55 protein-coding genes (2 of these 55 cut by a window edge) are annotated in these 55,670 nt (G+C 64.6%); 14 read left to right on the top strand and 41 right to left on the bottom strand.

The genetic code is table 11. The annotated features are described in order from the left end of the window. Positions 1-229, top strand: partial view of a VWA domain-containing protein gene (locus FJ956_RS13665; protein WP_140677164.1) — the final stretch only. Its footprint begins 908 nt before the window's first position; 229 of the gene's 1,137 nt are visible here — the last part of the coding sequence; its start codon lies beyond the left edge, outside the window; its stop codon occupies positions 227-229. Beyond that, a complete protein-coding gene (locus FJ956_RS13660) occupies positions 229-1,116 on the top strand; it encodes an amidohydrolase (RefSeq protein ID WP_181170195.1) in 888 nt (295 codons plus the stop codon). The genes FJ956_RS13665 and FJ956_RS13660 overlap by 1 nt, the downstream gene beginning before the upstream one ends. 46 nt (positions 1,117-1,162) lie before the next feature. Here FJ956_RS13660 and FJ956_RS13655 read toward each other — a convergent pair whose 3' ends face one another. The 6 genes from FJ956_RS13655 to FJ956_RS13630 form a co-directional block, all read right to left on the bottom strand. After that, entirely contained in the window at positions 1,163-1,570 is a 408-nt protein-coding gene (locus FJ956_RS13655) for a carboxymuconolactone decarboxylase family protein (RefSeq protein ID WP_140677160.1), read from the bottom strand. 369 nt (positions 1,571-1,939) lie between these two features. Then, positions 1,940-3,436, bottom strand: a complete 1,497-nt coding sequence (locus tag FJ956_RS13650) for a sugar ABC transporter ATP-binding protein (protein ID WP_140677158.1) — start codon at positions 3,434-3,436, stop codon at positions 1,940-1,942. Then, entirely contained in the window at positions 3,436-4,485 is a 1,050-nt protein-coding gene (locus FJ956_RS13645; RefSeq protein WP_140677156.1) for a hypothetical protein, read from the bottom strand. Before FJ956_RS13645 ends, FJ956_RS13650 begins: the two co-directional genes overlap by 1 nt. Then, positions 4,482-6,605 carry an SMP-30/gluconolactonase/LRE family protein gene (locus FJ956_RS13640; protein WP_140677154.1) on the bottom strand — a complete coding sequence of 708 codons (2,124 nt, stop codon included), beginning with the start codon at positions 6,603-6,605 and terminating at the stop codon, positions 4,482-4,484. The genes FJ956_RS13645 and FJ956_RS13640 overlap by 4 nt, the downstream gene beginning before the upstream one ends. Before the next feature lie 78 nt (positions 6,606-6,683). Then, positions 6,684-7,709: a sugar ABC transporter substrate-binding protein gene (locus FJ956_RS13635; protein WP_140677152.1), complete on the bottom strand. Its 1,026-nt coding sequence runs from the start codon at positions 7,707-7,709 to the stop codon at positions 6,684-6,686. Positions 7,710-7,798: 89 nt separating this feature from the next. Beyond that, a complete protein-coding gene (locus FJ956_RS13630; RefSeq protein WP_140640030.1) occupies positions 7,799-8,785 on the bottom strand; it encodes an ABC transporter permease in 987 nt (328 codons plus the stop codon). A 441-nt stretch (positions 8,786-9,226) separates the two neighbouring features. On the opposite strand from FJ956_RS13630, the gene FJ956_RS13625 reads away from it, so the two are divergent. After that, positions 9,227-10,228 (top strand): ornithine cyclodeaminase family protein, encoded by a 1,002-nt coding sequence (locus FJ956_RS13625; protein ID WP_140677150.1) that lies wholly within the window; start codon positions 9,227-9,229, stop codon positions 10,226-10,228. After that, complete coding sequence (gene hutH / locus FJ956_RS13620; protein WP_140677148.1) at positions 10,225-11,721, top strand: histidine ammonia-lyase; 1,497 nt, start codon at positions 10,225-10,227, stop codon at positions 11,719-11,721. Before FJ956_RS13625 ends, hutH begins: the two co-directional genes overlap by 4 nt. A 17-nt stretch (positions 11,722-11,738) precedes the next feature. Here hutH and FJ956_RS13615 read toward each other — a convergent pair whose 3' ends face one another. The 14 genes from FJ956_RS13615 to FJ956_RS13550 all read right to left on the bottom strand — a co-directional run bounded on the left by FJ956_RS13615 (position 11,739) and on the right by FJ956_RS13550 (position 25,883). Next, entirely contained in the window at positions 11,739-12,542 is an 804-nt protein-coding gene (locus FJ956_RS13615; protein WP_140677146.1) for a 3-methyl-2-oxobutanoate hydroxymethyltransferase, read from the bottom strand. 28 nt (positions 12,543-12,570) lie between these two features. Further along, positions 12,571-12,885 carry a MocE family 2Fe-2S type ferredoxin gene (locus tag FJ956_RS13610; RefSeq protein WP_140677144.1) on the bottom strand — a complete coding sequence of 105 codons (315 nt, stop codon included), beginning with the start codon at positions 12,883-12,885 and terminating at the stop codon, positions 12,571-12,573. Positions 12,886-12,914: 29 nt separating this feature from the next. Then, complete coding sequence (locus FJ956_RS13605) at positions 12,915-14,000, bottom strand: fatty acid desaturase family protein (RefSeq protein WP_140677232.1); 1,086 nt, start codon at positions 13,998-14,000, stop codon at positions 12,915-12,917. A 67-nt stretch (positions 14,001-14,067) separates the two neighbouring features. After that, positions 14,068-15,249, bottom strand: a complete 1,182-nt coding sequence (locus tag FJ956_RS13600; RefSeq protein ID WP_140677142.1) for an aldose 1-epimerase family protein — start codon at positions 15,247-15,249, stop codon at positions 14,068-14,070. A gap of 4 nt (positions 15,250-15,253) precedes the next feature. Beyond that, on the bottom strand, positions 15,254-16,030 hold the full coding sequence (locus FJ956_RS13595) for an ATP-binding cassette domain-containing protein (RefSeq protein ID WP_140677140.1): 777 nt from the start codon (positions 16,028-16,030) through the stop codon (positions 15,254-15,256). Between the two features lie 2 nt (positions 16,031-16,032). Beyond that, the gene (locus tag FJ956_RS13590) at positions 16,033-17,037 is read right to left on the bottom strand and encodes an ABC transporter permease (RefSeq protein ID WP_140677138.1); all 1,005 of its coding nucleotides are present in this window, start codon (positions 17,035-17,037) and stop codon (positions 16,033-16,035) included. Between the two features lie 60 nt (positions 17,038-17,097). Further along, entirely contained in the window at positions 17,098-18,042 is a 945-nt protein-coding gene (locus FJ956_RS13585) for a substrate-binding domain-containing protein (protein WP_140677136.1), read from the bottom strand. 61 nt (positions 18,043-18,103) lie between these two features. Then, complete coding sequence (locus tag FJ956_RS13580; protein ID WP_140677134.1) at positions 18,104-19,018, bottom strand: sugar phosphate isomerase/epimerase; 915 nt, start codon at positions 19,016-19,018, stop codon at positions 18,104-18,106. A gap of 76 nt (positions 19,019-19,094) precedes the next feature. Beyond that, the gene (locus tag FJ956_RS13575; RefSeq protein ID WP_140677132.1) at positions 19,095-20,183 is read right to left on the bottom strand and encodes a Gfo/Idh/MocA family oxidoreductase; all 1,089 of its coding nucleotides are present in this window, start codon (positions 20,181-20,183) and stop codon (positions 19,095-19,097) included. 35 nt (positions 20,184-20,218) lie between these two features. Continuing rightward, the gene (locus tag FJ956_RS13570) at positions 20,219-21,289 is read right to left on the bottom strand and encodes an ABC transporter ATP-binding protein (RefSeq protein WP_140677130.1); all 1,071 of its coding nucleotides are present in this window, start codon (positions 21,287-21,289) and stop codon (positions 20,219-20,221) included. A gap of 3 nt (positions 21,290-21,292) precedes the next feature. Further along, positions 21,293-22,378 (bottom strand): ABC transporter ATP-binding protein, encoded by a 1,086-nt coding sequence (locus FJ956_RS13565; RefSeq protein WP_140677128.1) that lies wholly within the window; start codon positions 22,376-22,378, stop codon positions 21,293-21,295. Further along, entirely contained in the window at positions 22,375-23,331 is a 957-nt protein-coding gene (locus tag FJ956_RS13560; protein WP_140677126.1) for a sugar ABC transporter permease, read from the bottom strand. Before FJ956_RS13560 ends, FJ956_RS13565 begins: the two co-directional genes overlap by 4 nt. Next, complete coding sequence (locus tag FJ956_RS13555) at positions 23,328-24,188, bottom strand: carbohydrate ABC transporter permease (protein WP_140677124.1); 861 nt, start codon at positions 24,186-24,188, stop codon at positions 23,328-23,330. The genes FJ956_RS13560 and FJ956_RS13555 overlap by 4 nt, the downstream gene beginning before the upstream one ends. Before the next feature lie 81 nt (positions 24,189-24,269). Beyond that, a complete protein-coding gene (locus tag FJ956_RS13550; RefSeq protein ID WP_140677122.1) occupies positions 24,270-25,883 on the bottom strand; it encodes an extracellular solute-binding protein in 1,614 nt (537 codons plus the stop codon). Between the two features lie 352 nt (positions 25,884-26,235). On the opposite strand from FJ956_RS13550, the gene FJ956_RS13545 reads away from it, so the two are divergent. Further along, positions 26,236-27,264 (top strand): LacI family DNA-binding transcriptional regulator, encoded by a 1,029-nt coding sequence (locus FJ956_RS13545; RefSeq protein WP_140677120.1) that lies wholly within the window; start codon positions 26,236-26,238, stop codon positions 27,262-27,264. Positions 27,265-27,293: 29 nt separating this feature from the next. Here the strand turns inward: FJ956_RS13545 and FJ956_RS13540 are convergent, their stop codons facing one another. Then, positions 27,294-28,187, bottom strand: coding sequence for a LysR family transcriptional regulator (locus tag FJ956_RS13540; protein ID WP_140677118.1), 894 nt, complete (start codon positions 28,185-28,187; stop codon positions 27,294-27,296). A 94-nt stretch (positions 28,188-28,281) separates the two neighbouring features. Between FJ956_RS13540 and FJ956_RS13535 the strand changes: the two genes are divergently transcribed. Further along, positions 28,282-29,244: a DMT family transporter gene (locus FJ956_RS13535; RefSeq protein ID WP_140677116.1), complete on the top strand. Its 963-nt coding sequence runs from the start codon at positions 28,282-28,284 to the stop codon at positions 29,242-29,244. Between the two features lie 2 nt (positions 29,245-29,246). Here the strand turns inward: FJ956_RS13535 and FJ956_RS13530 are convergent, their stop codons facing one another. From FJ956_RS13530 to FJ956_RS13495, 8 genes are all read right to left on the bottom strand, one after another. Then, entirely contained in the window at positions 29,247-30,308 is a 1,062-nt protein-coding gene (locus FJ956_RS13530) for an ABC transporter ATP-binding protein (RefSeq protein ID WP_140677114.1), read from the bottom strand. Then, complete coding sequence (locus FJ956_RS13525; RefSeq protein WP_140677112.1) at positions 30,308-31,096, bottom strand: ABC transporter permease; 789 nt, start codon at positions 31,094-31,096, stop codon at positions 30,308-30,310. Before FJ956_RS13525 ends, FJ956_RS13530 begins: the two co-directional genes overlap by 1 nt. Beyond that, positions 31,096-31,965, bottom strand: coding sequence for an ABC transporter permease (locus FJ956_RS13520; RefSeq protein ID WP_140677110.1), 870 nt, complete (start codon positions 31,963-31,965; stop codon positions 31,096-31,098). The genes FJ956_RS13525 and FJ956_RS13520 overlap by 1 nt, the downstream gene beginning before the upstream one ends. A gap of 28 nt (positions 31,966-31,993) precedes the next feature. Next, complete coding sequence (locus FJ956_RS13515; RefSeq protein WP_140677108.1) at positions 31,994-33,058, bottom strand: ABC transporter substrate-binding protein; 1,065 nt, start codon at positions 33,056-33,058, stop codon at positions 31,994-31,996. A 38-nt stretch (positions 33,059-33,096) separates the two neighbouring features. Continuing rightward, on the bottom strand, positions 33,097-34,071 hold the full coding sequence (locus tag FJ956_RS13510; protein ID WP_140677106.1) for a PfkB family carbohydrate kinase: 975 nt from the start codon (positions 34,069-34,071) through the stop codon (positions 33,097-33,099). After that, positions 34,068-35,102, bottom strand: a complete 1,035-nt coding sequence (locus FJ956_RS13505) for an ADP-ribosylglycohydrolase family protein (RefSeq protein WP_140677104.1) — start codon at positions 35,100-35,102, stop codon at positions 34,068-34,070. Before FJ956_RS13505 ends, FJ956_RS13510 begins: the two co-directional genes overlap by 4 nt. Positions 35,103-35,104: 2 nt before the next feature. Then, positions 35,105-35,830 carry a GntR family transcriptional regulator gene (locus tag FJ956_RS13500; protein ID WP_140677102.1) on the bottom strand — a complete coding sequence of 242 codons (726 nt, stop codon included), beginning with the start codon at positions 35,828-35,830 and terminating at the stop codon, positions 35,105-35,107. Between the two features lie 93 nt (positions 35,831-35,923). Then, positions 35,924-36,694, bottom strand: coding sequence for an IclR family transcriptional regulator C-terminal domain-containing protein (locus FJ956_RS13495; protein ID WP_140677100.1), 771 nt, complete (start codon positions 36,692-36,694; stop codon positions 35,924-35,926). Between the two features lie 106 nt (positions 36,695-36,800). Between FJ956_RS13495 and FJ956_RS13490 the strand changes: the two genes are divergently transcribed. Genes FJ956_RS13490 through pcaF form a run of 3 tightly spaced genes read left to right on the top strand, consistent with a single transcriptional unit; the run spans position 36,801 to position 39,667 of the window. Beyond that, on the top strand, positions 36,801-37,658 hold the full coding sequence (locus FJ956_RS13490; protein ID WP_140677098.1) for a CoA transferase subunit A: 858 nt from the start codon (positions 36,801-36,803) through the stop codon (positions 37,656-37,658). Further along, positions 37,655-38,461 (top strand): CoA-transferase subunit beta, encoded by an 807-nt coding sequence (locus FJ956_RS13485; RefSeq protein ID WP_140677096.1) that lies wholly within the window; start codon positions 37,655-37,657, stop codon positions 38,459-38,461. The genes FJ956_RS13490 and FJ956_RS13485 overlap by 4 nt, the downstream gene beginning before the upstream one ends. Further along, positions 38,462-39,667, top strand: coding sequence for a 3-oxoadipyl-CoA thiolase (gene pcaF / locus FJ956_RS13480; protein ID WP_140677094.1), 1,206 nt, complete (start codon positions 38,462-38,464; stop codon positions 39,665-39,667). A 13-nt stretch (positions 39,668-39,680) separates the two neighbouring features. Here the strand turns inward: pcaF and pobA are convergent, their stop codons facing one another. The 11 genes from pobA to FJ956_RS13425 form a co-directional block, all read right to left on the bottom strand. Continuing rightward, entirely contained in the window at positions 39,681-40,853 is a 1,173-nt protein-coding gene (gene pobA / locus FJ956_RS13475) for a 4-hydroxybenzoate 3-monooxygenase (protein WP_140677092.1), read from the bottom strand. After that, on the bottom strand, positions 40,853-41,905 hold the full coding sequence (locus FJ956_RS13470) for a 3-carboxy-cis,cis-muconate cycloisomerase (protein WP_140677090.1): 1,053 nt from the start codon (positions 41,903-41,905) through the stop codon (positions 40,853-40,855). Before FJ956_RS13470 ends, pobA begins: the two co-directional genes overlap by 1 nt. Positions 41,906-41,916: 11 nt before the next feature. Next, positions 41,917-42,531: a protocatechuate 3,4-dioxygenase subunit alpha gene (gene pcaG / locus FJ956_RS13465; protein ID WP_140677088.1), complete on the bottom strand. Its 615-nt coding sequence runs from the start codon at positions 42,529-42,531 to the stop codon at positions 41,917-41,919. After that, positions 42,531-43,283, bottom strand: a complete 753-nt coding sequence (gene pcaH / locus FJ956_RS13460; RefSeq protein ID WP_181170191.1) for a protocatechuate 3,4-dioxygenase subunit beta — start codon at positions 43,281-43,283, stop codon at positions 42,531-42,533. The genes pcaG and pcaH overlap by 1 nt, the downstream gene beginning before the upstream one ends. Beyond that, a complete protein-coding gene (pcaC, locus tag FJ956_RS13455; RefSeq protein WP_140677086.1) occupies positions 43,276-43,674 on the bottom strand; it encodes a 4-carboxymuconolactone decarboxylase in 399 nt (132 codons plus the stop codon). The genes pcaH and pcaC overlap by 8 nt, the downstream gene beginning before the upstream one ends. Further along, the gene (pcaD, locus tag FJ956_RS13450; RefSeq protein WP_140677084.1) at positions 43,667-44,479 is read right to left on the bottom strand and encodes a 3-oxoadipate enol-lactonase; all 813 of its coding nucleotides are present in this window, start codon (positions 44,477-44,479) and stop codon (positions 43,667-43,669) included. The genes pcaC and pcaD overlap by 8 nt, the downstream gene beginning before the upstream one ends. 101 nt (positions 44,480-44,580) lie before the next feature. Beyond that, the gene (locus FJ956_RS13445; protein ID WP_140677082.1) at positions 44,581-45,435 is read right to left on the bottom strand and encodes a sugar phosphate isomerase/epimerase family protein; all 855 of its coding nucleotides are present in this window, start codon (positions 45,433-45,435) and stop codon (positions 44,581-44,583) included. Position 45,436: 1 nt separating this feature from the next. Further along, entirely contained in the window at positions 45,437-46,213 is a 777-nt protein-coding gene (locus FJ956_RS13440; RefSeq protein WP_140677080.1) for an ATP-binding cassette domain-containing protein, read from the bottom strand. Then, the gene (locus FJ956_RS13435; RefSeq protein WP_140677078.1) at positions 46,210-47,196 is read right to left on the bottom strand and encodes an ABC transporter permease; all 987 of its coding nucleotides are present in this window, start codon (positions 47,194-47,196) and stop codon (positions 46,210-46,212) included. Before FJ956_RS13435 ends, FJ956_RS13440 begins: the two co-directional genes overlap by 4 nt. 128 nt (positions 47,197-47,324) lie before the next feature. Next, positions 47,325-48,314: a substrate-binding domain-containing protein gene (locus FJ956_RS13430; protein ID WP_246672062.1), complete on the bottom strand. Its 990-nt coding sequence runs from the start codon at positions 48,312-48,314 to the stop codon at positions 47,325-47,327. 60 nt (positions 48,315-48,374) lie between these two features. Beyond that, positions 48,375-49,451, bottom strand: coding sequence for a LacI family DNA-binding transcriptional regulator (locus FJ956_RS13425; protein ID WP_140677076.1), 1,077 nt, complete (start codon positions 49,449-49,451; stop codon positions 48,375-48,377). A 145-nt stretch (positions 49,452-49,596) separates the two neighbouring features. Here FJ956_RS13425 and FJ956_RS13420 point away from each other — a divergent pair, with 145 nt between their 5' ends. Then, positions 49,597-50,628: a hydroxyacid dehydrogenase gene (locus FJ956_RS13420; RefSeq protein WP_140677074.1), complete on the top strand. Its 1,032-nt coding sequence runs from the start codon at positions 49,597-49,599 to the stop codon at positions 50,626-50,628. A gap of 15 nt (positions 50,629-50,643) precedes the next feature. Here the strand turns inward: FJ956_RS13420 and FJ956_RS13415 are convergent, their stop codons facing one another. Beyond that, positions 50,644-51,321 carry a GntR family transcriptional regulator gene (locus tag FJ956_RS13415; RefSeq protein ID WP_140677072.1) on the bottom strand — a complete coding sequence of 226 codons (678 nt, stop codon included), beginning with the start codon at positions 51,319-51,321 and terminating at the stop codon, positions 50,644-50,646. A 139-nt stretch (positions 51,322-51,460) separates the two neighbouring features. Here FJ956_RS13415 and FJ956_RS13410 point away from each other — a divergent pair, with 139 nt between their 5' ends. The 4 genes in view from FJ956_RS13410 to FJ956_RS13395 are tightly spaced (at most 5 nt apart) and all read left to right on the top strand, a layout consistent with a single transcriptional unit that may run on beyond the window. Next, on the top strand, positions 51,461-52,048 hold the full coding sequence (locus tag FJ956_RS13410; protein WP_140677070.1) for an amino acid synthesis family protein: 588 nt from the start codon (positions 51,461-51,463) through the stop codon (positions 52,046-52,048). Then, positions 52,041-53,864: an alpha/beta fold hydrolase gene (locus FJ956_RS13405; protein ID WP_140677068.1), complete on the top strand. Its 1,824-nt coding sequence runs from the start codon at positions 52,041-52,043 to the stop codon at positions 53,862-53,864. The genes FJ956_RS13410 and FJ956_RS13405 overlap by 8 nt, the downstream gene beginning before the upstream one ends. 5 nt (positions 53,865-53,869) lie before the next feature. After that, positions 53,870-54,922 carry an LLM class flavin-dependent oxidoreductase gene (locus FJ956_RS13400; RefSeq protein WP_140677066.1) on the top strand — a complete coding sequence of 351 codons (1,053 nt, stop codon included), beginning with the start codon at positions 53,870-53,872 and terminating at the stop codon, positions 54,920-54,922. Then, positions 54,919-55,670: the 5' portion of an aldehyde dehydrogenase gene (locus FJ956_RS13395; RefSeq protein WP_140677064.1), read on the top strand. The gene runs 724 nt beyond the window's last position; only the first 752 of its 1,476 coding nucleotides appear in the window; its start codon is at positions 54,919-54,921; its stop codon lies off the right edge, out of view. Before FJ956_RS13400 ends, FJ956_RS13395 begins: the two co-directional genes overlap by 4 nt.

Here is a 55,670-nt window from a genome sequence, read left to right as displayed (position 1 = left end):
CCTCGAAACCGCGATGCGCCGCTTCAGCGCCCGCGCTTTCCGGCTGTCGCTGGCGACGCCACTCGCCGGCGATCCGCGCTTTCGCCCGGCGACGGCGGCGCTCCGCGCCATCCTGCCGGCGCTTGACGATCTGGTCGACGGCTCGTCGGTCGGAAGCCTCACCGATTTCATACTGTCGCTCGCCCGTCCTGCGCCTGCGGCTTCAGTCATCTGGAAAAGGGTATCGTGATGCAGAAAGCCATCGACGCGCATTTCCACATCTGGCGCCAGAAGGACCAGCCCTGGCTGGTCGGCCCCATGGTGCCGCGCATCTTCGGCCCCTACGAGCCGATCCGCCGCGACTATCCGATCACGGAGTTCCTCGAAGACCAGAAAGGCTCGGGCGTCGAGAAGGCCGTCTATGTCCAGACCAACTGGGCCAAGGAGGATTTCGAAAAAGAGGTCGCCTTCCTGCAGAAGACCGCCGACGAAACCGGCTGGCCGCACGCCATTGTCGGCTATGCCGACATGACGGTCGACGATGTCCGCCCGCAGATCGACCGGCTGATGAAATACAAGCTGCTGCGCGGCGTGCGCATGCAGCTCCACTGGCACGAAACGCCAGCCTTCCGCTTCGCCGCCTCCGCCGACCAGGTGATCGATCCGAACGTGCGGAGAAACGTGGCGCGGCTGAAGGATTACGGCCTCTCCTTCGACCTGCAGCTCTTCCCGGCGCAGATGAAGGACGGGCTGACGTTGGTCGGCGAAAACCCTCGGACGAATTTCATCCTCACCCATGCCGGCATGCTGACCGGCATGGGTGAGGAAACCACCGAAGCATGGAAGGCGGGGCTCCGCACGCTTTCGGCAGCACCCAATTTCTACGCCAAGCTGTCGGGGCTCGGCACCTTCGTCCACCGCAACGACCCGAACCTCATCGCCTACATCGTCGACAACGCGGTCGATATCCTCGGCAGCGACCGGCTGATGTTCGGCTCGAACTTCCCGATCGAAAAGCTGTGGACCAGCCATGCCGAGCTGATCCGAGCGCACCGCGCGGCGGTGATGCGGCATGGCCCCAAGGCCGAGGCAGACATCTTCTGGAACACGGCCGAGAAGGTGTACCGGCCAGTGTAGCGCGCTTCTTCCTTCTCCCCTTGTGGGAGAAGGAGAAGCCTGCGCTTCACTTCACCTCGAACTGCGGGTCGAGCGGTATCTGCATTGCCGTCACCAGATGGTTCGTCTGTCCGGCCAGGCCGATGATCGACACAAGCTCGCCATGCTGCGCGTCGGTCATGCCCTTGGCGCGGGCGGCGGCCGTATGCGAATGGACGCAGTAGGAGCAGCCGTTGGCGGTGGAGACGGCGATGTAGATCATTTCCTTGGTCAGCGGATCGACGGCGCTGTCGGCGACCATCACTGCCTTGAGCTGTTCCCACACCCGCTTCAGCGCCGCCGGATCGTTGGCCAGCCCGCGCCAGAAATTGTTGACGAAGTCGGATTTTCGCGTCGCGCGGATATCGTCGAACACCGCCTTCACCGCCGGGATCTTTTCGACCTCGGCGTCGGTGAGCAGTTTTGTGGTGGCCATCGTGTGGTCCTTTCGTTTGAATCGCCGGTCGAGGTCGTTGAATCAAGTGTTGCGCATAGACGGCTAACCTGTTTGTCCGATTCAGTTTTTAGCTCGAAACAACACACCGCCGCGGAAGTTGGCCGAAGCACCTCAGCATCGTCATTCTAGGGCGGAGCAAGGAGCGCAGCGACGCGCGCAGACCCTGGAATCCATGCCGCGACCTCGCGCGAGGGATGCAGCGAAGCAGAATTCTGGACCGTAGCAACGCCTAAAAGTCACGGAATGGATCCTCAGGTCTGCGCGCGTCGCTTCGCTCCTTGCTCCGCCCGTGGATGACGACGGGACGGACGATTCGGCCAATTGTCGAAGTGCCCGCCAGCCAACACCCTAGTGCACCGCCGCGTACATGATCTTCTCCTCCGTCGCCTCCGCCGGCGAGAACTCCTCGACGATGCGGCCCTGGCGGCAGACCAGGATGCGGTCGGACAGGTTCATGATCTCCGGCAGGTAGGACGAGATGACGACGACGGCGAGGCCCTCGTCGGCCAGCCGGTTGATGATCTGGTGGATCTCGGCGATGGCGCCGACATCGACGCCGCGGGTCGGCTCGTCGAGGATGACGATGCGCGGCTGCTGCACCAGCCCCTTGCCGATCACCACCTTCTGCTGGTTGCCGCCGGAAAGCTCGACCACGCGGGCATTGTCGTTGATCGCCTTGATGTTGAGCGTCTTGGTCCATTCGGCCGAGAGCTGCCGCATCTCCTGCTGGTTGATCACCCAGGCTTTCTCGCGACCGGCGGCGAGCAGCCCGCCGAACAGGTTCTCGGCGATGCCCATAGTCTCGAAGATGCCTTCGCTTTTGCGGTCTTCGGTGACGTAGACGATGCCGTCGGCCACCGCCTCGCTCGGCACGAGGTAGCGCACCGGCTTGTCGTCCAATTCAATCGCACCACCGCGCAAAAAGTCGCGCTTGTAGATGCCCGACACGATCTTGAAGGTCTCGGTGCGTCCCGAGCCGATCAGCCCGAACACGCCGGTGATCTGGCTCTCGAAGATCGAGAAGGAATTGTTGCGCACGATGTTGCTCATCGAGATGTCCTGCACGGACAGCACCTTCTTGCCTGCCTTGCGCAATTTCGCCTCATCGCGCTGGCGGTAGATCTGCCCCGACAGGGAGCGGCCGACCATGGCGGCGACGATCTTGTCGCGGTCGAAGGCCGATGTCTCGTCGGTGACCACCAGCTCGCCGTCGCGCAGGATGGTGATGCGGTCGGCGATCATCAGCGCTTCTTCCAGCGCATGGCTGATGAAGACGATCGACACGCCGCGCGCCTTCAGCCGGCGGATCAGCGCGAAGAAATGGCGCTTCTCCTCAGGCGTCAGCGTCGCCGTCGGTTCGTCGAAGATGATGATCTCGGCATTGTGGTGGACGGCGCGCGCGATCTCCACCATCTGCCGCTTGGCCGCGCCAAGCGTCGCCACCATCGCGTTCGGGTCCACGGGAAAATTCAGCGACTGCAGGAATTGCTGCGCCGAGATGTAGGTGCCGCGCAGCCGGTTGAGGAATTTCTCGGTGCCGAGATAGAGGTTCTGCGCCACCGTCATCGACGGCACCAGGCTGGTCTCCTGGAACACCATGGCAATGCCGGCTTCCAGCGCGGCATGCGGCGAGGCGTAAGCGATCTCTTGCCCCTTGTGGAACATCTTGCCCGAAGTGGCGTCGACGACGCCGGCGATGATCTTGGTCAGCGTCGACTTGCCGGCGCCGTTCTCGCCGAGCAGCGCGTGGATCTCGCCTTTCCTCAGATCGAAGCTGACGTTCTTCACCGCCGGGACGCCGCGATAGGTTTTCGTCACGTCCTCCAGGCGCACGATCGGTTCCATCAGAAACCTCCCGAAGCGAGGTCGACGGCAAGCACGCAATCGCCGCCTTTCGAGGCGATGAACAGGCGGCCGTCCTGTTCCGCAACGCTGCAGATGCCGTGGCGCGTGCCGTCGGCGCGGCTGTGCAGGCTGAATTGCGGCTGCAGGGTCCGGTCGAGCTTCACGACGAGCCCGTAGGAGCGGCTGGGCGACCACGGCTTGTGGATACCCATGGTGCGGATGCCGCCGCATTGCAGCGGCTCGAGAAAGCTGCGGTTGGAGGCCAGCGCCGGCGCGATCCAGCAGGCCGGCGGCACCTGGTCGATCATATCCTGGCGATAATGCGTTTCCTGCAGCACGAATTCGATCAGCCGGTTGCGCGGCGCGAACAAGCTCAGCCACGCCCCGCCGTCGCCAGATGGCGACAGGCGAGCGGGATAGCCGGGCAGATGCGTCAGCGCCATGGTGCGGTTGCCGGTCTTGCTGAAGCGCACCAGTTGATGGCGCCAGCTCTCGCTGATCACCACATCGCCGCCGGTGGGATATAGTCCGTAAGGGAAAGCAATATCGCCGGCCACCTTGCGAAACGCTCCCCCCACCGTTCGCGCCCACAACGACCCGGACGCGCCCTTCTTCATCAGGTCGGCCGCCCATTGCGACGGCAGACACTGTGCCGAACCATTGGCCAGCCAAAGCGTACCATCATCGGCATAGGCAAGCGCGGTGATGCAACGGATTTCGGCCGGCAGCGAAACCTCCTTGCCGGCGATGAGCAGCTTGCCGCTCTCCAGCCCGGCCGTCAGTTCGCCCGCTGGTGACAGCGCCAGCGCGGTAACGGGGGATTGAAAGGTCTCGACCACGACGGACTCAGAACCGGCCGCAACCGCCAGGACAGTGTTGCCGCTGGATGCGAGCAGCCGCTCGTCGGCGACCAGCAGATTGTCCGGTTCGGTCAGCTCGGCGAAGGCCGGCGCATCATCCAGCCGCGTATTCGGGCGAAAAGCTCCGTCGAGCGGCGGGATGGTCACCGCCTTGCCGCGAAACATGTCCAGGATCGGATCGAGGATCATGGCTTTGCTCCCCAATAGGAAGCCGGGCTGGTCCAGTTGGGGTCGGCGCCCGCAATCCTGTAGCGGCCGATGCGGTTGTTGAGGATACCGCCAACGAACAGAAAACCCTTGTGCTCACGCATCGAGGTGACCATTGGATGCGCACCGCCAGTGAGGTCGCCCATCGCATCGACGATGCCGCCCTTCTCGTTGAACTTCACCACCCCGCCGGTGTTGATGTTGGGGAACAGCCACTCGTCCTGCGGCAGGCGGCGCGTCATGCGCTTACGCATGTCGGGGTGGCGCAGCGACAGGTCGAAGCTCGGCGTGCGCATGCCGAGCCAGGCCATCCAGTAATTACCGTCGGAAGCGCGGTTGATGTTGTCGGGGTAGCCCGGCATGTCGCGGATAACGCATTCGGCCGTACCGGCCTTCGGTCCTTCCAGCCAATAGCGATGCACGCGGCAGGCCCAGCTTTCGGCGAAGAACAGCGACTTGCCGTCATGCGCCATGCAAACGCCGTTGGTGTAGCGGTAGCCGTCGAGCAGCGTCTTGGTGGAACCGTCCTTCGGGTCGTAGACCAGAAGGCGGCCCGTGGCGCGGTTCTCGATCGAGTCCAGCGCCCAATCATGGGCGTCATAGCGCTTCGTCGAATCCGTGAAATAGATGCGGCCGTCGGGCGCGATGTCGCAATCGTTGGGATCGCGCAGCCGCGCATCGTCGACGATCGAGGTCCAGGAGCGCGCCGTCTCGGCCGACAGGCGCTTCACGTCCCGCTCCGGCGAGACCGAATAGAGCCCCATGGCGCCGACGCAGCTGATCAGATTGCCCGATCTGTCGAAGGCCAGCCCCAGCGGGAAGCCGCCTATGTGGGCAAACACTTCCGACTTCACATAATCAGGCGCGAAGAAGCGGACGATCTCGCCATGGCGCGTACCGCAATAGAGATGGTCATCGCGGTCGAGGATCACGTCCTCGGGCCCTTCCAGCTCGCCGAGCCCAATATGATCCGCCACCGAAAGCCGATTGTCTAGCTCGTAGGACGTGCCGGAACCTGGCGCGGCCGATTGCGTCTCACCCATCCTGAGGTAGACCGGCGCAACATAGACCTCGTTCAGCACCTTGTGGCGGTTCTTCAGCCAGCGGATGTCGATGGTGACGGCGACCGCGAGCAGGATGCCGAGCACCATCTGGTTGGTGCCGGTGCCATAGCCCAGGCGGATCAGGCCGTTGGTCATGGTAAGCACGATGATGGCGCCCATCAGGCCCTTGACCACCGAGCCGCGTCCGCCGCCCAGGCTGACGCCGCCGACCACCGCCGCCGTCAGCGCCATGATCTCGAGATTGAGGCCGGTGCCCGGCCCCGCTCCGCTCAACCGGCAGGCGATGAGAAAGCCGCCGATCGAGGCGCAGAAGCCGGAGAAAACATAGGTCATGAAGACGGTGCGGCGCACCCGGATGCCGGCATTGTGCGCCGAGCGCCGGGAGCCACCCACGGCCAGCACATGCCAGCCGGGGCGCGATCGCGTCAACGCGATATGCGTGACGATGGCGAGGACGATTGCTAGCCAGACCGAGATCGACAGGCCCCAGAACGTGCCGTCGCCGATGAAGTCGAGCACATCGGAACTTGCCTGGGAAAGCTGCACGTCGGCGGCATAGGTGGTGACGAGGATGTCGAACAGCGCCCGCCCGAAAATGAAGGTGACCAGCGTGGTGAGGAAGGCGCGCAGCCTCAGATACCCGACCAGGTAGCCGTTGATGGCGCCGAAGACGAGCCCCGTGCAGAGTGCCGCGGCCAAGGCCAGCCAGATCGACTGTTCGAGGATGAAGAAGACGTAGACGGCGGAGAAACAGGACAGCGCGAAGATCGAGCCGACCGCAAGATCGATGCCGCCACCCAGCATCACCACGGTCATGCCGATGACCACAAGCGAGAACTCGCCCAGCTGGCGGGTCGATTCCTGCAGCGAGGTGAGCTTGAAGAAGCCCGGAATGATCGAGCCGAACACGCCAAGCGTCGCCACCAGCGCCAGGAAAGGAATGGCGTTGTCGGTCCAGCGCTTGGTCAGGATCTCGCCGACCAGATGGTCGGGCACGAGATTGTAGCGCCAGGCCTGGAGGCGTTCACGAAAATTCATCGGCTGCTGCTGTCATCAATGGGAAAGAGGTGGCCGGAACAATCCGGCCACCTTGTGGATGCGTTCTGGCGGCGCGGCTTATTTCGCCGCCGCTTCGGCCTGCAGCGCCTTCAGGTCCCAGCAGCTGTCGGGCTTGAGGTCGGCCTTGGTCGTCGCCTTCTCCAGCGTGTAGATGTAGGTGTGCGAGGTGCCGGCCGGCTGGCCGCTCTGCAGCAGGAACTTGATGATGGCGTTCATGTCGCCCGACTGTCGGGCAAGATCCGTCATCACCACGGCGCCGTAGGTGCCGTCTTCCAACTTGTCGCAATCGGCCGCCTTCTCGCCGCCGCCGGTGGTGACGAGGAACACCTTGCCGTCGAGCTTGGCGTCGCGGATCGCGGCCGAGGCGCCGGTGGCGTCGCCGTCCCAGAAGTCGATGATCGAGCAGATGTCCGGGTGCTGCTGCAGCATCGTCGTCGTCACGTTGCGCGAGGTGGTCGCGTCCCAGTTCGAGTCGGGCTTTGCCACCACCTGGAAGTCGGGATGCTTCTCCAGCACCTTCATGATGCCGGCATACTGGTAGAGGCTCGAGGAGTTTGCCTGGTCGCCCTGCACCAGCCCGATCTTCTTGGAGGAATTCTCGCCGCAGCCCTTGATCGCCGCTTCGGCTTCGAGCTGGCCGAGCTTGTCCCAGTCGCTGCCGACGAAGGCGTCGGCCGGGAAGTTCGCCGGATTGTCGACCAGCAGCACATAGGTGCCGGCGGCCTGCGCCTTCTTCATCAACTTCGAATAGGAGTTGAGGTCGGGTGCATGGATGATGAGCACGTCAGGCCGCGTGTCTGAAGCGATGGCGTCGGTGATCGCCTGCGCGCCGGCATCGACGACCCAGTTCGGGTCACGGGTCTCGAACGTGCCGCCCCAGGCCTCGACTTCCTTCTTCAGATAGTGCGCCCAGCCCTGCGCCAGGTCGAAGCCCATCGCCAGCGGCACCAGCATGACACGCTTGCCGTTGAGCGACTTGGCATAGGCGGCGGGGCCCGGATCGTCGGCGGCGAAGCTCGGCGCCGCGAAGGCGGTAACGGCGAGCGCCGTGGCGGCGGCCATCAATGTTCTGAGTAGTTTCATGTCACATCCTCTGGTTCGGTTTTCATTGCCGGCCGATCGTCGCGATCGCTCCGGGTACCCCGAGAGCAAGATGGGCTAGCCCCTCTGCTCTAAATGTCGCCTTGTTGCGCGGTCTGTTCGTCGCGCGGATTGATGATGCCGTCGACGATGATGGCCCCGAGCAGGATCGCCGCCTTGATCAGGTTCTGGTAGAGCAGTGGAATGTCGATGATGGTCATGGCGTTGAGCAGGATGCCGATCAGCGCCGCTCCCACCAGCACGTTGCGCACTCCGCCCCTGCCGCCCGAAAGGCCGATGCCGCCGATCACCGCCACCAGGACAATGTCGTAGAGCAGCGTCGAATTGACGATGCGGGTGTTGATCGAATGCAGGCTGGCCGCCGTCAGCAGGCCTGCGATCAGGGCCACGAAAGCCGACAGCACATAGCGCAGCACCAGCATAGGCCGCACCGGAACGCCGATGTTGCGGGCGGCGACCGGATTGTCGCCCGCGAAATAGATGAAGCGGCCCCATTTGGTGTAGCGCAGGAACAGGAAGACCAGGAAGGCCAGCCCGGCGAAGACGAACACCTCGACCGGAATATCGAGGAAGCGGACGCCGCCGAGCAGCTCGACCCAATGTCCGCCGGGCACCGGCACGGCATCCTGGGTGATCAATTGCGAGCGCACATAGCCGAACACGAAGGAGCCGGTGGCCAAAGTGACGAAGATCGCCGGCACGTCGGCATAGGCGACGAGAAAGCCGTTGAGCAGGCCGATGGCTAAAACGCCCGCCAGCACATACACGAAGGCGAGCCCGTCCGAGGTTCCGGTGTTGAGCAGTTGCAAATACCAGGCGACCGACATCGCCATGATCGCCACCGCCGACAGGTCGATGCCGCGGCCGATGATGACGACCGCCATGCCGAGCGCCAGTATGCCGAGCACCGAGACCGAGCGGACGATGGCCACCAGATTGTCGGCGGTCAGGAACCCGGGCAGGCCCAGCGCAGCGGCGGCGAACAGCAGGATGGCGATGGCAAAGACGATGCCTTCCTGATTAAGGCGCCTCCAGTTCGGCCAGCCGATCGCATTCATCGCTTGTGTCTTTCGCCCCGATGGCAAGGCCGTGTCGGCTCCCATCCCGCCCGAAAGCTAATCGGCTCAACAGTGGCTCGTCAAATGAATCCGCGCTCAAGAACCGCGCCTCTCCAACTATTTTCCAAATGGACGCATCGATTGCCGAAACTGGCGCAATAGCCGGAAACTCTTTGGCTTTTTGGCAATCCGTTGCATCAATCGCGCGGCCGGAGGAAGAGCAGTTCGAAGGTGGCGGGCCGACGCGATTTAAGTCCGAAAAATGCGACCGGCGCGAGCTCAATTGTTCGTCGAATGGCCTGAAACCTCGGTTCCGGCCTTGGCCGGCAGGACTAGGCAAACATCGCCGTGACGCTGGTCCAGTCCAGAGCTTATCCAACAAACTTCCGTGTCGCCGTTTCGCCTGTTATGGATGAGCCGCGGGGTGGCCGAGGAAAACGCATGAAGCCGATTTATATCGACTACCTCAATGCTCTCGACATCGAAGCCCTTGCCATGTCCGACGCCGAGATCGTCGGCGCCGTGGAAGCCGGGCTCGTCGCGCAGGGCAACGGCCGGACCGTTATCGAGCCGCGCGTCCATCTCGAGCCCGACCCGTCCTTCCACGGCCACTTCAACGTGCTGCGCGGCTATGTGGCGCCGCTCGACGCCGCCGGCGTGAAGATCGTCGGCGATTATGTCGACAACTACAGGCACGGCCTGCCGTCGGAATTCGGCATCCTCAATCTTTTCGATCCGCGCACCGGCATGCCGCGCGCCATCCTCGACGCCACCGTCATCACCGACATGCGCACCGGCGCGGTCACCGCCATCGGCGCCAAGCATCTGGCGAAGAAGTCGTCCAAGGTGCTCGGCCATATCGGCGCGCGCGGCACCGCCTATTGGAATGTGCGCCTGCTCGATCATCTCTTCGACTTCGACGAGATCCGCGTCCATTCGCGCCGGCCGGAAAGCCGCGACGCCTTCGCCGCGAAGCTGGCCGCCGACCTCGGCAAGCCGGTCCTGGCCGTGGCTGACTGGAAAAGCTGCGTCGAAGGCGCGGATATCGTGGTCGAGGCCTCGCGGCTGCCGCAGCCGCAGCCGCTGCTCAAGACCGAATGGATCAAGCGGGGCGCGCTGGTCGTGCCCTACGGCACGATGAGCGCGGTCGAGCTGTCGCTCACCGACATCATGCAAAAGATCGTCGTCGACGACTGGGGGCAGTGCAAGGGCGGCAAGTTCGGCTCGCTGCGCGCCCATGTCGAGACGGGACGGCTGAGCGAGGCGACGCTGCACGCCGAGCTCGGCCAGATCGCCGCCGGCCTGAAAGCCGGCCGGCAAAGCGATGGCGAGACGATCCTGTTCTGGCATCGTGGCCTCTCGCTCTCCGACATCGCGCTCGGCAAGGCGATGCTCGCCAAGGCCGGCGAAAACGGCATCGGCCAGAGGCTGCGCTTCGCATGAGCCCGCTCGTTCTCACCGGCGCCGGCGTCAGCATCGAGGATGTGGTTGCCGCCGCGCGCAATGCCTGCAAGGTCGAGGTCACGCCGGCAGTCGTCGAAAAGCTCAACAAGGCTCGCCAGGTTCTCGATGCCGCCGCGGCCGGCGGCCAGCAGATTTACGGGCTGAACACCGGGCTCGGCGCCAATCTCGTCACGGCCGTCGAAGGCGACGCCGGCGCCTTCCAGCGCCAGTTGATCGAAGGCCGCAGCGCCGCCGTCGGCGAGGCCCTGCCGGTGCCGGCGGTGCGGGCGGCGATGTTCGCCCGCATTGCAATGCTGGCGTCCGGCGGCTCTGGCCTGTCGCCGCGTGTATTCACGGCGCTGGTCGAGGCGCTCAATGCCGGCGTGCATCCGGTGATGCCGCCGCTGGGCTCGATCGGCGCCGGCGACCTCCTGCTGATGGCGGCGATCGCCAGGGTGCTGATCGGCGAAGGCGAAGCGGAGTACCAGGGCCGCCGCATGCCTGCCGCCAAGGCGCTGATGATGGCGCGGCTTGCGCCCGTCACGCTTTCGGCGAAGGATGGCCTCTCCCTGATCAACGCCTCGGCGGTTTCGGCCGGCACCGGGGCGCTGGCGCTGACCGATGCACTGTCGGCGCTCGAACAGCAACAGCAGGCCGGCGCGCTGACGATGGAAGGTATTGGCGCCAACCGCACCATCCTCGATCCGCGCCAGCACCAGGCACGCCCGGGCGCCTGCCAGCAGCTTGCGGCGAAGGCGCTGCGCGACCTGCTGGCGCGCGATGAAGCGCCGGTGCCGACCACGATCCAGGATCCGCTGTCGATCCGCTGCATGCCCTCGATCCATGGCGCGCTGATCCAGGCGATCGACCATGCGCGGCTGGCGGTCGAGATCGAGCTCAATGCCGCCGCCGACAATCCGCTGGTGCTTGCCGAGGATGAGCTGGTCATGTCGACCGGCAACTTCCACACCGCGTCGCTGGCGCTCGCCTTCGAGACGCTTGGCCTGGCGATCGCGCAATGCGCGGCAGCGTCAGCCGCGCGCTTCATCCAGCTCACCGGCTCGACCCGCCACGGCCTGCCGAAATACCTCTCGCCGATCGGCGGCGCCTCGGCGGGCTTCGTCCCGCTGCAGAAGACGGTGACGGCGATCCTGGCCGCTATCCGTCATAAGGCCAATCCCGTGATGCTCGATTTCCTGCCGGTGTCCGAAGGCGTCGAGGATCACGCGACGCAGACGCCGCTCGCTGTCGCCAAATGCGCCGAGATGATCGTGCTGTGGCGGCGGCTGATTACCTTCGAGCTGATGGCGGCGGCGCAGGCGGTCGATTTGCGCGAGGGCATAACGCTCGCGCCGGCCACCGGCGCGATCCACGCGGCGGTGCGCTCGCATGTGGCCACGCTCAAGGAAGACAGACCGCTCGGCATTGATTCCGAAGCGCTCTATGCCGTCCTCGCCAGCGGAATCTGGCAAGGTTCACCAGCTACAGGCTGAAGCTTTCGACTCTTGGATCAGGCCTTTGCGTCCACCTTCTTCATGAAGAGGGTGAGCTCGTCCGGATCCATATGCACGATATGCCTGTCTTCCGGATAGGCGCCGCTGTTGACGTCGGCGACATATTCCGAAAACGCTGCGATGCGCTCCGCCTGCAGCCGGTCGTATTCGGCGGCGAAGTTGCGGTAGACTTTCGAATGGCGCGGCATGTGACCGCGATTGGTGCCGAGGATATCCTCGGCGAACAGATATTGCGCATCGCAGCCCGTGCCCGCGCCCATCGACAGCATGATCAGCGATGTGCGCTCGGAGATCGCCTTCGCCACCTCCACCGGCACCACTTCGATCTCGGCGCCGATCGCGCCGGCGGCTTCCAACTGCTTGACCGCCTCGAACACCTGCATGGCGGTATCCGCGGTCTTGCCGACCGCCTTGAAGCCGCCGGTCCAGGTCGCGCGCGACGGGATCAGGCCTACATGGCCGATCACCGGGATGGCGTCGTCGGCCATGCGCTTGATCGTGGCGTAGCCGGCGCTGCAATAGACCGCGTCGGCGCCGGCCTTGTAGAGCCGGAACGACCAGCGCACGAAATCGTCTGTGGTGCCGATCTCGAAGAAATTGTCACCCGGCATGGTGAAGAGGCTGGGCGCGGCATCGCGATATTGCGGATTGAGCACCAGTTCCGGCGGCACCGAGACGATATCTACCCCTGCCCGCTCGGCGGCCTCGGCCTCCTCCAGCGTCAGCACGCGCAGCATGGTCAATTGCCGCTTGCCTTTCATGGCGCGCAGATCGGCGACGGTCGGTCTCTTTCGGCTCATCGGTACATCCTGTTTTATCTGACGGCTTTCAGCCGATATCGATCATCACCTTACCGGCCTCGACCTTGACCCGATAGGTCTTGAGGTCGACGCAGACCGGCGCGCCCTTGGCCTGGCCGGTCTTGTAGTTGAAGCGGCCATTGTGCTTGGGGCATTCGATAATGTCGTCCATCACCAGCCCGGCTGCCAGATGGGCCTTTTCATGGGTGCAGAACCCGTCGGTCGCGAAGAACGCGTCGTCCGGCGAGCGGTAGATCGCGAAAGTGCGGCCGCCATGGTCGAAGCGGATCACATCCTCCTCGTCCACGTCGTCGACCGCGCATGCTTCGACCCACTCCGCCATTGTCTGTCTCCAACTTGTCTATGCTGCGCCTATTCGGCCGCTGCGGCTGTTATGTCGAGATCGTGGAACTCGCCGCGATAAGGCTTGGCCGTCGGCGGCAATTCGCGCTTGAGATAATAGTCCTCGTATTTCAGTTGCCTGAGCAGCACCGGCCAGACCTCGCGATAGGCGTGCCACATCGACGGGTTCGGCACCGGCAGATCGTGCTTGATCAGCTCATGCAGCTTCGGCAGCGCGTGGTAGGGCACCATCGGGAACATGTGATGCTCCACATGGTAGTTCATGTTCCAGTAGATGAACCGGCTGACCGGGTTCATGTAGACGGTGCGGGTGTTCAGCCGATGGTCGGTGACGTTGTCGGCGAGCCCGATATGCTGCAGCAAGCCGGTCGTCACCATGTGCCAGGTGCCGTAGAGGCGCGGCAGGCCGATCAGCACCAGCGGTATCCATGACCTAAGCGCGATCGCGACAGCGATCGTCGCAACATAGACCGCCATATGCCAGCGCGCCGCGATCACCGCTTTGTGCTGCTCCATCTCCGGGATGTAGCTCTTCTCGTCGTCCGACAATGTGCCAAAGGCCTGGCGCACCAGCGTCGGCAGCGAATAACGGAAATCGAGGATGCCGGTGAAGGCCAACGCCGCCTTGATGAGATCCGGCGGCCGCATCACCGCGATCTCCGCGTCGCGGCCGACGATGATGGTGTCGGTGTGATGGCGCGCATGGCTCCAGCGCCACTGCACTGGATTGCGCATCAGCATGAACGAAGCGATGTGGTAGACGACGTCGTTCATCCTGCGCGTGCGGAAAGCGGTGCCGTGGCCGCATTCGTGCCAGCGCGAGTCGCTCGAGGAGCCGTAGAGCACGCCATAGACGAACAGAAACGGCGCGACCCACCAGCTGCCCCAGAACCAGACGATGCCGGCGGCAGAACCCAGAATCGCGGCGATCCAGATGATGGTGTCGCGGATCGCCGGCCCGTCGGAGCGCTGCATCAATTCCTTCATGGTCTTGCGCGCCACGTCGGTGTGGTACCACTCTGCCGAGGCAAGTCCGGTCTCGATCGCCGTACGCGTGCTTTCGCCGACAAGGCTGTAGTCGCGCTTTTTCGCCATGGTCAAATCGGCCTCCAATCAAATCCGGTCCGCCGGCCGGAGGGCTTGCTATGGATAATTGTCGCGCTCATGCCCTGCCCGCCAGTCTTGGGAAATTGCCGGAGGGCTCAGGATAATCCTGCTCGGGCTGGCGGGCGATGGCCGCGATCCTGCGTTCAGCACCAGCAATCGCCTCCTTGCCGTCGAGGACGCGGAACACCGCGTCATAGGCGCGGGTCTCGCCATGCTCCAGCCAGATCATCTCGCCACGCTCGCGGGCGGCAAGATTGCCGAGCACATGGTGCGTCGAGGGCTCGATGCCAAGCGCATACTGCCCGGCCTGGAAATTCTGCCATTCGTAACAGCAAGGCAACTGGTCCTTGCGGGTGACGACCTCGAAGCCGAGGCCGAGGCGGTCGTTGACGACAGCCACCGGTGCCTCGCCCGTGGCGTTGGCGCCTAGCTCATGCTGCCAGACCTGCTCGCTGAAGCCGAGCTGTGGCTCAGGCATGGTGCGGTAGCCGACCTTCTGCGCCTCGTAGCGCTCGCCTTCATGCGCGGCCCAGACGACGTCGCGGATCGGCGCCAGGTAGCGCGAGCCTTCGTCGAGCAGCGGATGCCCGACATTGACGTGGTAGAAATACATATGCGGCGTGCGGTGGAAGCCGTGATTGACGACGCGGTCCGAGAGCCGGATCTCGTCGCCGCCGACATCGGCCTCGATGCGGCGGATGAGATGCATATCCTCGCCGAACACACTCGCCTGCTGGACGATCCCTTCCGCCCACAAAACGCAGCGGTCGCCGTCCCAGCTTTCGCCATAGCCGGTGAGCCGCGCGGGGATGGTGCCGATGCGCCCGTGCAGCGAATGCGTCACCGTCTTGCGTCCAGGATAATTGTAGTTTTCGGCCGGCACCTCGCTGCGGCCGAGAATGTGGTCGAGGCCGCAGGTGACCAGCAGGCCGGAGAAGGACCGCCCCCAGGCAAAGCCGTCCTCGCCTTCATAATCGTGCAGGCCCGGATTGCGAAAGCCGCTCGGCGAATGCCAGCCGATCGCCTGGCCCTTGTATTCGCAATCGGCGATGTCGAGCGCGCGGTCGACCAGCGCCGTGAAGCGCAGACCAGAGCCGGTGCGGAATTCGAGCATGCGGATGCCGCGCTCGACGCCGTCGCCAAGCGTCATCAGCCGCACCCCGGCGAATTGCGACAGCATGCCGGAGCGTTCGGCGACCTGCCGGCGCGAAAGCGTCTGGCCGTAGAGCTTCACCATGCCGTCACTGCGCCCTTTTCATCAGGGCCGACAGGTCGGCGCCGGTTATCAGGCTTTCCACCGTCAGAAGATCGGTGTCGGCGACCGTCTGCTCGGCGACGATCTCGCCGCGGCGCATGACGATGATGCGGTCGGCAACCTCGAACACATGGTGGATGTTGTGGGTGATCAAGAGCACCGAATGCCCGGCCTCGCGCATCTCTTTGACGAAGCGCAGCACGCCATGCGTTTCCTCGACGCCGAGATTGTTGGTCGGCTCGTCGAGGATGATAACCTTGGCGGCGAACTGCATGGCGCGCGAGATCGCGATCGACTGCCGCTCGCCGCCGGAAAGCGTCGAGACCAACGCGTCGGCGTCGAGCTTCTTCGAGATGCCGACGCGCTTCAGCAGCGCCGAGGCAGCATTGCGCAGCTTGGCGAGGTCGAGCGGCGCCAAGACGCCCAGCCATTTGAGATTGACCGGCTCGCGGCCGAGGAACAGGTTGCGCGCGATGCTGAGGTCGGGTGCCAGCGAGGTGTCCTGGTGGATGGTCTCGATGCCGAGGTCCATCGCTTCGCGCGTCGAGCGGATCGAGACCTTCTCGCCGCGCACATAAATGTCGCCGCGATCGATCGGGAAAACGCCCGAGATCGCCTTGATCAGCGTCGATTTGCCGGCGCCGTTGTCGCCGAGCAGCGCCACCACCTCGCCTTCCTTGAGCGTCAGCGAGGCGCTCTTCAGCGCGCGCACGCTGCCGAAGGATTTTTGCAGATTCTGCAGCCGGAGCACTTCCTGCATCATCGTCAGCTCCTTGCGGCGTTTTTCTGCAGCAGTGCGTGCAGGATGAGCATGGCGAGGATAATGACGCCGACGAAGATGTTGTAGGCCAGCCCGGGCACGCCGACGAGCACGATGCCGTTGCGGATCGCGCGCAGCATCAGCGCGCCGACGATGGTGCCGAGGATGGTGCCGCGGCCGCCGGTCAGCGCCGTGCCGCCGACCACGACCATGGCGATCACTTCGAGCTCATAGCCCGTGCCGGCGACAGGCGAGGCCGCCGAGATGCGGAAAGCGCTGATCATGCCGGCAAGCCCGGCGAGCACCGAGGTCAGGATAAACAGCCAGATCTTGACCGCGTCAGCCGGCACGCCGCGCGCCACCGCCGCGTTGCGGTTGGAGCCGATGGCGCTGATCCAGTTGCCGAGCTTGGCGTAGCGCAGCACGTAGACCGCAAGTAGCGAGAGGCCGATGAACCACCAGAGCGAGGTGTAGAAGCGGAACGAACCAACATTGAAGCTGCCGGCGAGCAGCGTGACGAAAAAACCGGGCTGATCCCATGACTTCAGCGGAAAGCCCTGGGTGATGTAGAGCGCCGCGCCCCGCACGATCAAAAGCATCGACAGCGTCACCAGGAAGGACGAGATGCCGATCTTGGTGACGATCACGCCGTTGATCGCGCCGATGACGATGCACAGCAAAAGCCCGGCGAGCAGCGCCACGCCGATGTCGACGCCTGCGTTCTGCACCAACAGCATCACCACCACCGGCGCCAGGCCGAACACCGCGCCGACCGACAGGTCGAACTCACCGGCCGTGAGCAGCAGCGTCATGCCGAGCGCGATGATGCCGAGCTCCGGCAGGAACGCCATCATGTTGGAGATGTTGAGCGGCGACAGGAAATTGCTGTCGGCGACGCCGAACACCACGAGAAGCACGATGAGAATGACGAAAGACGAGAATTGCGGCGAGCGCATCAGCCTCGACCTGCTCCTTGCCCCTCGTGCGCTATCTTCCGCAGTGACTGCCATGACCTGTTGAACCATGCTTGTTGCGTGGCGCCCGCCGCTCACGCGGCGGGCGCCAGTTCCTCACTTCTTGTCGTAGAGCTTCAGGATTGGCTCGACGCTGGAGGCGTCGTAGAGGCCGAATGTGTGGATGTCGTAGCCGATCGGCTCGCCCGAGGCCGCAAGCCCGAGCAGCGCGACCGGCATGAACCCTTGCGCCGAGGGATATTGCCACGCGGCGGCGTTGACGAAGCCGTCCTTGACCGCCTGCGCCGTCTCCTTGGAATTGCCCCAGCCGACAACCGGGATCTTGCCGGCCGGAATGCCGGCCCCGTCGAACACGCGCTTGACGCTTGCCGCCACGGAATCGCCGAGCGCGATGATCGCCGGCGGATTGTTGGCGACCATGTAGTCGGTCATCTTGGCGATGATGCCGGCCGGATCGGTGCCGCAGTCGACCACGTCATACTTGATGCCGAGCGGATCGAAGACGCTGGCGATGCCTTCCGTCTCGAGCTGCTGGTAGCTGGCGCCGGGCACCTCGACCGGCAGGAACACCTTGTCGCCCTGCTTCACCATCTTGTGGTCGACGAGATACTTCGCCCAGATGGCGCCGGCTTCCTTGAGGTCGGCGCCGACATAGGCCTGACGGCCGGTCGCCGGGTCGTCCGTGTTGAAGAACACGATCGGGATGCCGGCAGCCTTAGCGGCCTTCACTTCCTCGGTCCACAGCCCGGGCTGCGCTGACGTCGTGGCGATGCCGTCCGGCTTGGCGGCCAGCGCCGAATTGAAGGCCTCTTTCTGCGCCGCCATGTCGCCGCCGCTGAAGGAGATCTTACAGGTCACCTTGAGCTGGTCGCAGGCCTTGGTGGCGCCGGCGTTCCAGTCGATCCAGAACGCGTCGGACGGGCCGCCATGCGACAAGAGATAGAATGTCTTTTGGCCATCCGCGGCATGCGCGACCGAGCCGAACGCAACGCTGGCGAATACGGTCGCCGCGGCGACCAGCTTCAATCCAAACTTCAACATCTCGTTTCCTCCTATCTTGCAAATGCAGGCGCCGCTCCGGAACGGGCGGCGCTCTGCGGTCTCACAGACCGTTGGCCCGCAGCTTCCCGTCGAGGAACTTCTTGGCGCGCGGCACATCGTCCTCCGATAGATGCTCGATGATCATCGGGATGTTCGGATGCTTCTCGGCCAGACGCTGGAGGTAGAGGTCGTAGTTCAGCGAGCCGAGGCCCGGCGCCGGAAGCTCGATTTCGCCGACACCGCGGAAGGTGTGGCTTTCCATCGCGTCGGCGTCGCCGATATCGGCATGTTTCTCGGACTTGTCGTCGCCCGAGCGTTTCACGTCCTTGGCGTGCGCTATTCTGATCTTGTCGGTCAGCGTGTCGAAGACCTGGTTGAGGATCTGGTCCATCCTGTCGATGTTGTGGGTCTCGAAATAGTTGGTCGGGTCCATCAGCAGGCCAAGGCCGGGATGGTCGACCTGCGCGAACATCTTGACCGTCTCCTCGACCGAGCCGACGACATTGTTGACATAGGTTTCGAGCAGGAACACCGCGCCGTGGTCGTAAGCCGTCTGTGCAAGGTCGGCGATCACCTTGCGGCACTCCTCGAAGCCTTCCTCGGTCTTGTTCTTCGGGTGATGCACCCAGTCGGACTCGGTGTTGTAGGTGCCGGTCTCCGAGATCACGTAAGGCGAGCCGAAATGCCAGGCGTTGCGGATGATCTCCTTGAGATAGCCGACGCGCTTCTCGCGCTCCGCCTTGTCCGGGTGGATGATGTTGGTATAGCCCGACACGCAGCAGACTGGCAGGTTATGGTCGCGGAAGGTGTCGCGCACCTTCTTCGCCTTGTCCTTGGTGATCTGGCCGGCCGACAGGTCGACATCCTTGAAATGCAGATCGAGCTGCACCGTGTTGAAACCGAGGCCGCGGATCTTTTGCGCCGTCTCCTCGAGGCCATACGGGAAATAACCCGTGAAAATGCCTGCCTGCATCATGGTGTGAATTCCTCCCTGTAAGCGATTCAGTTGCCAGTGATTTCAGTTGCCAATGATTTCAGTTGATTGCGTTGATTCAGTTTGTCGGGATTTCGGAGAGCTTGACCGTGCGGCCCATTGCCATCGAGCGGTAGCCTGCCTCGACTAGCGCCATGGTCTTGACGTTATCGGCGACGGAGAGCGCCGGTGGCGTGCCGGTCTTCACGGCGTGCTGCAGCTGCTCCATCACGCCGATGAAGGCATGCGGGAACCACATCGTTTCCCAGCTCGGGCTCACCCATTCGCCGCCGGTCGTCTCGGCAGAAGCGTAGGTCAGCGTCGAGGCGGCACCGGTCGGCCAGCCGATCGTGCCCTTGGCGACTCCCTTGGTGCCGTCGACGCGCCAGTTGATGTGCTGGTCGTCCTTGTAGCCGTCCTGGCGGGGACCGGACCAGACGTCCTCCAGCGAGACGGCAAGCACGCCCGACGGGAAGCGCAGCGTCGACACGGTGATGCCATCGGAGTGGTCGAACTGGGTGCGCGGATCCCTGCGCGTCAGCGTCGTGATCTCGTCAGGATCGCCGAACAGGAAACGCAACACGTCGAGATGGTGCACGCTCATATTGGCGAGCGTCAGCCGGTCGTAGCCCTGAAGGAAGGTCTGCCAGTGCGGGATGGCGTGCATGTCGATCTGCGCGAAGACGATGTCGCCGAGCGCGCCACTGTCGATGATCTGCTTCAACACGCGCATCGACTGGTCGTAGCGCATGTTCTGGTTGACCGAGAGGATCTTGCCGGCCTTCGCCGCCTCGTCGCGCAGCTTGACGGCTTCCTCGACCGACAGCGCCAGGGGCTTCTGCGCCAGGATCGCCTTGATATGCTTCTGCTTCAGCGCGTGCCGGATCAGCGCCGGCTGCTGGTCCGGAGGAAAGGCCAGGTCGATGATGTCGACGTCGGTATCCTCGATCAGCTGTTCCGGCGTGTCGTGAACGGTCGGGATGTCCCAGCGGGCGGCGACCTTCTCAGCATTCGCCTTGGTGCGCGAGGCGATCGCCACCACCGGAAAGCCTGCTTCCTTGTAAGCCGCCAGATGGCACTCGGCCATGATCATGCCTGCGCCGACGCAGCCGATCTTGTACTCCCTGGTGCGAACCTTGACGTCCGGCTCGAAGCCTTTTTCTGCCATTTCTTCCTCCCGAAATTCTCTACTCGCGGCAGCCGTCACAGCGCGCCTCCGTCCTGGCCGAAATAATGCACTCTGGCCGGCTCGCAGGATATCGCCACCATCGCATCCGGCCTGATATCGGGCTGGCCGCGCAGCAACGCCCTGAGCCGTGCTTGCCCCGCCGCTAAAGTCACCACGGTGTAGCCGCCGAGCGGCTCGACCTCGAACACCCGCGCCGGGCGGCCCGAGCCTTCTTCCGCCGTCCCGTTGTCCGACCAGGGCCGGACCTTGAGGTCCTCCGGCCGCAGCCCGATCTCGATCGCCTCGGCCGGCGCCTTGGCATCGTTGATGCGTATTGCCCCTTCCGCCGCCTCGATCCGGCTTGCGCCGCGCACCGACGGCAGGATGTTCATCATCGGCGAGCCGAGCATGCGCGCCACATAGGCGCTTGCCGGCCGATCGTAGATCTCGGTCGGCGCGCCGATCTGCCGGATGCGACCATTTTCCAGGATCGCCATGCGGTCGGCGACCGACATCGCCTCCTCCTGGTCATGCGTGACGTAGATCAGCGTCTTGCCTAGCTCGCGCTGGATGCGCTTCAGCTCGACGCGCGTCTCCTCGCGCAGTCGCGCATCGAGCGCCGAGATCGGATCGTCCATCAGATAGGCTGCCGGGTCGCGCACCAAAGCGCGCGCGATCGCCACGCGCTGCCGCTCGCCGCCGGAAAGCTGCGCCGGCGGCTTGTGCAGGATGTGGCCGATGTGGAGTTTTGCCGCGACGTCGGCCAGCCGCTTCTCTATCTCGGCCTCGGCCACCTTCCGCTCGACCAGCGGAAAGCGGACATTATCGCGCGCGCTCATATGCGGGAACAGCGCCAAGTTCTGGAACACCATGGCGACGTTGCGTTTCGCGGGCGACACGCTGTTGACCGGCTTGCCGCCGATCAGGATCTCGCCCTGATCCGGCACTTCCAGGCCGAGCACAAGGCGCAGGATCGTCGACTTGCCCGACAGCGGCGGCCCGAAGAAGCAGAAGAACTCGTTGTCGTTGACGGTGAAGGAAGCATCATCGACGGCAAGCGTGGCGCCGTAGCGTTTCGTGACGTTGCGGAAAACGATATCGGCCATGGCTCAGCCCGCCTTCACTGCGAGGCCGGTCGCGGCGTCGAAGACACGTACCGACGAGGCCGGCGGCGCGACGACCGCCGTCTGTCCGATCGATAGCCCGACATCGTTCTCGAACACCGCCCTCACCGCGTTCTCGCCTTCGCCAAGATGGACGATGGTGCGGGCACCGATCCGCTCGACGAAGCTTACCGGCATCGACAGCCCGCGCTCGGCAAGCGCCACCTGCTCCGGCCGGAAGCCATAGAGCACCTCTCCTCGCGTCGCTCGCACTGGCGGCGCAATCTCATCCGGCAAGGGCGGCGTGACGCCGAGCGGTCCGAGATCGATCACCAGCCCGCGGTCGCTCTCGGCCGGCCTGCCCTTGAGCAGGTTCATGCCTGGCGCGCCGATGAAGCGGGCGACAAACACATTGGCCGGATTGTTGTAGACTTCGAGCGGCGTGCCGACCTGCTGCAGCACGCCGTGATCCATCACCGCGATGCGATCGGCCATGGTCATGGCTTCGAGCTGGTCATGCGTGACATAGACCATCGTCTGCCTGAACTGACGCTGCAGCTGCTTGAGTTCGGTGCGCATCACGGCGCGGAAGGCGGCGTCGACATTGGAGAGCGGCTCGTCGAGCAGGAAGATCGCCGGCTCCATGATCGCCGAGCGGCCGATCGCGACGCGTTGCAGGATGTTGACGGACAGCCGGTCCGACTTGCGGTCGAGCAGTGGTGCCAACTGCAGCATCTCGGCGATGGCGCCGACGCGGCGATCGATCTCGGCCCTGGCGGCGCCGCGCATCCTCGGTCCGTAGGCGAGGTTCTGCCGAACCGTCATATGGGTGAAGATGGCGTAGTTCTGGAAGACGAAGCCGACGCCGCGCCGCCCCATCGGCACGCCGGCCATGTCGCGCTCGCCGAACAGGATCTTGCCGCTGGTCGGCTCCTCCATGCCGGCGATCATGTTCATCGTCGTCGACTTGCCGCAGCCGGACGGCCCGAGCAGCGCCATGAACTCGCCATCGGCGATGTCGAGGTCCATCGTCTTCAGCGCGGTGAAGTCGCCGAACTCCTTGACGAGGTTCTGAAGATGGATGGCGCTCATGCCGGCACCTCCCGCGCCTTCGCCATGCGCTTCATGGCGTAGACCGCGACGATCGAAAGCACGATCAGGATGGCTAAAGCGATCGCCGCCACATAGCCCCAGATCAGATCCTGCGTGGTGACCTTGTAGATGTAGACGGAGATCGTCTCGGTGGCCACGCCGGGGCCGCCGCCGGTCATGATGTAGAGCGTGTCGAAGATCTTGAAGTTCTCGATCACCCTTATCGCCAGAGCGATGATGATGATCGTCTTCATCTTCGGCAGCACGATGGTGGTGAAGCGCTGCCAGGCATTGGCGCCGAGCAGCGTCGCCGCCTTCATCTGATCCTCCGGCACGCCGACCAGGCCGGCGAGCAGGATCAGGAACATCAGCGGCGTCCACTGCCAGATGTCGGCGATCATGACCGCGATCAGCGCCAAGTTCGGATCGGAGAGCCAGGCGATCGTCACCGGCGTGCCGACGATCCTCGACAGGATGTCGTTCACCGGGCCGCCTGACTGGAACAGCATGAAAAACATGTAGCCGGCGACCGCGGGCACGACCATCATCGGCATCAGCAGGATCGAATAGAAGATGCGCTTGCCAGGAAACTCGTCGGCGAACAGCGTCGCCAGAGCCAGGCCCAGCAGGAACTCCGCCGGCACGCAGACCAGCATGACGATCGCCGTGCGCTGCAGCGCGCTCCAGAAGCGGGTGTCGGCCGCAAGGTCGGTGTAGTTGGCGAAACTGTTCCACATCTCCCAGGCGTTCCACCAGCCGGCGCCCGACAGCGGCGACCAGTCGGTGACGCTGATGTAAAGCTGCATCAAAAGCGGAAAGGCCGAGATGAACAGCACCAGGATCTGCGCCGGCAGGGTCAGGCGGAAGCCCAGCCGCGAGCCCTCGTCAGGCGTGGCGGGCTTTGTCCGCGCGCCCATCTCGTTCTCCAAAATCGTCGCCGTCACCGCGCTCATTGCTTGAGCGCTCCGAAGGTCAGCCCGCGCACCAGGTGGCGCTGGATGGCGATGCCCATGATCACCGGCGGCACCGCCGCGATCAGGCCGAGAGCGGCCTTGGCGCCGTAGAGCTGTCCAGTCATCGAGGACGACAGCGACGCCATGTAGACGGGAACCGTCACCCATTCACGCGTGGTGAGCAGCAGCGCGATGAGATAATCCGACCAGTTGAGGATGAAGACGAAGAGCGCGGCGCTCGCCAGCGGCGCGCGCATCATCGGCAGCGTGATGCGGGTGAAGACGCGCAGCCGCGAGCAGCCCTCGACGAGCGCTGCCTCCTCGATCTCGCGCAGCATGTCGTCGAAGAAGGTCTTCATCAGCCAGAAGGCGAAGGGCAGCGTGACGATGCCGTAGATCAGGGCTAGCCCCCACCATGTGTCGTTGAGGTTGAGGAACGCCCACATGATCATCACCGGGATCATGACGGCCATCGGCGGAAATAGCCTGAGCTGGATCAGCGCCAGCGGCAGGTTCTGGCCGGAACCGAAGCGCGACAGGCCGTAGGCCGCGGCGGTGCCCGCCGACATGGCGATCGCGGTCCCGAACACCGCCGAAAGCAGCGACGACAGGATCGGCTTCAGCGCCGTGTGGTCGAGCGCGACGATCAGATCGTTGTCGGATTCACCGAACACGAAGCGGAAATTGGTGAGCGTCGGCTGCTTTGGCCACCAGGTCAGGTCGGCGCCCGTCGCGGACCATTCGCCGATCGGCTTGAAGGCCATCGACACCATCCACAGGATCGGCACCAGCGTCACCGCCATCGCCGCGAGGATGGCAGCATAGCGGAATATCTCGAAAGGAACGGAACGCTTCATCTGGCTGCTTTGCTGGTGGCGTTGCTGGCGAAGGGGAGGAGCAGTCGCCCCTCCCCTCCTTTTCTGATCCAGGGAGACGGATCAGCTGATCGGATCGAGAACGGTGGGCCATGCCTCCTTGTTGGTCTTGATGGCTTCGAGAAGCTTATCCTCGCCGATGCGCCGCGCGATCTTCTTCCACTCCCGCTCGGTGTCGGCCATCGCCTGCTCCGGCGTCTTGGCCTTGGTCAGCGAGGCCACAAGATTCTCGTCGAGCGCGTTGTGGAAGGCCGTCGCGCCCGGATAGTTGATGGTCGGCACCGTGCGCGCCACAGTCTCGCGCACCACGTCCATGTGGTAGGCGTGATAGGTCTGGCGGACCAGCGGATCGGAAAAGTCCGAGAGCCGGAACGGATCGAGATAACCGCCGGGATTGGCGCTCATCCAGGCATAGATGCGGGCCGAGCCCAGCCACTGCAGCAAGAGATAGGCAGCTTCCGGATTCTTCGACTGCGACGAGACCATGCCGGTCAGCGAGAACCAGAGCACCGAGCGGCTGATCAGCTTGCCGTCGATCTCGCGTCCCGGCGGCAGCATCGAGCCGATCTTGCCGGTGACAGCGGAATCCTTGTTGCCGGCATTGTCGAGGAATTTCGGCAAGTTGGAGAAGGCGCAGGTCATCGCCGCGCCGCCCTTGGCGAAGTTGCCGTACTGCTCCGGCCAGCCCCACGAGATCGCGTCGGGCGAATGGTGCGCCAGCGACTCGACATATTCCTTGGTGGCGGCGATGCCTTGCTCGGAATTGATCAGCGGCTTGCCGTCGTCGCCGAACAGGAACTGGTTGGGCGAGGCCATCGAGACATAGCGCTGGTACCAGTTGGTGTAGCCCCAACCCTGGTTGCGCAGATCGGTGGAGCCGAACAAGCCCTTGTCCGGCCGCTGGAAGAAGGCCGCGATATCGCTGTGCTGCTTCCAGGTCTTGGGCGGCGCAAGGTCGTAGCCGTATTTGTCCTTGAACGCCTTCTGCTCGGCAGCGTCGCCGAACAGGTCGGTGCGGTAGACCCAGGTCTGGAAGTCGCCGTCGAGCGACACGCCGTAGGTCGAGCCACGATACTGGTTGAGCAGCGACACGCCCTTGGCGCCGTTGACGTAGCCCTGCTTCGGGTCGTCCCATTCCGGCTTGTGCTTGGCGACGAAGTCGTCGAGCTTGGCGATGCCGCCGGTTTCGGCGAGATCGCCGAGGCGGTTCCATTCGGTCGAATAGATGTCGTAGGCCCCACCCTTGGTGGAGATGTCCTGCATCGTCTTGGTGAATTCCTGGCCGTTCGGCAGGCCGACGATCTCGATCTGGATGCCGGTTTCCTTCTCCCACAGGTCCTTGATCGACGGCGCGCCGGCCGGGAAAGGCTTGGTCAGCTGGCCGATCGAGCCGTCGGAAAGGCCGAGCACGATCTTCGCCGGAGCCTTGCCAGCCGCCTTCAGGGCCTTGGCCGCCTCGACCGCACGCCCTTCCGGCGTGTCGGGTCCGTACTGATAGCGTTCGGCGCCGTCGAAGCCGGTCGGCCCGCCGATCATGCCGGGCGCCAGCGCATCCGCCGCGAAGGCGCGGCCGGGACGAATGAACTGCGGTGCAATACCAGTCGCGGCGACGAACACAGCCGCCTTTCCTCCGGACGCCAGCAGGCGGCGCCGCGACATGCGGATCAAATGAGACATCGAATTCCTCCCTCGGGGCCTGTTCCTCCATGGCCCACGTGAGGGATATTGACGACAGCGCGTGAAGCCTGTCAACATCATAAATACTCAAAACCCGTCATAAGATCGCAAATGAGGGAGAAAATGCAGTCCGCCGAACCCATAACATCGCACCCATTGCTTGGATTTGAGGGGCTTTCGCCTCGATCCGACCGGCTTGGCCGGACCTTCGCCGCCTTATGTAGCGCGCCGACTTGCGCGCAAGCCAAGGGCGGTTACATCATTTCACATCAGAATCGCGGTCGCTGCCGAGGCGTTTTCCGGAACTGAGTGGAAGCTGCGTGATTTTGATGCTTGCGATGAGGTGCTCGACGTGCGGTCAACCCTGACAGACATAGCCCGGGAAGCCGGTGTTTCTCCGGCCACGGTCGATCGTGTGCTCAACAACCGGCCGGGCGTGCGCGCCCGCACGCGCGAGATCGTCATCGAGATGGCGCAGCGCCTTGGCTACATCGCCGAAACGCCGAACGGCGCGCCCCAAAGAGCCATGCCTGGACAGACGGTCAGGCTCGACTTCGCGCTGCCCGCCGGTACCAATTCCTTCATCAAGCTCTTGCACCGGCACATCGAGGCGCAGGCATTGACGCGGCCCGATCTCGACGTCCGCGTGACGACCATCGAAGGCTTCAACCCCGACCGGCTCGCCCGCCTGCTGCAGGACCTGCATGGCCAGACGCAAGGCGTCGGCGTGATCGCGCTCGACCATCCGACGGTGCGAGAGGCGATCCGCTCGCTGTCGGCCAGCGACATCAAGGTCGTCACCATCGCCTCCGACATCCTGCACGTGCCGAGGGTCGCCTATATCGGCATCGACAACCGCGCCGCTGGTCGCCTGGCCGGCTATCTGCTCAACCGCTTCATGGGCGCCGGACATCCGGGCAAGGTGGCGCTGTTCGCAGGCTCGCTCGCCTATCGCGGCCATGAGGAACGCGAGATGGGTTTCCGCCATATCCTCGCCGAAGAATCCCCCAACCTCGAGATCGTCGAGATGCGTGAAATGCTCGACGACCGCGAAAAAGCGTATTCGGAGGCTTCCGCTTTGCTCGAGCGCCACCCCGACCTCGCCGCGATCTACAATGTCGGCGCCGGCAACACCGGCATCGCCCGCGCGCTGAAGGAACGCGGACGCGCGAAGGAGATCATCTTCCTCGGCCATGAGGTGACGGACGGCACCAAGGAACTCCTGCTCGACGGCACGCTCGACGCGGTGATCGACCAGAACCCGCGCGTCGAGGCCAGGGAGGCGCTCAACATCCTGTCCCACTCCGTCAGGGGGTTGCCCTACGAGCTCCACCAGCCGCGGCTGCAGGTTATCTTCCGCGAGAGCATCCCGGAGATTTGAGGTATAGGAACGCGTCTCCACAAGCCCTGTCAGGCCTCCGGTCCGAAATGATCGACAAAGGCCCTGAGCAGACCGAGCCGGCCCAGCGTTTTCGGAAAAAACACAAAGAAGCCCGGACGCTGCAGGCTGTATTGCGGCAAGATTTCCACAAGATCCCCTCGTCGCAGATCCTCGGCAACACCGGCACGCAGCGACCAGCCGATGCCCAGGCCTTGCCTTGCCGCCTCGACGACGGTGCGCAGATCGTTCAGGACAAGTCTCCCCGAGACATCCACGGAAATCTCACTGTCATCGACTCGGAAACGCCACTCGGCGATCCGCCCTGAGGTTATCTGTCGGTGTCGGATGCAGCTGTGCGACAGCAGATCGCGCGGATGCATGGGATGCCCGTGGCGATCCAGATAGTCGGGAGCGGCAATGTAGGCGCCGCTCAGCGGCGATGTCAGGCGACGTGCGATCATATCGTCCTGCAGGTGGTCGCCGAGCCGAATTCCAGCATGGAACCCTTGCGAAACAATGTCGGTAAGGCCTTCATCTATCGAGAGGTCCAGTTCAACCCGCGGATAGGCAGCTTCAAACGCCGCCAAACGGGGAGCGATGATCAACTGCCATGCCCGGTAAGGGAGAGTGACGCGCAGTTGACCTGATCGCGCCTTGCCGGTCTCGCGCGCGGTATCCAGAGCTTCTTCGATTGCTCCTATCAGATGACGCGTGCTCAGGAAGAGCGCCCGCCCAGCGTCGGTCATCATGACGGATCGCGTGCTGCGGGTGAACAGCGCAGTGCCGAGCCGGTCTTCAAAGGCTTTTAGCTGCAGGGAGACCGCCGGTGGATTTACGCCGAGCACGCGCGCTGCCGAACGCAGCGACCCATGCTCGGCGATCGCCAAGAAAGTCTGCAATCCTGACAGCTCTACTCGCGGCATTGATTGATATGACCAATCATACTGATCATATTATGCTGCCTATTCGCACCGATCAACAGCTGCAAGACTGGAAAATCATGACCGGAGACAACAGATGGCTGCCCAACCGACAGAACGATCTCTGCCAGTCACCGGTGTGATCGTCATTCTCATGACCGTGTTTGCTATGGCTCTGACCGACGCCTTCGTAAAATTCTCCAGCGCCAGTCTGACACTCTGGCAGGTTTACGTGCTTCGCTCCTCGATCGCGTTTCCAGTCCTGCTCCTGCTCACACGCGGTGCGGTCTGGCCGTCGGCTCCCGGTTGGGTAGCGCTCCGCAGCGGAGCGTTGCTGCTGATGTATCTGGCGATCTACGCAGCGATCCCGATCCTCGACCTCTCTGTTATCGCTGCGTCTCTTTACACGGCGCCCTTGTTCATCGTGCTGCTGTCATCGCTCGTCCTTGGTGAGCGCATCGCACTGCTTTATTGGGTGGGCATCGCAATGGGGTTCGCCGGCGTGCTTTTGATTGTACGCCCGACGGCGGGCGGTTTCTCGCCACTGCCGCTGATACCGGTCGCCGCCGCACTCCTCTATGCAATCGCGGCGGTTCTCACACGCGCCAAATGTGCTGGGGAACCGCCAATGACTATGGCGTTGTGGCTGAACGCAACGCTGCTTATCGCCGGGTGTATCGCGAGCCTCGTCATCGGGCTCGCCGGCCCTTGGCCAGCCTATCCATTTTTGTTCGGAAACTGGGCCGCCATGGGGTCGCAGGAGTGGCGGATCATCGTCATCCTCGCGACCCTGATTATTGCTGTGAGCATAGGTTTGGCTCGTGCCTACCAATCGCCCAAACCCCAGATCATTGCCACATTCGACTACGCCTATCTGATCTTCGCTGCATTCTGGGGCTATGTGTTCTTCAACGAGGTCCCCAGCCGGACGACCGTCGCCGGAATGGTATTGATTGCCCTTGCCGGCGTATCGGTGCTTTGCATCAAGCCCTCAGCGAACGGCACGGCAAGCGCGACCGCCCGATCGGGAATATCAGGCCCGGTCAACGAGCAACCGTGATCCTAGGCAATCAGCACCGTGCTGTCCGGCGACCAGCTGAGAACTACGTCCTGGCCCTCGGCAAGCCGCTCAGCGCCAGTATTCTGGACGATCACCTTCAGCGTCTGGCCGTCACGGTCGACGAAATAGGTGCTGTTGTTGCCTGCGAAGATGCGTTTCGAGACCTGACCCTTGAGCGTGTTGGCATTGGCGGGGTCGGGCTTCGCCGCACCGGTGGAAATCCGGATGCGCTCGGGCCGGACCGCGCAGCTCGCCTTGGCCCCGGCCGGCACCGATGCGCCTGTCGATGCCGCGATCGTCGTGCCGTCCGGCAGCTTGATCCCGGAGCCGGTCGCATCGCCGCGAAAGATATTGGCGTCGCCGAGGAAGGTCGCGGCGAACTCGCTTTGCGGCCTGTCGTAGATCTCCTCCGGCGGCCCTTCCTGCACCAGCCGGCCGTCGCGCAATATGCCGATGCGGTCGCTCATCGTCAGCGCCTCTTCCTGATCGTGCGTGACGAAGATGGTGGTGATGCCGATCTCGCGCTGGATGCGCTTCAGCTCGATCTGCATGTCGACGCGCAGCGCCTTGTCGAGCGCGCCGAGCGGCTCGTCGAGCAAAAGCACGCGCGGCTTGGTGACGATGGCGCGCGCCAGCGCCACGCGTTGGCGCTGGCCGCCGGAAAGTTGGTGCGGCCGGCGACCGCCGAGCTTGCCGAGCTGCACGAGGTCGAGCGCGCGCTGCACTTCCGCGGCGATCGTCGCCTTCGCCTCGCCGCGCACGGAAAGGCCGAACGCGACATTGTCGGCGACGCTCATATTCGGAAACAGCGCATAGTTCTGGAACACCATGCCGATGCGCCGCTTCTCGACCGGCACCCGCTCGACGCTTTCGCCGCCGATGGCGATGCGCCCGGCATCGGGGAAATCGAAGCCGGCGATTTGTCTCAGCAGCGTAGTTTTGCCGCTGCCGGACGGCCCGAGCAGCGCGTAGAAGCCGCCATCGGCGAAATCGATGGAGACATCGTCCAGCGCCTTGTGCGCGCCGAAACTGCGGGAGACGTTCGCGACCTGGACGCCGGCCATTATTTCTCTCCGCCGAATTTGAAGAAGCGCGCCGTGAGCAGCATCAGCGCCATCGACACGACAATGATGATGGTCGAGACCGCGTTGATCTCGGGCGTGAAGCCCTTGCGGATCGCGGCGTAGATCTCGACCGGCAATGTCGTCTGGCCGGGCGTCGCCAGGAAATACGAGACCACGAATTGGTCGAACGACACGGCGAAGGCGAACAGCCCGCCGGCGATCACGCCGGGCATGATCCACGGCAAGGTCACGCGCATGGTCACCTGCCACTGGTTGGCGCCCAGCGAGCGCGCCGCCTCTTCCAGCTCAGGCGCGAAGGTCTGCAGCCGCGCGGAGACGACGACGATGACGTAAGGCAGCGCCAGCGCGACATGGCCAAGCAGGATGGCAATGAGCCCGCGACCGATGCCGACGCCGAAGAAGAAGATCAGCATCGCCGTGCCGGTGATCAGCCACGGAATGGCGATCGGCGGGAAGAGCAGCGCCTGCAGGAGCTTCTTGCCGCGGAACTCGTAGCGGTAGAGCGCGAGCGAGGCCATCGCGCCCAGCACCGTCGAGATGATCGTGGTGATGACGGCGATCTCGATGCTGTTCCAGGTCGCCGCGATCAGCTGGTCGTTCTGCCAGAGCGAGGCGTACCAGTCCGTCGTCCACTCGAACGGCAGCTGGTAGAAGGGCGAGGCGTTGAAGGACATCGCCGCCATGATGACGATCGGCAGATAAAGGAAGCCGAGCAGAAGCACGATGTAGAAGCGCCCGAGCCATTCGAGGATGCGTGTCGTCGCCATCAGCCGGCCCTCCGCAGGACCGGTGCCGCCAGCGCCAGGATGATCAGCACGACCGCGAGCAGGATGAAGGAAAGCGCGGCGCCCAAGGGCCAGTTGAACACGGCGGCGAACTGGTCCTCGATGACGGTGCCGTAGAAGGTGCCGGTGCGGCCGCCGAGGATGCGCGGCTCCATGAACGAGCCGACCACCGGCACGAAGATGAGCGCTGAGCCCGCGATCAGGCCCGGCATCGACAGCGGGATGATGACCCGCCACAGCACCTGCCGCCGCGAGGCGCCGAGCGAGCGTCCGGCCTCGATCAACGAGTCGTCGATGGCCTGCAGAGTGAGGTAGCAGGTCAGCACCATGTAGGGCACATAGGAGTGCACCAGGCCGATGATGACGGCCGGATAGGAATACATGAGGTCGATGTTGATCTTGAACGGCAGCACCGCGTTGAGCGCTGTGTCGAGGATGCCGCCTTCGCGCAGCACCATCGCCCAGGAGAAGATGCGCACCAGCCCGTTCGACCAGAACGGCAGGATGACGAGCAGGAAGATCGCCTCGCGGCTGCGCCCCTTGAGCACCTTGGCCAGCACATAGGCCGCCGGATAGCCGATGACGACGCACCACAGCGTCACTTCGAGGCCGAGCCGCAGCGATGAAAGCAGAAGCCGCGAATAGAGGCTTTGCGAAAAGAAGGCCTCGTAATTGCCGAGGGTGAAGGCCCACTCCTTCCCTGCCAGCGGCAGGTCGGTCATGAAGGAGAAGAACACCATGGCCGACAGCGGCAGGAAGATCGCCACCGTCAGCCACAGATAGGCTGGAAGGAGAAGCGGCAGGGCCGGCTTCAGTCCGCGGCGCGAACCGATCGCAAGCTGGTCAGCCATTTTTGCCTCTCCTCCCGAAAGACGCCTGTTACTTCACGTTGACCTTCAGCTCCTGCCACAGCGCCAGATATTTTTCGCGCTGCTCGTCGGTGATCGGCGCTTGGAACTGGATACGCTTGGCGACGTCCGGGCTGCCCATGACCTTGCGGTTGAAGGCGTCCTCCGGCAGCGCGTCGACCGCCTTGGTGTTGGCCGAAACCGGCGCGCCAACCTTGGTCACCCATTCGACATAGAATTTCGGGTCGATCATATAGTTGATGAAGGCCTCGGCGCCGGCGACGTTCTTGGAGCCGACGGGGATCGAGAAGGCATCCAGCCAGGCGACCGAGCCTTCCTGCGGGATGACCAGCGAGACCGGCAGCTTGAAATGCGTCTTGGCGCGATCGGCCGAACCGCTCCAATAGGTGCCGATGTCGATCTGGTTGGACGCGACCATCTGGTTCCAGTCGTTTTCCGAACTCCAGAAGGTCTTGATCTGCGGCATCAGCGAGGTGAGCTTCGCCTTGACCGCGTCCATATCCTTGATGTCGTTGATGTCCTGACCCGACGCGAGCGCGCCGAACTGCACCGCCTCGACGGCGTCGTCGCGGATGATGACGCGACCCTTATGCGCAGGGTTCCACATCTCGGCGATGCTCGTCGGCGGCTTGTCGAAGGATTTTTCGTTGATGGCCAGAGCCGTCAGGCCCCACACCCACGGCACGCCATAGACCTTGCCGTCATGGTTCAGCATCGGCGAGCCGGCCTTGTCCTTGGCGATGTCGGCGTAATTGGAAAGCTTCGAAACGTCGATCGGTTGGATCAGCTTGCCGGCCATCGCTTGGTCGTTGAAGGCGGCATTGATCATGACGACGTCGTAGAGGCCGGGATTGGTGCGGATCTTGGTCAGCATCTCCTGTTCGGAGTTGAAGAAGTCGTTGACCACCTTGAAGCCGGTCGCCTTCTCGAAATTGGCGACCGCCCAGGGCTCGTCGGCGCCGTAGCCCTTCCAGTTGAGCACATGCACTTCCTCGGCTGCTTGTGCTGCCAACGTGAAGGCGGAAACGAGGACGGCGGTCGCCGTCAGGAAAGCGGTCAGTCTGGGCATGCGCATGTTCTTTTCCTCTCATTGTTTGCCCGGTTGATGGGCTTTTAAGTTGCAGCCGTTTCCTCCTGGCCATGCGCGGTCATTGCTTCGCCGCGCTGGGTCAGGAATTCCTGGATTTCCATGTCGGTCGGCGCCGAAGACCCGCCATGGCGGGTGACGGAAAGCGCCGCGGCGGCGTTGGCGTAACGGGCCGCCTCGCAAGGCGACATACCGCGCGCCAAGGCGCTGACGAAGGCGCCGATATGCGTGTCGCCCGCGCCGTTGGTATCGAGCGCCTCCACCTTGAAACCAGGTACCGCGCGGGTGCCGCCGTCGGCCTTGCGCACCAGGCAGCCATGCGCGCCGGCGCGGATGACGACGCCTTCGGCTCTGGGGCAATGTTCGGCGAGCAACCGGATGGCGACGGTTTGGGCATCGCCGGCGCCGGCGATCTCTGCGGCCTCGTCGGTGTTGCAGCTCAGCCAGGTCGTGCGCGCCAGCACCCTGTCCAGGATCGGCCGCGGAATATCAGCGATCACCGGCGTCGGATCGAAGACGAAGGGAATGTCAGCCGGCAGCGCCTCGATCCAGTCGGTGAGCGCGTCACGGCTGCCGGGATAGCTCAGCGTATAGCCGGAGGTGAAAACCCAATCGCCTGGAACGACGTGGACGGGCGCCATCATGTCGAGCGTGAGGCGGCTCTCGGCGCCCGGCCACGAGACGAAGGTTCGCTCCGCGTCGCTGCTGATCATGGCAACGCAATTGCCGCTATCCATGAGGGGCGACGGCGGCGTCAGCGCCTCGATACCTTCGGCGGCCAAGGCGGCGCGCAGGAAGTCTCCGTCCGGTCCGGTGCCGAGCTGGCCGCCGAACACAACCTTCATGCCGGTGCGGCTCGCCGCGACCATCATGTTGAAGCCGCCGCCGGCGACGCGGGCGTAAGCTGACGCGGTCTTTTCCGTGCCGGCCGCCGGCAAGGCGTCGATGCGGTAGACATAGTCGACCACCGCGCTGCCGACATGGACGAGCCGCCCACTCACGCCGCGTTCTCCTTGCCTGGACCGGTCTTGGCCGTCCGGGCCGCGATCAGATCCGCAGCCAGGGCGTGGACCTCCGCGATGTCGATCCCATGCAGCTCAGCGATACGATCCTGCGGCAGCTTCGACAGCCCGGCGCAGGCGCCCGCCATGCCAGCGGTAATCGCCCCGATCGTGTCGGTGTCGCCGCCGAGATTGGCCGCGATCACCGCAGCCCGCCATGCATCGCCTTGCGCGACCTCCAGCACCGCGAATGCCGCCGGCACCGATTCCTGGCTGGCGACGCCGGTGCCGACCAGGTCGACGATCAGCTTGATCGCTTCCTTCTCCGCCTTGCCGCGGACAAGGTCCTGCGCCCAGACAATGCGCGCGGCGATGTCGCCGCCGGTGACCCAATTGCCGAGCGCAGCGCCCAGTCTCGCGGCTGCGACCGCATGGCCGGAAGCGGCGCGCCAGTCGCCGCCCGAGACACCGAGAGTGACGGCGGCGGCAACGGCACTGGCGGAAGCTATTGCGATGGATGTGTTGTGCGTGGCCCGGCAGGTTTCCGCCACCTTGGCGACCAGTGCCGCGAGCGGCTCCGGCGGCATCATGATGCCGACCGGCGCGATGCGCATCGCCGCGCCATTGGTGTCGCCGCCGCGCCCGGCCTCTTCGGCCGGCACGCCGCTGTTGATGGCGTCGATGGCGCGCTTGGTCGATGGTCCAAGCAAGTCGTAGCTGCCGCGCGCCTTGACGTCGCGCTCCCAGTCGAGCAGCGCGTTGACCCAGCGCGCATGGTCGAAACGGTCGCCGGACTCGACCAGGACGCGGCCGAGCAGCAGCGCTTGTTCGGTGTCGTCGGTGATCGCGCCGGCCGGCAATCCTTTCGACACCGGGTGGTCGGCGGCAGGCGCGACGAAATCCTCGACATGGCCGTAGAGCTCGGCGATGCGGGCCGGCGACAGAAGCTGCGTCGGCATGCCCAGCGCATCGCCAAGCGCCCCGCCGATCAGCGCGCCCATTGCCCGATCCATCGAGGCAGCGTCCGCCATGCTCAGAACTCCAGATGCAGCGCGAAATGCGCGGGGTTGAGCAGGCTTGTGACGAATTCGATGGCGCGCCCGTCGGCGGCGCGCGTCAGGCGGCGCGTGCGCAGGAACGGCGTGCCGGGCGCGCAGGCGAGGATCGCGGCGTCGGCCGCGCTCAGCATCTCGATATCGACCCACTCCTCGCCGTGATCGGGCACCAGCCCTGCCCCGCGCAGCGTCTGGTGCAGCGTGCCTTCGCGCAGGCCGCGCAGGGGTATGTCTTCCAATTCGGGCGATAGCGGCAGGCGGCTGCGCTCGATCGAGATTGCGTGGCCGTCATCGGCATTGGTGCGGGCGCGGTCGACCGCGATGAAGGACGAGCTCTCGACGCCGAGCCTGGCCGCCAGTTCCGCGTCCTCGATGATCTCGAGCCGCAATGTGCGAGTCTCGGCATTGGCGCCCGCATTGGCAAGCGCGCGCGACCAGCCGATCGCGTCATCGACCGGCATGCCGTCGAAGGTCACGAAGGAGCCGATGCCGACCTTGGTGGTAATCAGCCCGCGGCTCGACAGTTCCTCCAGTCCCTTGCGGACCGTGTTGCGGCTGACGGAGAAGCGTTGGACGAGCTCGTTCTCGCTCTGCAGGCGGTCGCCAAAGCCGAGCAGGCCGGAGCGTATCTCATGCTCCAGAACCGTCGCGATCTGCTCGGGCTTGCCCGTGCCGGGTGTGATCTGCGTCGCGCGACGGGCCATATCGATACCTGTTCAATGAACCTGTATAATCCTGTTCATTAGCGTATCTGAAATGAAGCGTCAACGGCCTTCGGCCCAACGGTCGGTTGGGCATCAAACGAAGAAGAATTCCTCGATGCGCTGCTTGGCCTTCCGCAGCACCGGCAGGATGTCGCGCTCCATCGCCGCGACCGAGAAACGCGCCGACTGGGTCGAGACGTTGATGGCGGCGACTATGCGGCCGGCGCGATCGACGATCGGCACCGCGATCGAGCGCAGGCCGGGTTCCAACTCTTCGTCGACGATGGCAAAGCCCTCCGCCCTCGCCTTGTCGATGGCCTTGCCCAGCGCGGCGCGACCGGTGATCGTCTTCGGCGTCCGCCGCTCGATGGCCGCTTCAGCAAGGAAGGCCTTCAACTCATCCCCCGCCAGGCCGGAAAGCAGCACTCGCCCCATCGACGTGCAATAGGCCGGCAGCCGCGTGCCGACATCGAGCGCAACGCTCAGGATTCGACGGCCAGGAATGCGCGCGACATAGACGACGTCCTCGCCCGACAGCACCGCGGCGTTGCAGGCTTCGTCGAATTTGCCGGCCACCTCGCGCATGACAGGCGCCGCGAACGTCCAGAGCGAAGCACCGCCGAGCCAGGTCCGCGCGACGGTCAAAAGGCGCGGCGACAGCGAAAACAGCCGGCCGGATTGCGTCGCATAGCCCGTCGCGACCAATGTCAGCAGAAAGCGGCGGGCCCCCGCGCGGGTCAGATCCGCTTCCTCGGCCATCTCGGTCAGCGTCATGCCGGCCGGATGGCGCGCGAGGATTTCCATCACCGCAAGGCCACGCGCCAGCGAACCGACATGGTCGCGTGAAATGGATTCCTCTTCCACGAGCGCCTCCAGGCCGGCGTTGACTCAATGCAAAGTTTGGAGTTAAAAGTATCCCATATAAAACATATGTTCGCAATACGAACTTTTCGCACCACGGAGCCTGGAGATGGTCAAGTTCCTGCCGCTGAAAGAGGCGGTCGCGGAAAATCTGCATGACGGCGACACTGTCGCTTTCGAGGGCTTCACCCATCTGATCCCGACCGCCGCCGCGCATGAGGCGATCCGCCAGGGCTTTCGCGAGCTGACGCTGATCCGCATGACGCCCGACCTGATCTACGACCAGATGATCGGCATGGGCATGGCGAGGAAGGTCGTCTTCTCCTATGTCGGCAATCCGGGCGTCGGCCTGCTCAGGCGCGCCCGCGACGCCATCGAGAATGGCTTTCCGCGCGCCATCGAGGTCGAGGAGCACAGCCACGCCGGCATGGCCAATGCCTATGAGGCGGGCGCCGCCGGCCTGCCCTGCGCTGTGTTTCGCGGCTATCGCGGCGCCGGCCTGGCTGAAGTCAACCCGAACATCAAATCCGTCGCTTGCCCGTTCACTGGCGAGGTGCTGGCCGCCGTTCCGGCGATCCGGCCCGACGTCACCTTCATCCATGCGCAGAAGGCGGACCGGAAAGGCAACGTGCTGGTCGAGGGCATTATCGGCATCCAGAAGGAGGCCGTCCTTGCCGCAAAGCGCGCCGTGGTGACGGTCGAGGAAGTTGTGGACAATTTCGATGACCTCCACCCCAATCTCACCGTGCTGCCGAACTGGACGATCGCGGTGATCTCGGTCGTGCCGGGCGGCTCGCACCCCTCCTACACGCATGGCTATTACGAGCGCGACAATGCCGCCTATCTGGAATGGGACGAGATCGCCGCCGACCGCGACCGTTTTCAAGCGTGGATCCAGCAGAACGTCATCGAGAGCAGCGCGGACGACTTTGCCGGTCGTGTCGAGCATCTGAGGAAGGCCGCATGAGCGACGCGAAGGATATCAGTTTCACCCCGAACGAGATGATGACGATCGCCGCCAGCCGCGCGCTGAAAAGCGACGATGTCTGCTTCGTCGGCATCGGCGCGCCGTCGGCCGCCTGCAACGTCGCGCGGCTGACCCATGCTCCCGACATCACGCTGATCTATGAGAGCGGCACCATCGGCACCGCGCCCGACGTGCTGCCGCTGTCGATCGGCGACGGCGAGTTGTGCGAGACCGCGGTCACCACCGTCGCGGTGCCGGAGATGTTCCGCTACTGGCTGCAGGGCGGCCGCATCTCGATCGGCTTCCTGGGCGCCGCCCAGCTCGACAAATTCGGCAACATCAACACCACCGTCATCGGCGACTATGCGCATCCCAAGACCCGCCTGCCCGGCGGCGGCGGCGCGCCGGAGATCGCCACCTCGTCGAGGCAGGTCTACATCACCATGGCGCAGTCGAAGCGCGGCATGGTCGAGAAGATCGACTTCTTCACCTCCTTCGGCCATGGCGACGGCGGCGATCATCGCAAGCGCCTCGGCATCGACACCGCCGGACCGACTTTGCTGATCACCGACCTCGCCGTCTGGAAGCCGGACCCGGTGACGAAGGAATTCACCGTCGTCTCGCTGCATCCCGGCGTCAGCCGCGAGCAGGTGCAGGAAACCTGTGGCTGGACGGTCAAGTTTGCCGAGGAGGCCCTTGACGAGACGCCGGCGCCGACGGAACTCGAGCTGAAGACATTGCGCGACCTGAACGCCCGCACCAAGGCGGCGCATCAAGGGACCGCCAAAGGGAAAGCTGCCTAGATGACCAAAGCCTTCATCTGCGATTACATCCGCACGCCCATCGGCCGCTTCGGCGGCGCGCTGTCCTCCGTCCGCGCCGACGATCTCGGCGCGATTCCGTTGAAGGCGCTGGTCGAGCGCAATGCCGGCGTCGACTGGGCGGCCGTCGATGACGTCGTCTATGGCTGCGCCAACCAGGCCGGCGAGGACAACCGCAATGTGGCGCGCATGGCGCTGCTGCTTGCCGGCCTCCCGCAGGGCATTCCCGGTTCGACCGTCAACCGTCTGTGCGGCTCGGGCATGGATGCCGTCACCATCGCCGCGCGCGCCATCAAATCAGGCGAGGCCGAGCTGATGATTGCCGGCGGCGTCGAATCGATGAGCCGCGCGCCCTTCGTCATGCCGAAGGCCGACACCGCCTTCTCGCGCAATGCCGAGATCCACGACACCACCATCGGCTGGCGTTTCGTCAACCTGCTAATGAAGAAGCAGTATGGCGTCGATTCCATGCCGGAGACCGGCGAGAACGTCGCCGAGGATTTTTCCGTCAGCAGAGCCGACCAGGACGCCTTCGCGGTACGCAGCCAGGACAAGGCGGTCGCCGCGCAAGAGAGTGGCCGGTTGGCGAAGGAGATCACGCCGGTGACCATCCCGCAGAGGAAAGGCGACGCGATCATCGTCGCGAAGGACGAGCACCCCCGCGCAGGCACCACCATCGAGACGCTGGCCAAACTGCCGACGCCGTTCCGCCAGGGCGGCAGCGTCACCGCCGGCAACGCTTCCGGCGTCAATGACGGCGCTGCTGCCCTGATCATCGCGTCCGAGGCAGCCGCGAAGAAGCATGGGCTGACGCCGATCGCCCGTATCCTCGGCGGTGCCGTCGCCGGCGTGGCGCCGCGCATCATGGGCATCGGACCGGCGCCGGCGACGAAGAAGCTTTGCGCCCGCCTCGGCCTGACGCCAGAGCAATTCGATGTCGTTGAATTGAACGAAGCCTTCGCCTCCCAAGGCATTGCCGTGCTCCGCCAACTCGGAATTTCCGAGAAGGCGGAGCATGTGAACCCCAATGGCGGCGCGATCGCGCTCGGTCATCCGCTCGGCATGTCCGGCGCGCGCATCACGGGTACCGCGGCGCTCGAACTGCGCGAGCACGGCGGCAAGCTGGCTTTGGCCACCATGTGCATAGGCGTCGGCCAGGGCATCGCCATCGCGCTGGAGCGGGTCTGACCGCCCAGGCAGATCAGTAAGGCAGACCGACGTAGTTTTCGGCCAATGCCGTGGATGCAGCCTTGGAATGTACGAGATAGTCGAGCTCGGCTTCCTGGATGCGCTGGCCGAACTCGCCTGTCTCCGGAAAACGGTGCAGGATCGTCGTCATCCACCAGGAGAAGCGCACCGCTTTCCACACACGCGCCAGCGCCTTTGACGAATAGGCGTCGAGTCCTGTCTGCGACCCCTCGCGATAGAATTCACCAAGCCCGGCAAAGAGATAGCGCACGTCGCTGGCGGCGAGGTTGAGGCCCTTGGCGCCGGTCGGCGGCACGATATGGGCGGCGTCTCCGACCAGGAACAGCCTGCCGAAGCGCATCGGCTCGACGACGAAGGAGCGCAGCGGCGCGATCGACTTCTCGAAGGACGGGCCAGTGGTGACGGCGGCCGCTATCCGCGGCGGCAGGCGCCCACGCAACTCGTCCCAGAAGCGGTCGTCCGACCAGGCCTCGACGCGCTCGTCGGCGGGAACCTGCACATAGTAGCGGCTGCGCTGCGGCGAGCGCATCGAGCAGAGCGCAAAACCGCGCTCGTGATTGGCATAGACCAGCTCGTGGTCGGCGGGTGGCACCTCGGCCAACACGCCCAGCCAGCCGAACGGATACTGCCGCTCGAACGTCTTCAGCGCGCCTTCCGGCACCGAGCGACGGCTGACGCCGTGGTAGCCGTCGCAGCCGGCGATGAAGTCGCAGTCGATGCGATGCGTGAGGCCGTCCTTGTCGTAGGTGACGAAGGGCGACGCGCCGCCGAAATCATGCAGCGCGACATTCGATGTTTCAAAGACGGTCGGGAGTCCCGCCGCTTCGCGCTTCTGCATCAGATCGAGCGTCACCTCGGTCTGGCCATAGACGGTGACATGCTTGCCGCCGGTAAGCGTTGTCATGTCGATGCGATGCGCGCGGCCGTCGAAGGCGAGCGAGATGCCGGCATGCGGCAGGCCCTGGGCATGCAGCCTGTCCGCCGCGCCCGCTTCGCCGAGCAGGTCCACCGTGCCCTGTTCGAGCACGCCCGCGCGCACACGTCCAAGCACATGCTCGCGGCTCGACCGTTCAAGGATGATCGTCTCGACGCCAATGGTGGCGAGCAACTGACCGAGCAGCAGGCCGGACGGTCCGGACCCGATGATGGCGACCCGTGTGCGCATCAATGGCCGAGGCTCTCGATCTGTCCGGCCAACTCGGCCGCAAGCCTGAGCGCGGCCGCGGTCGCCACGACCATCTGCGGCAAGATGAGCCATTCCAGCGTCCAGGCCACGCCCGAGCGCTCCTGCTCATGCACCAGTGCCTGATGCATGCCGGAGAGCTGCGTCGCGTTGAAGCGCGCCAGCGCCGCCAATGCTTCCGCCTTCACCGGATTCTGCTTGTGCGGCATGGCCGAGGAACCGCCGCCGCCGGACAGCTTGATGTCGGAGCCCGTTTGCGCCATCAGCGCGACGTCCTGCCCGAGCTTGCCGAGGCTGCCGGTCGTCAGCGACAGCCAGCCGGCGAATTCGGCAAGCGTATCGCGCTGGCTATGCCATTGCGGCGCATCGGCAAGACCGAGCTTGGCGGCAAGCGCGGCGCGCACCGCGCCGGCCTTGCCGCCGAGCTTTTCCAGCGTGCCTGCGGCGCCGCCGAACTGCACCACAAGCAGCCGGCCCGACACGTCGGCAAGCCGCTGCTGGTGACGTTCGAGCGGGGCCCGCCACGAAACGATCCGATCCCGCACAGCGATTGGGATTGCCGGCTGCATGCGCGTCACCGCCATAAGCCCGCGATTCCCGAACTCCAGCTCCAGCCCGGTGAGGCGAACGATGTTCTCGCTGAGCAGCAGACCGATATGGTCGACCGCGCCGCGCAGCCTGAGCACCAGCGACGTATCGATCACATCCTGGCTGGTGGCGCCGAAATGAACGTACGTATCGTGCGGCGCTCCGACGGCAGCCTTGATCTGGCGCACCAGCTCCGGCACCACCACACCGTCCTTGGCGACGCCCGCCTTCAGCCTCGACGTATCCGGCCGGAACGATCCCAGTGCTTTCACGATCGCCGCCGCGGCATCACGTGGAATGACGCCGCGCTCGGCTTCCGCCTCGGCCAGTGCCCGCTCGAAAGCGAGCATCGCAGCGATGTCGGCTTCGACGGAAAAATACCTGGCCGCCTCTTCGTCGCCGAGCAGGCCGGAAAGCAGCGGGTGATCGAAGGGCGAAACGGTCATGGCGGCCACGGTCAGCTGTCGAAGAAGACCGTCTCCTTTTCGCCCTGCAAATGGATATCGAAGACGTAGGTATTGCCCCGGCGCTCGGCGATCAGCGTCGGCAAGCGCAGGCGATGCTCGATGCGCGCAAGGATGGGATCCTCGGCATTGGCCTTCTCCTCGTCGGAGAAGTAGAGCCTGGTGTTGAGGCCGATATTGATACCGCGCGCCACGATCCACAGCGTGATATGCGGCGCCATCGGCCGCCCGTCGCGGAACGGTACCCTGCCCGGCTTGATCGTCCGGAACAGGCAGACGCCCGTTTCCATGTCGGTCGGCTGCCGGCCCCAGCCCTGGAAGTTTGGATCGGCGGCGCCGCACATCTCGGCCGGTGAATTGTAGAGCCCCTCGGCATCCGCTTGCCAGATCTCGACCAGCGCGTCCCTCAGCGGCGTGCCGGTGCCGTCGAGCACGCGGATGCGCAGCTCGATGCGCTCGCCCTTGGTCTCACCGTTGACCATCGCCGAACCGAGGTCGCTCGCATAGACACCGCCGATGCCGCAGAAATTGGGCGTCAGCCCGATATGCACATAGGGCCCGGCGGTCTGCGAAGGGCTTTCCTTCAGCCGGTCGAGCGACTGCGTCATCAATTGCCCTCCGGCCTGTTCTCGAACAGCGTCGAGCGCCGCCCGCGCAGCACGATGTCGAACTTGTAGGCAAGCGCGTCCATCGGGATGGTCGACTGCATGTCGAGCGCCGCGATCAGCGCCTCGACAGCTTCCTTGTTGGAAATGCCGCCGACGATCGGACAGCGCCGGATCAGCGGATCGCCCTCGAAATACATCTGCGTGATCAGCCGCTGCGCGAAGCCGTGGCCGAACACGGAAAAATGGATATGCGCCGGCCGCCAGTCGTTCGGTCCGTTCGGCCAGGGATAGGGACCGGGCCTGACGGTGCGAAAGGCGTAGCCGCCGTCCTCGCCGGTGATGGTGCGGCCGCAGCCTCCGAAATTCGGATCGAGCGGCGCAAGATACCCGTCCTTCCTGTGCCGATAGCGGCCGCCTGCATTGGCTTGCCAGAATTCGAGCAGCACGCCGGGAACGGCCTTGCCGCGCTCGTCCAGCACGCGTCCATGGACGATGATGCGCTCACCGATGGCGCTCTCGCCGGGACTGGCGAAATTGTGGATCAGGTCGTTGTCGAGATCGCCGAGCATCGCATGCCCGAACACCGGACCGGTCAATTCCGATAGCGTGTTGTCGAACGACAGCAGCGCTTTCTGCGGCGAACGCAGCACCGAGCTCTTGTAGTTCGGCGTCAACGCCGGCGGATGCCACTGGCGGTCGCGCTGGAAGAAGGCGCCTGTTTCCGGCGCCCGGTTGGAGCCGGTCTCAGCCATGATCGGCTCCGTCCATCTGCGCGAACACCTGCTTGGCGATCTTGAAGGCGCGATTGGCGGGCGGCACGCCGGCATAGATCGCGACATGCAGGAAGGCCTCGCAGATGTCGTCGCGCGAGGCGCCCGTATTGGCGGTGGCGCGCACATGCATGGCCACTTCCTCGTCATGGCCGAGTGCTGCAAGCAGCGCCAGCGTCACGATCGAGCGCTCGCGCTTCGACCAGCCGGGTCGCGCCCACACCGTTCCCCAGGCGGCTTCGGTGATCAACTGCTGGAACGGACGGTCGAAATCGGTCGCGGCATCCTCGGCGCGGTCGACATGCGGACTGCCAAGCACGGAGCGGCGGACCTCGAGACCGGTCCGGTAGCGGTTCTTCGTGACATCATCCATGAGCAGACTTTCCCTCGGGCAATGAGGCGACGAAATCGCGGATCAAGGTGACGAGCGCTTCGGGCTGCTCGATGCACGGGATATGCGCGGCATCGCGGATCACTTCGAAACGCGCGCCAGGGATCAGTCCGGCCAGCGAGCGGACAAGATCCGGCGGCGTCGAACCGTCCTGGTCGCCGACGACGCAAACCGTCGGCACCGCGATGCGCCGCGCACTGTCGGTGAAATCGGCATCGCGCACCGCCATGCAGGTGCCGATGTAACCAGGCAGAGCCTGCCTGGTGAGCATGTTGCAGCAGCCGGCCAGGTCCGCCGCGCGCCTGGCATGGAATTGCGGCGTGAACCACACTTTCATGATGCCTTCGGCGATCGCCTCGATGCCGTCGCGCTCGACAGTCGCGATGCGCGTGTTCCAGCTTTCGGCGGTGCCGATCTTATGCGCCGTGTCGCTGAGGATCAGAGCCTCTACACATTTGGGGTGGCGGGTATAGAGCCGCTGCGCGATCAGGCCGCCGACCGACAGGCCGAAGAGCACGACCTTGTCGAAGCCGAAATGGTCGATGAGGGCGGCCAGATCGTCGACGTGGTCGTCGATCGAACGTACGCCGCTGCCGATATCCGACAGCCCATGGCCGCGCTTGTCATAGACGAGCATCGGCATTTCGCCCGTCAGTTTCGCGACGACGTCGTCCCAGATCCGGAAATCGGTGCCCAGCGAATTGATGAAGACGATCGGACGCGACGTGCCGGGCGCCTCGGTATAGCGGTGATGCAGCGTGACGCCGCCTATGCTGACGAATGGCACGGTTTCGATCCTCCGAACCCACATTGCACCAGCTATTTGGTTCGGTAAATCGAAACCGTCCAGGGTTGCTTCGGCCGGCTCCTTATGCGCGAGCTTGCGGCCTATCCCAGCGTCAGCCCCGCCTTCTTCGCCTCTTCGCGCAGGAACGGCAGGCCGACCTCGATGACGTCGCGCGGATCTTCCGCCACCGGCCGCCACACCGCGAGCCCGCCGGCTATGTCGACATCGACATGGTTCATGCTTTCGAGCGTGATCGCGCCCTGATAGCCGATGTCGGCGATGGCCTTCATGCAGGCCGCCCAGTTGAGCATGCCGCGACCCGGCACGCCGCGATTTGCCTCCGACACATGCACATAGCCGAGATAAGGCGCCGCCGCCTCGAAACCGGAAGCGAAGCTCTCTTCCTCGATATGCATGTGGTAGGTGTCGAGATGGATGAAGATGTTGTCGGCGCCGACGCGCTCGATGATCCGCGCCGCGTCGACGCCGCGGTTGATCAGATGCGTCTCGTAGCGGTTGCAGGGCTCGATGCCGAGCTTCAGGCCGCGCGCCTTCGCCGCCTTCGCCGCGCGTTCGAGGAAACGGCACATGCCGTCGATCTCGCGCTGCGTCGGCGCCCGGCCGGTGGTCTTGCCGATCGTACCGTAAGTGACGCCGCCCAACGCCTCGGCCCCGACCTCGTTGCAGACCCGGAAAGCCGGCCCGAGGAAATCCAGCGCCTCGTCCGGCCGCTCGACCACGTCGAGCGCGCGCGGCAGGCCGAGCGAGGGGACCAGTTCAACACGGTAGTGATTGGCAAAGCTGCGTGTCCGCTTGGTGTCGATCTCCTCAGGCCGAAGCAAAGGGATCTCCATCAGGCCTATGCCGTATTCCTTGAGCCGGTCCATCTGCGGCTCGATGCGGGCGAGGTCCCAGACCGGCGCGATGGCGAAAGTGTGCAGTCCGAAAGTGTTCATGTCAGCCTCGTTGCTCATGCGCCGCCGCTGCGGCCGTATCGCCGCCGCCGACGATGCGGCTGACGACTTCGTTCATATTGGTCCTGGCGGTGACGAGATCGGCATCCGCCCTGCCGTGGCGCAGCACGACGATGCGGTCGGTGACCGACAGCACGTCGTTCAGCCGGTGCGAGATCAGGATGACGGCGATGCCTTCGGACCTGAGCCGCCGGATGAGGTCGAGCACGCTCTGCACCTCGCGCACGGCCAGCGCCGCAGTCGGCTCGTCCATGATGACGAGCTTCGGATTGAAGGTGAGCGCGCGCGCGATCGCCACCGTCTGCTGCTGGCCGCCGGAGAACGAACCGACCGACCGGTTTATTGACGGCAAATGCGCGCCCAGCCGCTCGATCATCCTGGCGGCCTGGCGATCCATCTCGCTTTTGTCGACGAAGCCCGGGAACACGCCGAGCAATTTTTTTGTCGGTTCGCGTCCCAGGAAGATGTTCGACGCCACGTCCTGTTGCTTCGCCAAAGATAGATCCTGGTAGATCATCTCGATGCCGAGACGGCGCCGCTGGCCGGGATCCAGCGCCAGGATGTCCTTGCCATCGAATTCGATCGAACCGGTGTCGGCCCGGTAGATGCCGGTGATGGTCTTCATCAGCGTCGACTTGCCGGCGCCATTGTCGCCGACCAGCCCGACCACCTCGCCGGCCGCGACCGAGAGGTCGACGCCATGCAAAACGTCGACCGCGCCAAAGCTCTTGCGGATGCCGCGAAGCGAAAGCAGGGTCATACGCGCGACTCCTTCCGCACCTGGTACTGGTCGATGAAGACGGCGAGGATCAGCACCGCGCCGATCGCCATCTGCTGGTAGTAGGATTGCACGGCAAGCAGCGTCAGCCCGTTCTGCAAGACGCCCATGATCAGCGCGCCGATCATCGTGCCGAGGATCGAGGCGCGGCCGCCGAACAGATTGGTGCCGCCGATGATCGCCGCCGTGATCGCGGTGAGCTCGTAGTTGATGCCGGCGGTCGGATCGCCGGCATTGACGCGGGCGGTGAAGAGCAGGCCCGCGAGGCCGGCGAGCGCGCCGGAGAGCGTATAGATGATGCGGCGGTGATGCTCGACGCGGATGCCCGCGGCTCGCGCAGCACCTTCACTATCCCCCAGTGCCAGCGTGTGACGGCCGAAGCGCGTATAGGCGAGCACCGCATGCGCGACGATCGCCGTCAGCACCAGGATAATCACCGGCATCGGGACGCCGAATGGCCGGCCTTGCCCGATATAGACGATCTCCGGCGGCAGGCCGTAGATCGCCCTGCCCTGCGAGATGACCAGCGCCAGCCCGCGCGCAAGGCCAAGCATCCCAAGCGTGACGATGAAGGCCGGCACGAAGGCGCGGGTCACCAATTGCCCGTTGATATAGCCGGCAATGCCGCCTGCGAGGATACAGGCCAGCACCGCCAATACTGACGGCCAGCCGAGATTGACGGCGACGAAGGCACCCGCGACGCCGGCCAGCCCCATGACCGAGCCGAGCGACAGGTCGAGCCCGCCCGAGCCGATGACGAAGGTGGCGGCGATCGCCAGCACGCCGATCGTCGAGGTGGCGAGAAGGATGTTGAGGAAGTTGCTGAGCGACAGGAAATAGGGCGACAAGAGCGCCATCGCCGTGCTCAGCGCCAAAAGCACCACCAGCGACTCCAGCCTGATGTGGAGCCTTTCGACGGATGCGCGCTGCACCCGAGCCCAGAAGCCGGGCTGTTCAGAAGCCATGTTTTCTACCCTTCGGGTAAGGGAGTAGGGGAGTAGGGAAGGCAAGGAAGATGGAGGCTGGTCGGAGAAGCGCAGACATCGCTTCCCCTATTCCCCTACTGCCTTACTCCCCTACTCCCTTCCTTTCACTACTTCACATATTGCAGCATCGGCTCCTTGCCGGCATCGATCACGTCCTTGGTCAGCACCAGCGTCGGTACTGCGATGCTGTCCTCGACCTTCTCGCCGGCCAGAGCTTTCTTGACGTTCTCGACGGCTTGCTTGCCGACCAGATACGGAAGCTGCGCCACCGAGGCGTTGAGGCGGCCTTCCTTGATCGACTTCACCGCGTCCGAGTTGCCGTCGACGCCGATGATCGTCACCTGCGGCCCCTTGCCGGCGGCGTAGACGGATTCCACGGCGCCCAGCGCCATGCCGTCATTGGCGCAGAAGATAGCGACGAGATCGGGATGCGCCGTCAGCGTGTCGGTGGCGATCGAAGCGGCCTTGCCGCGGTCCCAGTCGCCCGGCAGCGAGGCGACGATTTCGAGCCCTGGCGCCAGTTCCTTCAGCTTGTCGGCAAAGCCCTTGGCGCGCTTCTCGCCGGTGATGTTGCCTGACAGGCCTTCGATCACCAGCACCGGACCCTTGGCATCCTTGCCGAGCTTGTTGGCGAGATATTCGGCGCCCTGCGCGCCGGCGGCGATGTTGTCGGAGCCGATATGGAAGGTCACCTTGACACCTTCCTTGTCGAGCACCGCCTGGTCGAGATTGTTGTCGAGGTCGACGATCTTGATGCCGGCGTCCTGCGCCGACTTCAGGCAAGGCAGGAGGTTGGTCGAGTTGATCGCGGCGGTGATCATCGCCACCGGCTTGCGCTCGAGCATCGTGTTGCACAGGTTGAGCTGCGGCTCGGCCGCCTGGTCGCTCTCGGCCGCCTGCTGGAAATATTTCACGCCGGCTTCCTTGGCGCCGTCCGCGACGCCCTGCGCCATCGCGCCCCAGAACGGATTGGCCAGCGTCTTCATCAGCACACCATATTCGCCGTCCTCGGCCTTGGCGGCGCCGACGGCGCAGAACGCAAGCGCGACACCCATGGCAAGGGTAAATCGATTTATCTTCAAGAAATACGATGTCATTCGATCCTCCGTTGATCCTTGGCGCCGGATGCCTCGGCCAGGGCCGGCGCTAGCTTCCGTTCACGACAATGGGGGCTGTTGTCGGTCTCCTCCCCCGGAATGCGGACCGCTGCCTGGCGAGCCAACGGATTCCCGCATCAATACCTGGCAGGGCTCGAGCCGTGCCGTGGGTGGTCCCACAGCCCCCTCGACCCTGCGAAACAAAAGGTTCATCGCCTCGCTGGCGATCTGGCGCACCGGCTGCACCACGGCGGCGATCGCCGGCCATGTCACCTGCATCCATTCGGCGTCGTCGAAGCCGACCAGCGAGATGTCGTTCGGGCAATGCCATCCACGCCGGCGGAATTCGGACAGCGCGACAAGCGTGCCCTTCAAGAGCAGCGAATAGACGGCGGTCGGTCGCTCGCCCCTGGCAAAGTAATCGCGCAGCGAGGTTCTGAGCGGCTCGACGCTGACTTCCGAGGTGATGACATCGATGCGCACCGACGGGTTGAGCGCCAGCGCCTGGGCGCGAAAACCTTCCAGGCGGGCGCGCACGGTCGCAGCCTGCTCGGCAAGGCCGATGACCAGGATATGGCTGTGCCCCTTGCCGACCAGCATCCGCGCCACCTCGGCGCTGGCGGCGGCGCTGTCGGCCGATACCGTGTCGAAGGCGTCGTCGGACAAGACGCGGTCGATCAGCACGCCGGTCATGCCGTTCATCTTCATGAAATCGGCTCCCGGGCCGTGCTCGTTGCGCACCGGCGCCAACACGACGCCGGCAACACGCCAGTCATGCATGCGGGCAAGGATCTCCTTCTCGCGCGCTTCCGATTCACGGCTGGAGGCGGCGACCAGCGTGTAGCCGCGCTGTTCGGCAAGGCCTTCGAGCTCGGTGACCATCTGGCCAAAGAACTCGCTCTCGAATTCGGGCATGATGGCGCCGATGATGCGGCGCTTGGCCCTGCGCATATCGGATGCAAGCGGATCGACGCGATAGCCCAGACGCTCGACGGCATCGAACACACGCTGCGCGTTTTCCGGCCTCACCGTGGTGACGCCGGCCAGCACCTTGGAGACGGTGGCCGCGGACACGCCGGCATGGCTTGCCACGTCGTGGATCGACGGACGCCGCTGCCGCGTTTGGTGCTGTACCATCGACCTCCTCCCGAGGGCAGGCAGCCGATTTGCTGCCTCGCTATTCTAATCGATAAATCGATTTTTCGTTCTTGTAAATCGTTTCATCGGGAGTAAGACTTGAATATGTGATTGACGCGATCCAATCGCGCCCGGGAGGAAAGACATGTCCGACAAAGCCTTGCCGCTGGCCATCAGCGCGCCCGACCCGCGCACGCTCGAGCTGATCTTCACGCCGCCGCAGCTGGCGCGCCTGCGCAAGAACTATCGCATCGTCGAGACGACCCCGGAAGGCGTCGCGGCACTGCCCGCCGAAACACTGGCCGAGGCGCGCTATATCATCGGCCAGCCGCCGATTTCAGCCGAAACGCTGGAGAAGCTGAAGGCGCTGCGCTGCGTCTTCAACGTCGAGACCAACCTCCTCAACAACATGCCCTACGAGACGCTGTTCGCCCGCGGCATCCATGTCGTCACCACCGGCCTCGTCTTTGCCGAGCCGGTAGCCGAGCTCGGCCTCGCCATGGCGCTGAACCTGGCCAGAAACATCGTCGACGCCGACCTCGCCTTCCGGCACGGCAAGGAATTGTGGGGCGGCGACGGCAACCAGACGGCGCGGCTTCTGTCCGGCGCCGATGTCGGCATCATCGGCTTCGGCGATCTCGGGCGCGCGCTCAACCGCCTGCTGACCGGCTTCCGCACCCGCACGAAAGTTTTTGATCCATGGCTGCCGCCATCGATCCTGGTCGACAACGGCGTCGAGCCGGCGTCGCTGGACGAGGTGCTGTCGCAAAGCGATTTCGTCTTCGTCGTCGCTTCCGTCACCAGCGAGAACCAGGGTTTCCTGGGCGCCGACGCCTTTGCCAAAATGCGCAAGGGTGCGGCCTTCATCCTGCTCAGCCGCGCCGGCGTCGTCGATTTCGCGGCACTCATGGCGGCGGTGAAGAGCGGCCATATCGTCGCCGCAAGCGACGTCTTCCCGGAGGAGCCGCTGGCCAAGGACCATCCCGTCCGCACCCTCCCCGGCTTCCTGCGTTCGGCGCATCGCGCCGGCGCGCTCGACATCGCCTTCAAGCGCATGGGCGACATGGTGCTGGAGGATATGGACCTCGTCGACCGCGGCTTGCCGCCCCTGCGCTCCAAGCGCGCCGAACGCGAGACGGTTTCGCGCATGCGATCCAAGCCGGTCGACAGGAACTAAGCTCGAACAACCTGTCTAAAGCGTGCCCAACCGAAGCGCGTCGCGGGCGATTTGCCAAGCCGTCTCCACATGCCGCCGGGCCGCGGCCTCCGCCGCTTCCGGCTTGCGTAAGCGGATAGCATCCATGATCGCGTGCATCTCGGCAATCGCCGGCTCGCGGCGGTTCTGCGACAAGATCGTCATCGAGCGCAACTGGTTGATGCGGACATTGAGACCGGTGACGATCTCCCAGGCGATGCGCTTGTCGGCGGCTTCGAACAGTACCTCGTAAAACCTCGCTGTCGCCCGCATCACCTCGGCCGGCACGCCCGACGCCCACGCTTCGAGCAGCTTCGCAAGCGCCGCATCGAGCAGCGCGATCTGATCGTCGGTGGCCGAGGTGGCGCAGGCCTTCGCGGCAATGCCCTCCAGCAGCGCGCGCAACTCGTAGATCTCGTCGGTCCGGCCAAGATCGGGCTTCGCCACCGCCGGCCCGTGCCCGGGTATCATCTGCACCAGGCCTTCGGCCTCAAGCTGCCGCAGCACCTCGCGCACGACTGAACGGCTGACCCCGAGCTGATCGCATAACGGCCGCTCGACCAGCCTTTCGCCGGGCTGGAAATGGAAATCCATGATCGCTTCGCGCATGCGCTCCAGTGCCAGCGTCCTCAACGTCTTGGCGGAGCGGTCGATGCGAAGCGTGTCGTCAGCCATTTTCCTCAAATCCCTAGCCTCGTCACAAAAACAGATTCCATGACCGATTGACAAGACATGCGGCACTCCATAGCATGGTATACCATAAGACGATATAGAAATCGATGCAGCCGCGAGCGGCTCCATCCCGAGGAATTCCATGCAGCCGGCCATCCGCAAGATCGTGACCTATACCGACAACACGCTGATCGAAGGCGGCAAGGCCGCCCCGCGGCCGTTGCGCCTGATCGGCGTCGCCGCGGTGCTCACCAATCCGTGGGCAGGCCGTGGCTTCACCGAGGATCTTTCCCCTGAAATCCGGGCGTTCGCTCCCGTGCTCGGCGAGACGCTGACCAATGAGATCATCGCTGTCGCCGGTTCTGGCGAGGCGATCGAAGGTTACGGCAAGGCCGCCATCTGCGGCACGTCGGGCGAGGTCGAGCATGCCTCGGCGCTGATCCACACGCTGCATTTCGGCAATCACTATCGCCGCGCCGTCGGCGCCAAGACCTATCTCGCCTTCACCAATCTGCGCGGCGGTCCCAACACGCCGATCATGATCCCGCTGATGGATAAGAACGACGAAGGCCGCCGCTCGCATTATCTCACCGTGCATTTCCAGATCGGCGACGCGCCTGCCCCTGACGAGCTGGTGGTGGCGCTCGGCGCGTCGATCGGCGGCCGCCCGCATCACCGCATCGGCGACCGCTACCAGGATATGAAGGAGCTCGGAGACCTGCATGGCTGACGCCGCGACGATGCGCAGCAAAGCTCCAGGCGGCACGGGCTTCATCCGTGCCGGTTCGGGCGCGCCGGTCCTGCTCATCCACGGCGTCGGCATGGATGCCGCGATCTGGCAGCCGCAGATTGCCGCCATGCAAGATCGGTTCGACGTCATCGCCGTCGACATGCTCGGCCACGGCGCTTCGCCGCTGCCCCTCGAAAACGCTGGCCTGTCCGACTTCGCCGAGCAGGCGATCCGCCTGCTTGATCATCTTGGCCTGGATCGCGTCGCCGTCGTCGGTCACTCGATGGGTGCGCTGGTCGCACAGGAAATCGCGCTTCGCGCTCCCGCTCGCGTCAGCGCCCTCGTCTGTCTCAACGCCGTCTTCCGTCGCCCTCCGGATCTCGCTCAGGCGGTGCGCGAACGGGCGGCCGCGCTTGGCGGACCCGGCGATCCCTCGGCTATCGCCGCGACGATCGCCCGCTGGTTCGGCAATCCGGTTCCACCCGGTCTTTCAGACGCGGCCGCCACGGCGCGCGCGGCGCTCGAAAGCGTCGATGCGCAAGGCTATGCCCGAACCTACCGCCTCTTTGCCAGCGCCGATACCGCCCATGCCGATCGGCTGGCCGACCTCACGGCACCCGCGCTGTTCATGACCGGCTCGGAAGACCGCAACTCGACGCCCGCCATGTCGGCCGCGATGGCGCGGCTCGCTCCGGCTGGGCGATGTGTGGTGCTGAGCGGCGAAAAGCACATGATGACAATCGCTTCGCCGCAAAAAGTGACTCAACGCATCACGGCCTTTCTCGACCAGGCCACGGCTGTTCAATCTGAGGCGGCGAAAGTCGACCCCTCATCCGACGCCCCCGCGTTCGACGCCATGGAGTTCCGGCGCGCGCTTGGCTCCTTTCTGACCGGCGTCACCATCGTCACTACGATCGACGAGGCCGGCGACGCGCGCGGCTTCACCGCCAACTCCTTCACCTCCGTCTCGCTCGAGCCGCCGCTGGTGCTGGTCTGCATCGCCAAGAAGGCGCTGGGGCATCAGGCCTTCTCGACCTCGAGAGGCTTTGCCATCAACATCCTGTCGGAAGCCCAGAAGGCCGCGTCCGGCATCTTCGCCTCGAAGGCCGCCGACAAGTTCGCCTCGGTGGCATGGCGGTCCGGACAGACTGGCAATCCGCTGATCGACGGATCGGTCGCGGTGTTCGATTGCGGCATGGAGCAGCTGGTCGATGCCGGCGATCATTCGATCCTCATCGGCCGCGTCCGCGATTTCAGTCACAATGGCGCACAGCCTCTCGGCTACTGCCGCGGCGCCTATGTCACGCCGGGCCTGAGCCAGGAGGCGCTGGCAGCCGCCGCTCCGCCCGGAACCGAGGTCGGCGCCATCCTCGAGAATGAAGGCCGCGTGCTCTTCTTCGAGACCGCCGAGGGATACCAATTGCCGGCCGGTCGCGGTCTCGGCGCCGCGAACGATGCCCGCAGCCTCAGGGGAAAACTTGCCGCCAAGGCAATCGACGCAGAGCTCGGCTTTCTCTACGCCGTTTGGGACGACGCGACGGACGCCTCGCAGACCCATGTCTATTATCGCGGAACGGTGGACGCCCCCGTCTCCGGTGATGGCCAGATCCGCTTTGTCGAGATCGAGCGCATCTCCGAATTGAACATCGCCGACCCGGCTGTCAGCTCGATGCTTGCCCGCTATGCGCGCGAGCGCACGGAGGACACCTTCGGCGTTTATGTCGGCAACGAGGTCGAAGGCGAAGTCCGGCCGCTTGCCAAGCCGGCGCCGTCGGCGCCAATCCATTCCGGCCCAATCCATTCCGGCCAGCGGTGAGACCGATGAAGTTTTCGCTTTTCGTCCATATGGAGCGCTCGGATCTCGACAAACCGCATTCAGAGCTCGTGGCGGAACTGGAAGAACTGGTGCTGCTGGCGGAGCAGGCCGGTTTCGAGACGGCCTGGATCGGCGAGCATCACGGGATGGAATTCACCATCTCGCCGAACCCGTTCATCAACATCGCCTATCTCGCCGCCAAGACGAAAACCATCCGTCTCGGCACCGGCACCATTATCGCGCCCTTCTGGCACCCGATCAAACTCGCCGGCGAGGCGGCGATGGCCGACGTCATCACCGGCGGCAGGCTGGATCTGGGCATCGCGCGCGGCGCCTACAGCTATGAGTATCAGCGCGTCTTCCCGGGGCTGGATGCCTGGGGCGCCGGCCAGCGCATGCGCGAGATGATCCCGGCGATCCGCGGCCTTTGGGATGGCGACTACGAGCATTCCGGCGAGTTCTGGCAGTTTCCCCCGACGACCTCCTCGCCGAAGCCTTTGCAAAAACCCTACCCGCCGATCTGGGTGGCCGCGCGCGATCCGAATTCGCACGACTTCGCCGTCGCTAACCGATGCCAGGTCCAGGTGACGCCGCTTGCCTCCGGCGACGGCGAGGTCGCCAGCCTGATGGAGCGCTTCAATGCCGCCTGCCAGGCCCATCCGGACATAGCGCGACCGGAAATCATGCTTCTGATGCACACGTTCGTCGCCGAGGACGCGGCCGACGCCGACCGGCTGACGCAGGACCTGTCACAATTCTATTGCCAGTTTGGCGCCTGGTTCCAGAACAAGAAGCCTGTCCGCCAGGGCGTCCTGGAGCCGCTGACCGAGGACGAGATCGCGGCCATGCCGCAATACGCGCCCGACAAGATCCGGCAGAACCTCGTCATTGGCGAAGCCGACGAGGTGATCGCCAGGCTGAAGACTTACGAGGCGCAGGGCTACGACCAGTACTCGATCTGGATCGACAGCGGCCTCTCGCATGAGCGCAAGAAGAAATCGCTGCAGCTGTTCGTCGACAAGGTGATGCCGGCCTTTCAGGGGGCGGGGTCGCGATGAGCAGCACCGCCTTCAGGAACTACATAGACGGCCAGTTCGCCGAGGCGTCCTTCACTTTCGACAGTATCGATCCGTCGACGGGCGCGCCGTGGGCAAAGATGCCGGCCGCTTCCGTTGCCGATGTCGACCGCGCCGTCGAGGCCGCGCATCGCGCGCTGCGCTCCGGCCCCTGGGCAGCGATGACCGCGACCGCGCGCGGCAAGCTGCTGGTTAGGCTCGGCTATCTCGTCGCCGCCAATGCCGGCCGGCTGGCCGAGCTGGAAACGCGCGACACTGGCAAGATCATCCGCGAGACGCGCGCGCAGATCGCCTATGTCGGCGACTACTACCGCTATTATGGCGGGCTGGCCGACAAACACGAAGGCGCTTTCATCCCGATTGACAAGGCTGACATGGAAGTGACGGTGCGGCCCGAGCCGATCGGCGTCGTCGCGGCGATCGTGCCGTGGAACTCGCAGCTCTTCCTGTCGGCGGTCAAGCTTGGCCCGGCGCTGGCCGCCGGCTGCACCGTCGTTCTCAAGGCTTCCGAGGATGGTCCGGCGCCGCTGCTCGCTTTCGCCGAGTTGGTTAGCGAAGCCGGCTTTCCAGCCGGCGCCGTCAACATCATCACCGGCTTCGGGCATGATTGCGGGCATCGCCTGACCAGCCATCCGCTGGTCGCCCGCGTCGCCTTCACCGGCGGCCCTTCGACCGCGCGGCGGATCGTCGCCAACACCGCCGAGAACCTCGCCTACACCACGCTCGAGCT

The organism is Mesorhizobium sp. B2-4-3, from assembly GCF_006442815.1.
Classification (GTDB): domain Bacteria; phylum Pseudomonadota; class Alphaproteobacteria; order Rhizobiales; family Rhizobiaceae; genus Mesorhizobium.
The sequence above is the reverse complement of the archived record's forward strand: the minus strand, read 5'-3'. Positions and strand labels throughout refer to the sequence as shown.

Excerpts from the sequence above, each read along its gene's own strand:
- FJ956_RS13570 (WP_140677130.1), bottom strand. The coding sequence starts at position 21,289 with ATGGCCGATATCGTTTTCCGCAACGTCACGAAACGCTACGGCGCCACG.
- FJ956_RS13555 (WP_140677124.1), bottom strand. The coding sequence starts at position 24,188 with ATGAAGCGTTCCGTTCCTTTCGAGATATTCCGCTATGCTGCCATCCTC.
- FJ956_RS13440 (WP_140677080.1), bottom strand. The coding sequence starts at position 46,213 with ATGACCCTGCTTTCGCTTCGCGGCATCCGCAAGAGCTTTGGCGCGGTC.
- FJ956_RS13660 (WP_181170195.1), top strand. The coding sequence starts at position 229 with ATGCAGAAAGCCATCGACGCGCATTTCCACATCTGGCGCCAGAAGGAC.
- FJ956_RS13640 (WP_140677154.1), bottom strand. The coding sequence starts at position 6,605 with ATGAATTTTCGTGAACGCCTCCAGGCCTGGCGCTACAATCTCGTGCCC.
- FJ956_RS13650 (WP_140677158.1), bottom strand. The coding sequence starts at position 3,436 with ATGGAACCGATCGTGCGCCTGGAGGACGTGACGAAAACCTATCGCGGC.
- FJ956_RS13485 (WP_140677096.1), top strand. The coding sequence starts at position 37,655 with ATGAGCGACGCGAAGGATATCAGTTTCACCCCGAACGAGATGATGACG.
- FJ956_RS13420 (WP_140677074.1), top strand. The coding sequence starts at position 49,597 with ATGTCCGACAAAGCCTTGCCGCTGGCCATCAGCGCGCCCGACCCGCGC.
- FJ956_RS13630 (WP_140640030.1), bottom strand. The coding sequence starts at position 8,785 with ATGAATGCGATCGGCTGGCCGAACTGGAGGCGCCTTAATCAGGAAGGC.
- pcaC (WP_140677086.1), bottom strand. The coding sequence starts at position 43,674 with ATGGATGATGTCACGAAGAACCGCTACCGGACCGGTCTCGAGGTCCGC.
- FJ956_RS13400 (WP_140677066.1), top strand. The coding sequence starts at position 53,870 with ATGAAGTTTTCGCTTTTCGTCCATATGGAGCGCTCGGATCTCGACAAA.
- FJ956_RS13415 (WP_140677072.1), bottom strand. The coding sequence starts at position 51,321 with ATGGCTGACGACACGCTTCGCATCGACCGCTCCGCCAAGACGTTGAGG.
- FJ956_RS13580 (WP_140677134.1), bottom strand. The coding sequence starts at position 19,018 with ATGATGCAGGCAGGCATTTTCACGGGTTATTTCCCGTATGGCCTCGAG.
- FJ956_RS13625 (WP_140677150.1), top strand. The coding sequence starts at position 9,227 with ATGAAGCCGATTTATATCGACTACCTCAATGCTCTCGACATCGAAGCC.
- FJ956_RS13565 (WP_140677128.1), bottom strand. The coding sequence starts at position 22,378 with ATGAGCGCCATCCATCTTCAGAACCTCGTCAAGGAGTTCGGCGACTTC.
- FJ956_RS13635 (WP_140677152.1), bottom strand. The coding sequence starts at position 7,709 with ATGAAACTACTCAGAACATTGATGGCCGCCGCCACGGCGCTCGCCGTT.
- FJ956_RS13560 (WP_140677126.1), bottom strand. The coding sequence starts at position 23,331 with ATGAGCGCGGTGACGGCGACGATTTTGGAGAACGAGATGGGCGCGCGG.
- pcaG (WP_140677088.1), bottom strand. The coding sequence starts at position 42,531 with ATGACGCAGTCGCTCGACCGGCTGAAGGAAAGCCCTTCGCAGACCGCC.
- pcaH (WP_181170191.1), bottom strand. The coding sequence starts at position 43,283 with ATGGCTGAGACCGGCTCCAACCGGGCGCCGGAAACAGGCGCCTTCTTC.
- FJ956_RS13410 (WP_140677070.1), top strand. The coding sequence starts at position 51,461 with ATGCAGCCGGCCATCCGCAAGATCGTGACCTATACCGACAACACGCTG.
- FJ956_RS13585 (WP_140677136.1), bottom strand. The coding sequence starts at position 18,042 with ATGTTGAAGTTTGGATTGAAGCTGGTCGCCGCGGCGACCGTATTCGCC.
- FJ956_RS13615 (WP_140677146.1), bottom strand. The coding sequence starts at position 12,542 with ATGAGCCGAAAGAGACCGACCGTCGCCGATCTGCGCGCCATGAAAGGC.
- FJ956_RS13610 (WP_140677144.1), bottom strand. The coding sequence starts at position 12,885 with ATGGCGGAGTGGGTCGAAGCATGCGCGGTCGACGACGTGGACGAGGAG.
- FJ956_RS13595 (WP_140677140.1), bottom strand. The coding sequence starts at position 16,030 with ATGATGCAGGAAGTGCTCCGGCTGCAGAATCTGCAAAAATCCTTCGGC.
- FJ956_RS13505 (WP_140677104.1), bottom strand. The coding sequence starts at position 35,102 with ATGGCGGACGCTGCCTCGATGGATCGGGCAATGGGCGCGCTGATCGGC.
- FJ956_RS13445 (WP_140677082.1), bottom strand. The coding sequence starts at position 45,435 with ATGAACACTTTCGGACTGCACACTTTCGCCATCGCGCCGGTCTGGGAC.
- FJ956_RS13520 (WP_140677110.1), bottom strand. The coding sequence starts at position 31,965 with ATGGCTGACCAGCTTGCGATCGGTTCGCGCCGCGGACTGAAGCCGGCC.
- FJ956_RS13600 (WP_140677142.1), bottom strand. The coding sequence starts at position 15,249 with ATGGTGAAGCTCTACGGCCAGACGCTTTCGCGCCGGCAGGTCGCCGAA.
- hutH (WP_140677148.1), top strand. The coding sequence starts at position 10,225 with ATGAGCCCGCTCGTTCTCACCGGCGCCGGCGTCAGCATCGAGGATGTG.
- FJ956_RS13490 (WP_140677098.1), top strand. The coding sequence starts at position 36,801 with ATGGTCAAGTTCCTGCCGCTGAAAGAGGCGGTCGCGGAAAATCTGCAT.
- FJ956_RS13405 (WP_140677068.1), top strand. The coding sequence starts at position 52,041 with ATGGCTGACGCCGCGACGATGCGCAGCAAAGCTCCAGGCGGCACGGGC.
- FJ956_RS13605 (WP_140677232.1), bottom strand. The coding sequence starts at position 14,000 with ATGGCGAAAAAGCGCGACTACAGCCTTGTCGGCGAAAGCACGCGTACG.
- FJ956_RS13500 (WP_140677102.1), bottom strand. The coding sequence starts at position 35,830 with ATGGCCCGTCGCGCGACGCAGATCACACCCGGCACGGGCAAGCCCGAG.
- FJ956_RS13470 (WP_140677090.1), bottom strand. The coding sequence starts at position 41,905 with ATGACCGTTTCGCCCTTCGATCACCCGCTGCTTTCCGGCCTGCTCGGC.
- FJ956_RS13645 (WP_140677156.1), bottom strand. The coding sequence starts at position 4,485 with ATGATCCTCGATCCGATCCTGGACATGTTTCGCGGCAAGGCGGTGACC.
- FJ956_RS13655 (WP_140677160.1), bottom strand. The coding sequence starts at position 1,570 with ATGGCCACCACAAAACTGCTCACCGACGCCGAGGTCGAAAAGATCCCG.
- pobA (WP_140677092.1), bottom strand. The coding sequence starts at position 40,853 with ATGCGCACACGGGTCGCCATCATCGGGTCCGGACCGTCCGGCCTGCTG.
- pcaF (WP_140677094.1), top strand. The coding sequence starts at position 38,462 with ATGACCAAAGCCTTCATCTGCGATTACATCCGCACGCCCATCGGCCGC.
- FJ956_RS13575 (WP_140677132.1), bottom strand. The coding sequence starts at position 20,183 with ATGGCAGAAAAAGGCTTCGAGCCGGACGTCAAGGTTCGCACCAGGGAG.
- FJ956_RS13430 (WP_246672062.1), bottom strand. The coding sequence starts at position 48,314 with ATGACATCGTATTTCTTGAAGATAAATCGATTTACCCTTGCCATGGGT.
- FJ956_RS13540 (WP_140677118.1), bottom strand. The coding sequence starts at position 28,187 with ATGCCGCGAGTAGAGCTGTCAGGATTGCAGACTTTCTTGGCGATCGCC.
- FJ956_RS13435 (WP_140677078.1), bottom strand. The coding sequence starts at position 47,196 with ATGGCTTCTGAACAGCCCGGCTTCTGGGCTCGGGTGCAGCGCGCATCC.
- FJ956_RS13590 (WP_140677138.1), bottom strand. The coding sequence starts at position 17,037 with ATGGCAGTCACTGCGGAAGATAGCGCACGAGGGGCAAGGAGCAGGTCG.
- FJ956_RS13425 (WP_140677076.1), bottom strand. The coding sequence starts at position 49,451 with ATGGTACAGCACCAAACGCGGCAGCGGCGTCCGTCGATCCACGACGTG.
- FJ956_RS13530 (WP_140677114.1), bottom strand. The coding sequence starts at position 30,308 with ATGGCCGGCGTCCAGGTCGCGAACGTCTCCCGCAGTTTCGGCGCGCAC.
- FJ956_RS13525 (WP_140677112.1), bottom strand. The coding sequence starts at position 31,096 with ATGGCGACGACACGCATCCTCGAATGGCTCGGGCGCTTCTACATCGTG.
- FJ956_RS13535 (WP_140677116.1), top strand. The coding sequence starts at position 28,282 with ATGGCTGCCCAACCGACAGAACGATCTCTGCCAGTCACCGGTGTGATC.
- FJ956_RS13515 (WP_140677108.1), bottom strand. The coding sequence starts at position 33,058 with ATGCGCATGCCCAGACTGACCGCTTTCCTGACGGCGACCGCCGTCCTC.
- FJ956_RS13550 (WP_140677122.1), bottom strand. The coding sequence starts at position 25,883 with ATGTCTCATTTGATCCGCATGTCGCGGCGCCGCCTGCTGGCGTCCGGA.